A 57671-nucleotide genomic window follows, 5' to 3' on the forward strand; every position below is an offset into this window, starting at 1 on the left:
ACCTCTCTCCCCGAGAGCTGATGCGCACCAAGGAGTCGGAATACAAAGCCCAGGGCCTGGCCGACGCCGATGACGCACAGTTGCTGCAGGCGATGCTGGCCACTCCCAAGTTGATTGAGCGCCCCATTGTGGTGCACCAGCAGCGCGCCGCCATCGGCCGCCCTCCGGAGCAGGTACTGGAGATTTTTGACTAAATGCCACTATCAACTTCAACACTCGAACGCACCGCCCTGAGCAGCTACCTGGCCAGCGTGGTTTTCATTCCGGTCTGGCAACTGGGTCTGAGTCCGAATCCGGGTTACTCTCCGGGCTTCAGCCTGTTGATGTTGCTGCCGCTGTTACTGCCGCTGCCCGGCATGCTGAAAGGCAGACCCTACACCCATGCCTGGTCAGGCTTTATCGCCTGCCTGTACCTGCTCTCCAGCCTCACTCAGCTTTGGGTGGCTGACAGCCACCGCCTGTGGCCCCTGATCGCGACGCTGTTGCTACTTACCTGGTTAATCGCGAGCAGTTTTTTTGCCAGATCAAGGGGTAGAGAGTTAGGCTTAGGACTTAAGAAAAAAAACACCGGTCAATAAAGACTGGCAAGGAGGCAAGATGATACGGAGTTCTATCCCGGCATTACTGCTGGTACTGATCACTGGCTGCGGCGGCAGCGGCGGCGGCAGTACCCTCGAGCCCTCGCCCTTGCCTCCGGAAGCGGAGATTGAGTTTACCCGATCCGAACCGGACGATGGCTCGGTGGCCATTGTCGCCACCGTTGACGGTGTCCTGAGTCGGGATCTGAGTTACCAATGGCAGCAACAGGCCGGCCCCACCATCCACATCAGCAACCCCCGCTCGGCGATGGCGGCATTCGAGGCGCCAGCCAGCGATGACTATCAGCTTAAGTTAACGGTGACCGACACCTTCGGCAACCAGATCAGCAACGCCCTGACCCACAGTGCAGAAGCCGTTACGCCGGCGCGGATTCGCGGCGACCAGGTGGTCTCCCGTGGCGGCCGGGTCTCACTGCGCCTGGGGCGAAGCGGCGACAAAAGCCAGCCCCTGACCCAGATTCAGTGGTCTCAGGTCGGTGGACCGCCCATTACGGAGATGAACAGCGATAACCCGGAGCTACTCACCTTTACCGCCCCCTCCACCGTCGGCAAAGACTCGTTACTGACCCTGAAGGTAATTGCCAATGACCGCGGCAGCGTCATTACCGATCATGCCTACGTATGGGTAACCGACCAACGCAACCCGGTTCATGACGCCCTGTTCGACACGCCCCTGGCCCAGGTTCGGGCCTGGAATCCCGCCTCACCATGGCGGTCGGCTCTGGAGCGCTGCGTCTACAGTACCCAGCTTGCCGGCAGCAACACCTGCCGAGTGTCAGAGTTGCCGCCGATTGGTCAGCAGACGCACCAGCCCTCGGTGTCTGAGGTCATGAACCGGGTGGTGGTGTCCCACCCCTGGATGGGCGATGCTTTCAAGGCCTTTCTGGAGCAGCGCGACTCCCAGAGTGACTTTCGGCGACTGCTGGCATCGGTATCGGCGGTGGTCATCAGCTATGACATCCGGCCTTCGTTCTATTGGGTCGCCACCGGCGCCATCTACCTGGATCCCAGCGACTTATGGCGAGAGCCCTGGCAACAGGCCAGCATCAACGAAGACCCGGACTACCGCAGCGGCTTTGGTAATGGGCTCAATTACTTGCTGCCGTGGCGATACGTAAAAGACAACCAATACGCCAGCACCTTCTACCCCTCCTACCTGGAAGCCAGCCGCGGCTTCGATCAGCTTGAGGGGGACCTGGCCAGTCTGCTGTACCACGAACTGGCGCACGCCAATGACTTCTTCCCCGTCGACACCCTGGATGCCATCAGTGCCGATACCCTGCTGCAGGAGTACTACGACCGCAGCGCCAGTGGCCAGTTGGTGTCTGATCAGCTCACCAATAGCCTGCCACTGTCCAGCAGCCAGATGTTTGAGCTGGCCAAGGTGCAGTTTCAGGGGGAGACGGCCAGTGCCATCCAAAAGGCCTACCGTCCCAGCGACATCAGCGGCTTTTTCAGCCAGGATCGTGCCAACGACGACTACAACTATTTCACCCCCAGAGAAGATCTGGCCATGCTGTTTGAGGAGGCGATGATGAGCCACCGTTACGGCATTCTCAGAGATGTGGCGGTAACCGACAAGCCGGATGCCGTCAGCGGCGACACCATCATCGTCGACTGGGGCCAGCGCGGCCGTATCGGTGAACCGACGCTGCTGCCAAGGCTGGACCTGGTGGTGCGACAGATTCTGCCATCGCTGGATCCTGACACCCTCATCGATTCGCTGCCCGCCACCCTGCCGATGACTCCCGGACAAACCTGGAACGCCAACCTGGTACTGGGGCCGGCGGCCAAGATACAGCGCATCGGCCCAGCGCCCACCGGAGCAAGGCCGCCATTGGCCGAGCGACGCCACTTCGGCCGGGGGCCGGACTGGAAACTGTCCGGGCACTGAGTTAAGAGATCAAAAAAGGCCGCGAATGCGGCCTTTTTCTTGCGGGACTGTCACGACTGGGAACGGCTACAGATGCAGCGTCTCTTTCACAAAGGGGATGGTCAGCCGCCGCTGAGCCCGCATCGACGCCTTATCCAGGCGATCCAGAACATCAAACAGGGTGCGCAGATCCCGGGCCAGGCGGGTCAGCAAGAAGCGGCCGACATCCTCCGGCAACTCCAGCCCCCGGGCTTTGGCCCGTCGCTGCAGGGCAGTCAGCTTCTCCTCATCACTGAGAGACTGCACCTGATAATGCACCCCCCAATTGAGGCGCGACACCAGGTCCGGTAACAGGAAGCCCGCTTGTGACGCCGGCGCGCTGCCAGAGACAATCAGACGGCAATCTCCCTGTTCGTTGATGCGATTGTACAGGTCGAATATTGCCTCTTCCCAGAAGGGGTTTCTCGCCAACTGGTCGATGTCATCCAGACACACCAGTGACAGGTTTTCCAACCCTTCCAGTACCGCCGGAGACATGCTGGCGTGAATGCCTAATGGCAGGTAGAACGCCTGACGATTTAATTCTCGAGCGTGGGCACAGGCCGCATGCAACAGATGAGTGCGACCGGACTTAGCCTGCCCCCAAAGATAGGTGACCGTTTCCCCCTCACCTTCAGCGACCTGGCGGATCGCCTCGAGCAGCTGTTGATTGGCGGCAGGATAATAACTGCCGAATGTCTCATCATCGGGCAGATAAACGGGTAACGAAAGTTGAATGGGTGAACTCGCTTTCACGTACGGCTTGGCTTCCTATCGATTAACTGCGACCAGTGTAACACGGCCGGCTAACGCACCCAATTTCACTGGTCACCTAACCAGCGATATCGAATCTGATTGGCCAAATCATCAGCAACCGGCAGCCGTTCCACTCTGGGCTCCAGGTTCAGCATCTCCTCCAGCGCCTGCTCAGAACCGACCACCTCCATCGAAAAGCTGACCTGGCGTCCCTGAAGACCACTGACTTTGACATTGGATACCGCACTCAGCCCCTTCAGGTAGCGCTCGATGGCCACCAATTCGGACATCTCGCCACGAATCTGAAACACCAGCGTCTGCTGCTCCTGCTCACCGCTGGCAACCGTGGCATAGCGACGGGCAAAGTAGCGGGCCAACTCCTGCTGCAGGGCATCGAGGCCGTCATCCAGGCTGGCGGCGCGACCGCTTTTCTGCATCACACTGCGACGCACACTGGCGTAGCCATAGCGATCCTGGGACTGGGAGGCCTGATAGGGGTACAGGGCCAGGTTGTATTGCCAGCCCTCATCGTCCGGCCACACCTGGGCCAGCATAAAGAAATCGGCGGGGTAACGTTCACTGGCCTGGGCCACCGGATCGACAAAAAAGCCCCAGACGTCGTTAAGCCCCACCTTAATGGCGTCTTCCAAATCCATCAGCGGCAGCGACAGGGGCAGCCCCCGCAGGCCGGCGAATCGCTGCCAGTTCTGCAGTCGCTGCGGATCCCCTTGCTCAGACAGCAGCTGGCGCTCGCCCTCCTCATCTTCGATGGCGATCCAGGACAGGGTCAAAGGCCGCTGCTTACCCCAGATAGGCAGTTGCCTGGCCTGCATCTCCTTGAGCAGCAGAGACGCATCAAAGCTGTATTGCAGCATCAGGGGCTCACCCTGATAGCCAAACTGAGTCACATAGCGGGTCGGATTGGTCAGCATCCCCTTAAATCGGGGATCGGACTCAATCTTCGCTTCTCCGGTCAGTTTCACCAGAGTCTGAACCAACGCCTCATTGATCTTGCTTTGCCGCTCCGCCCGGGTACGCCCCTCGACCTGCACTTCGGCCTGATAGAGATTAGTGACCTCCACCGCCTGAACCAGGATCGGCATCATCAGCAGGGGCAGCAAAAAAAGCAGTCGTTTCACGTAGGTTCCAAAATAAATGCACAAGTGCGCAAAGTGTACCACAGCCTTTGGGGATGCAAATACGTCTGTGGCGTCTCCACCGGCACAAAATGGCGGCGAGAAGTGAGAAGAAAGGCGAACCCGGCAATGTCGGGTTCACCGCCGGTCTACTGCAACAGCGACAGCATACTGCTGGGCAGATTGATGGCCTGGGTCAGCATCGCCGTGGCCGACTGCTGCAACACCTGGCGCTTAGCCAGAGACGCCGACTCTTTGGCCATATCCGCATCCTGAATGCGGGAGCGGCTGGCAGAGACATTCTCATTGATGTTGGTCAGGTTGGAGATGGTATGACCCAGACGATTCATGGTCGCACCAAGGGAGGCGCGGGAACTGTCGACGGCCTGAAGGGCATCATCGATAGCCGCGATGGCCCCCTGTGGGTCTTTGGTCAGGTCGATGCTGCTCACGCCCAGGTTCACCGAACCAAAGGTGCCCAGGTTAAAGGCCACCTGCTCATGGGCATGGGCCCCGACCTGAGCCAGGATCTCATAACCACCTTCGCCAATCTCCGCCGAGTAGTTGCCGATGGCCACCTCGGTAATGGCGGGGTCGCCACTGGTGTCCCAGTTGGCGGAGTTAAAATCCGCCTGGGAGGTATCATCGTCACCGGAGACGTAATACTCCTCAAACGAGCTGGCACCGTCACCGCCGCCGGATCGTCCCTGCATGACGTTGTCCAATTCCGGACCCACACCGGTGGCATCGAACCCGGCCAGAGAACCGTTATCGGCATTGGTCAGATCCATATTGGCGTTGATGAACTCCTCGAACTTGGTGGCCGCGCCACCGCCACCGGCCGAGCCCAACTCGGTAAATAACGCATCCACATCGGTCCAACGACCGGCCGAGGCGGTATTCAAGGCCGCATTGAGTGTCGCCCCTCCCGCCAGCTCGCTGTTGATGGACTTGTAGCCGGCCTCACCCAGCTCACTGTGCATATAGCGCTGAATCACAAAGCCACCGGAGTAGGCGCCGGCATTTTCCAGTGCCGTGCCGGGGCTGGCGTTGCTGTTGCGCTTGCCATTGACCTCACCCCAGATGCCGTTAATGCCGAAGCTGGCGATGTCGTTCTTGAGTCGATCATCGGCCCCACGCATCGCTTCGGCGCTGCCTTCGGAAAACCAGGTCGGCAAGTTGCCCCACTCGGCAAAGTTCACCCCCTGAATGGCGTGGGTCATCTCATGCAAAATCACCTCGTCCAACTCCAGGGAACCGCCACCGCCTGAGGCGCCAAAATCGTCCAGGTCGATCACCATGGTGAGGTTGTACGCCGCCCCACCGCCGCCGGGCACCTGGGACTGAACGTACGCCGCCGTGCCGCTGGGGCCATCCACGTTTTCCAGGTCAATTTTCAGGGTCGCCCCTTTACCATCCAGGCCCAGCTGATCTTTGATCAGCTGCTCCGACTCATACAGCCAGGTGGTGGCCAGGCTGTTGACGATGTCCCGCTCCTTAGTGTCGATGCGACTCACCGCGGAGGCCCTGAACAGTCGCTTGCCGGCAAAAGTGGTGGTCTCGTTAGTACGATCGATCTCCGACAGCAGCGCCTTGGCTTCCTTCTGTATGGCACCGCGATCCAGATCGCTGTTGGAGCCATTGGCAGCCTGCAGACTCAGATCCCGCAACCGGAACAGCATGTTGGTGACCTCTTCTACCGCCCCTTCGGCCGTTTGCGCCATGGAGATGGCATCAGTGGCATTTCTGATCGCCACCGTATTGCCATTAATCTGTGAACTCAGGCGGTTACTGATCTGCAATCCGGCGGCATCGTCTTTGGCACTGTTAATTCGCATCCCTGAAGACAACCGCTCCATGGAGCCCGACACGCCGTCACTGTTCCGCCGCAGCAACTCTGCGGTAAACATCGCAGTGGTATTCGTAGCAATCCGCACACTTCCCTCACTTGCCATCAACGACTCATTGCTGATTTCGCTATCGGCAGCGAGTCCATCCCCCTTGAGGAGGTTCAGGCGGCAGGGATAAAAAATCACGCCCGAATCAAAATTCAAGCCGGGTAACAGAAAACAACTTCACCAACTCACCGTTACAATTCACCCTGGCCCCAAGGTTGAAGCATATAAATCAGTTGGTTAAAAAAGAAGTAATCACTACCGACAACCAGGGAATCAGCCAGGAGTCCATATGAACATTACCCAGGTAAGTTCACACACCCCGTTTATCAGTGCCACCCCAGGCGACCAGCGGGTTAGCATCAGACCGGAGACGGGCGTTGCCGTCACCACGTCCATCGGCTCAAACCGGAATCGGGTCACCCTCTGTGATGAAACCCGGCAAAAGCTGCGCAATGAAAAGAGCGAACAGAGCGACAACCGCGGCGACCTCGCCTGCCATCATCAAGCTCAAAGAAACCCTCAAGAGGCTGAAAGAGAAGATCAAGGCGGCGCAGGCGCAGTTGGAAGCGCTGAAGCAAAACCATATGGATTAAGAGCAGCAACAGGAGCTGCTGGATGGTAGGCGTCAGGAGATCATGATGCTCAACAGTGCCCGGTCTGAAGCCTGTGCGGCATTAATCGAGGCCCGGGAGAAGGAAGCCAGGTAGGGGGTAAAAAAACAACAGGCCGGTCATCGACCGGCCTGTTGGAACACTCACGCCATCAATGCTGCAGGTGACCCAGATCTTTGGGCAACAACAGGTTGAGCAGAATCGATACCACCGCACAGAGGGCGATGCCCTGCAGGGTGAATTCGCCCATGTTGATGGTCATGCCACCGATACCAAACACCAGGGTTACTGCCACAATCACCAGGTTGCGGGGTTCAGCTACGTCCACCTTGTTGGTGATCAGGCTGCTCATGCCTACCGCCGCAATGGAACCAAACAGCAAAATCATGATGCCACCCATGACCACGGTGGGAATGGTCGCCAGAATGGCACCGAACTTGCCCACCAGAGACAGTACCACCGCCGACACCGCAGCCCAGGTCATCACCTTAGGGTCGTAGTTACGGGTCAGCATCACCGCACCGGTCACCTCTGAATAGGTGGTGTTTGGTGGCCCACCAAAGCTGGCCGCCGCCATGGTTGCCACGCCGTCCCCCAACAGGGTGCGATGCAGGCCGGGCTTCTTGACGTAATTCTTGCCGGTCACGTTGCTGATGGCCAGCATGTCACCGATGTGCTCCACCGCCGGAGCCACCGCCACCGGAATCAGAAACAGGATCGCTTCCCAATGGAAACTGGGGGCGGTAAAGCTGGGCAGGGCAAACCAAGGGGCCGCCGCCACGGCACTGAAATCCAGAATGCCGGCAAAATAGGACAGGGTGTAGCCCACCACTACTGCCGACATGATCGGCAACAGTCGCAACATTCCCTTGCCCATGACCGCCACAATCAAGGCGGTAAACAGGGTCGGCAGGGCAATCATCAACGCCAGGCTGGTGTCGTAGGCTTGCACATCCCCCTGCTTACCCAGGGCCATGTTGACCGCCACCGGAGCCAGGGTCAGACCGATCACCATGATCACCGGTCCCACCACCACCGGCGGCAGCAACCGTTGAATCGCCTTCATGCCGCCGACTCGCGCCACCTGGGACAACAGCACGTACACCAGACCGGCCGCCATCAGGCCGCCCATGGTGGCCGAGACGCCCCACTGGCTGACGCCATAAGAGATGGGGGCAATAAAGGCAAACGACGACGCCAGGAATACCGGCACCTGGCGCTTGGTCACCAGCTGAAACAGCAGGGTACCAATGCCCGCGGTAAACAGGGCAACGTTGACGTCCAGCCCGGTTAGCAATGGCACCAATACCAGGGCGCCGAACGCCACAAATAGCATCTGGGTACCCGCCACCACCTGTCGCCAGGTCGCCGGTACCGGGGTCACTCCCGTAGAAACAGCCTGCTGCTGCATACAAACCTCATTATTATCATGTTATTACCCGCACTTCATCGCCCCATCTATGGCAAAGATGGGCCAATGTAACGTCGGGTTGTTAGGGTACGTTTTGGTACTGCCGCCGAGCGGTGGTCCAAAATCGATGTTGTTTTAGGTCTAAAAAAACGGCGCCTGCGGCGCCGTCATTGGAATTACTTGGTTCCGAAGATCTTGTCTCCGGCGTCTCCCAGTCCCGGGAGAATGTAGCCCTTTTCATTGAGGCAGTCGTCCACAGACGCGGTGTACAGCTCAATCTCAGGGTGTGCCTCTTCTACTGCCTTCAGACCTTCAGGGGCCGCCACCAGCACCAGCACTTTAATCTGCTTACAGCCACGCTTTTTCAGCAGATCCAGGGTGGCATTCATGGAGCCACCGGTCGCCAGCATAGGATCAACCACCAGAGCGATACGCTCCTCGATGTTGGACACCAGCTTCTCGAAGTAAGGAACCGGCTCCAGCGTCTCTTCATCACGGTAGATGCCTACCACAGACACCTTGGCCGCCGGGATGTGCTCCAGCACACCATCCATCATCCCCAGACCGGCACGCAGGATTGGCACCACGGTCACTTTCTTGCCCTTAATCTGGTTAATGCTGATTGGGCCATTCCAACCGTCAATTTCGACGGTTTCCATCTCAAACCCGGAAGTCGCTTCGTAGGTCAGCAGAGCGGCAACCTCTTTCGCCAGCTCGCGGAAACGCTTGGTGCTTACATCAGCAGCGCGCATCAAACCCAATTTATGTTGAATCAGCGGGTGCTTGACCTCAGTGACTTTCATTCTTTTCTCCGGACAGTGATCGACAGGTAAACAGCGGAATCATAGCGGCAAAAAACCAGGCTGGAAAGCCCCATCCTGGCGCGTGCCGCGAATCCGTGACCTCGGCCACATAAACACTGCAAAGCGCTGCGTTTTTTTTTGTCCGCGGCCACCGGCGTGACAGGCGTCATAAAAACTTGGGCACAAAGGCGGCAGCTGGTAAAATGCGCGCCAGAACATCAAACGTCGACAACGGCGATAGCTATAAAAAACCTACAAAAAAACAATGAGGCCTCTGTGAATAACCCCGATTCCCTGAGTTATAAAGATGCTGGTGTTGATATTGACGCCGGTAACGCCCTGGTTGATAACATCAAATCCGCAGTAAAACGCACCCATCGCCCGGAAGTCCGTGGTGGCCTGGGCGGCTTCGGCGCCCTGTGCAGCCTGCCGGAAAAATACAAGAAACCCCTGCTGGTCTCCGGCACCGACGGCGTTGGCACCAAGCTGCGCCTGGCCATGGACTATCAGGGACACGGCACCGTGGGTATCGATCTGGTGGCCATGTGCGTCAATGACCTGATCGTTCAGGGCGCCGAGCCGCTGTTCTTCCTCGACTATTACGCCACCGGTAAGCTGTCGGTGGATACCGCCACTCAGGTTGTCAGTGGCATTGCCGACGGCTGTGAACTGGCCGGTTGCGCCCTGATTGGTGGTGAAACCGCAGAGATGCCGGGCATGTACGACGGCGAAGACTACGATCTGGCCGGGTTCTGTGTCGGCGTGGTCGAGGAAGCCGATGTCATCGACGGCAGCAAGGTCGCACCAGGCGACGCGCTGATCGCCCTGGGCTCCAGCGGCCCTCACTCCAATGGCTACTCGCTGATTCGAAAAGTGTTGGAACGCATTGACGATCCCCGCGGTGAAACCCTGGACGGCGCCCCGCTGATCGATGCCCTGCTGGCTCCCACCCGCATCTACGTTAAATCCACCCTGAAACTGCTGGAATCCCACCCGGTTCATGCCATCTCTCACATCACCGGCGGTGGCTTCTGGGAAAACATCCCCCGCGTGCTGCCCGACGACGCCAAGGCGGTGATCGACGGCAACAGCTGGCAGTGGCCTTCGGTGTTCAACTGGCTGCAGCAGGTGGGTAACATCGAACAGCACGAAATGTACCGCACCTTCAACTGTGGTGTGGGGCTGGTGATTGCCCTGCCGGCAGACCAGGCCGACGCCGCCGTGGCCCTGCTGAAGCAGCAAGGCGAAACCGCCTGGGTCATCGGTTCCATCGCCGCCCGTCACGGCGACGAGCCTCAAGTGATCATCGAGTAAGGCCCGGTCATGACGCAACGAATTGTAGTGGTGATCTCCGGCAGCGGCAGTAACCTGCAGGCGATCATCGATGCTTGTGCCGCCGGCCCTTTTCCCGGCCAGGTGGTGGGTGTACTCAGCAATAAAGCCGACGCCTTTGGCCTGACCCGCGCCCGCAACGCCGGCATCGAAGCGGTGGCCGTCGTCCCCGAGTCCGGTGAAGCCCGCGCCGATTACGACCGGCGCCTGGCCGCGGAAGTGGAGCAGATGCAGGCAGACCTGGTGGTTCTGGCGGGATACATGCGCATTCTCAGCCCGGGTTTCGTGCAGCAGTTTCAGGGCAAGATGGTCAACATCCACCCGTCACTGCTGCCGCGCTACCCAGGTCTGAACACCCACCAACGGGCACTGGACAATGGTGACCGCGAACACGGCTGCAGTGTCCATTTCGTCACCGAGGAACTCGATGGCGGACCGGTGATTCTGCAGGCCAAGGTGCCGGTGTTCGAGGATGACTCCGAGTCCACCCTGGCCGAACGGGTCCACACACAGGAACACCGTATCTATCCGTTGGTGGTAAAATGGTATTGTGAAGGCCGGCTGTCCATGAGCGACAACCAAGCCTGTCTGGATGGAACCGCGTTACCCCTGCAAGGGTACGCCAGCGAGGAGTAAGCCCACACCATGGCGACACACCCGAAAAGCGTTATCTGTGACATCGATGGCGTGCTGATGCACAACAACCAGTTGATCCCCGGCTCCGATCGCTTCATCAAGCGGCTGGAAGAACAGGGCAATCCGCTGGTGCTGTTGACCAACAACCCGGCTCAGACCGCCAAGGATCTGGCCAATCGCCTAGACTCCGCCGGCATCACACTGCCAGAGAGCGCGTTTTTCACCTCCGCCATGGCCACGGCTCACTTTTTGCGTCACCAACAGGGCAACAAAGCCTACGTTATCGGAGAGGGCGCGCTGACCCATGAGCTGTACCAGGCCGGCTTCACCATCACCGACATCAATCCGGACTTCGTGGTGGTCGGGGAGACCCGCTCCTTTAACTGGGACATGATTCATCGCGCCGCCAGCTTCATTGCCAACGGCGCCCGTTTCATTGCCACCAATCCGGATACCCATGGCCCCGCCTACAGTCCAGCCTGTTCGGCCCTGTGCGCCCCTATAGAGCGGATTACCGGTAAACGGCCGTTCTACGTGGGTAAGCCCTCCTCCTGGATGGTCCGCAGTGCCCTGGATCATCTCGGCTGTCACTCCGGTGACACGGTGATCATCGGCGACAACCTCAACACCGATATTCTGGCGGGCGTACAGGCAGGGCTGGAGACCATTCTGGTGCTGTCCGGCGTGACTCACATCGAAGAGCTCGACAAGCACCCGTTCCGCCCCAACCACATCTTCCCCTGCGTGGCGGAAATCGACGTGTTGTAACCGGTAAAACCTCGCAACAGGGTGGCTATGCCACCCTTTTTTGTATCTCAAATACCCGCTTACAATTACCGCTTGCCTGGGCCGAACCAACAAGCAATGATGAGGCACGTAGACGCATTCAGCGCCCGACAAAAACTGAACAGAAGATTCAGCCTCAATACACAAGGACTCTTAATGAAACTGCTTCCCTGGCTTGCGGCCGCCCTGCTTTGTGCCGGCTGCTCCCCGACTTCTCAAACACCACACGGCATCGATGAAACCCGCTTCCGTGCCGACGTTAAGGAGTTGTCTTCCGACCGCTACCAGGGCCGATTGCCCACCACCGAGGGGGAAACCCTGACCCTGGCGTATCTGGAAAGCCAATTTAAGGCCATGGGCCTGAAGCCGGGCAATGGCAACTCCTACCTGCAGCCCGTACCCATGGTGACCTACACCGCTGGCACCAATACCGAGCTGAGCCTGGGCGGCCAGACGCTGTCGATTCCCCAGGACGCGGTGCTCAACAGTTTTCATGATGCGCCATCCCAGAGCCTAGACGCCAGTCAGCTGGTGTTTGTCGGCTATGGCATCAATGCGCCGGAATACGGCTGGAACGATTATCAGGATATCGATGTCACCGGCAAGACCGTGCTGATTCTGGTCAACGACCCGGGCTTCGCCACCCGGGACCCGGGCCGGTTCAAGGGCAGCACCATGACCTACTACGGCCGCTGGGATTACAAATTTGCCGAAGCCGGCCGTCAGGGGGCAAAGGCCGCGCTGATCATTCACGACACCGAGCCGGCCTCCTACCCCTGGAGCGTGGTGGCCAACAGCTGGACCGGCCCACAGCTGGATCTGGCTGGCAGCCGCGATCCCCACCCCAGGCTGGAGGGGTGGATTCAAAAGTCGGTAGCACAACAACTGCTGGCCGCCGAAGGGGTTGATCTGGCCACCCTCACCGCCCGTGCCAATCACCACCCCGGACACCTGAGCCTGGCTGCCGTGGCCAACGCCCGCTACCAACAGAGTGTGGACTATGCCACCAGCCACAATGTGGTCGCCCTGCTGCCCGGCAGCGAACGGCCCCAGGAGACCGTCAGCTACACCGCCCACTGGGATCACATCGGCACCCAGAACGGCGAGATCTACAACGGCGCCCTGGATAATGCCACCGGCGTTGCCGGTATCCTTGAGATTGCGCGCCAGTTTGCCACCGCGCCGACGCCGCCCAAACGCAGCGTTCAGTTCATCGCCGTTACCGGTGAGGAGCAAGGCCTGCTGGGATCTCGTTACTACGTCGATAACCCCACCTCCGCCCTGGATAAAACGGCCGGCGTGTTCAACCTGGACGCCACCAACGTCTACGGTGCGGTTAAGGAGTTCACCGTCATCGGCCTGGGGCAGTCGCAGCTGGAGGACTACCTGGGAGAGGCTGCCCGGCTTCAGCAGCGTACCCTGGCCCCCGAGTCCCACCCTGGCGCCGGCGGCTTTTTCCGCTCGGATCACTTCTCGTTCGTGAAACACGGCGTACCGGCGGTGTTCGCTGGCGGCGGCAGCACCCCCAAGACCGAGGCGCTGGCAACCTACCGCCAACAGATGAAACAGGAGATGAAGGGCTGCTACCACAACAGCTGCGACATCTACCGGGCCAACTGGAACCTGTCCGGCGCCCTGGAGGACATCGAGGTGTTCTACCGGGCGGGGGCGGCCCTGGCCAACAGCGAGCAATGGCCTGGCTTCAAACCGGAAAGTGAATTTTACTCATTGCGGCCAGCCAGTTAGTCTAAGGTATCTGCACAACCCGCCCAGGGCTGCACCACTGCACTTTGGGCACCTGCGGTCGATAAACGGCTCAAGATAAGGACACATTATGTTTAAAAAACTTCTGGCCTCCGTTGGAATCGGCGCGGCCAAAGTCGATACTCAACTGGACGATGCCGTACTGATGCCTGGCCAGCCCTTCTCCGCCACCATCGTCATCCAGGGCGGCGACGTGGACCAGCAGATCTCCGGGCTGACTCTGACGCTGATGACCGAGGTCAAGACCGAAGTGGACGATCACACCACTTACCAGCACATGCCACTGGAGAGCTGGTCTTTAAGCGACACCATGACCATCGAGGCCGGCGCCACCTATGAGCTGCCGTTTCATGCCACCCTGCATCCGGAAACCCCGCTGACCGGCATCGGTGGCCGTCGCAACCGCAGCCGGGTATGGCTGCAGACCGGGCTGGAAGTGGACATGGCCATCGACCCCAGCGACAAAGACATGCTGTTGGTGGAACCCGTTCCGGCGATGCAAACCCTGCTGGACGCCATGGAGCAGAGTGGCTACCGGCTGCAGAAAGTGGACGTGGAGCGCGGCCACCTCAACGGCCAGGGGTTCAGCAGCGTCAGTGGCGCCTACCAGGAGCTGGAGTTTGTGCCTTCCGGCCTCAGCCTGTTCGGAGTGAAAGAGGTGGAGATCTCCTTTGTGCCCCAGGGTCAACAGATGCACGCCCTGATCGAGGTGGATCGCAGTTTCCGCGGCGACAGCTACCGCAGCCTGTCCTGGGACGCGTCCACCCCGGTCGCCACCCTGATGGAACAGCTCAAACGCGCCATCGGCTAAGCCAGCGTCACCCTCGACTGCGCCCGCTTAAGCGGGCGTTTTTTTTGGTTATCTATTCATCTTTGAATGCTATGGCCGTTGACGGTTGGCAAACTCCACAATTGCTGGCAATGTGAACAGACTGTGTCCAATCCCGCCGCAAAAGGAGTGACCCCCACCATGTGCAGTATTTTCGGCATTCTGGATTTGAAGTCCCCCGCCAACGAACTTCGTAGCCTGGCTCTGACCCAATCCAAGAAGATGCGCCATCGCGGCCCGGACTGGTCCGGCATCTTTTGCGACGATCAGGCGATCCTGGTTCACGAGCGGCTGGCCATTGTCGACATCGATAACGGCGCCCAGCCGTTGTACAGCAAAGACGGTAACCTGGTACTGGCGGTCAATGGGGAGATTTACAACCACCGCGAGCTGCGCCAGGAGCTGGCCGATGAGTATGAGTTTCAAACCGGCTCCGACTGCGAAGTGATCCTGGCCCTGTACCAGAAATTCGGCGAGCAGTTTCTGGATCGGCTCAATGGCATCTTCGCCTTTGTGTTGTGGGATAAGGTCCGGCAACGCTACCTGATTGGCCGCGATCACATCGGCATCATTCCGCTGTACACCGGCTTCGACACCTCTGGCAACTTCTATGTGGCCTCGGAGATGAAAGCCCTGGTGCCCCAGTGCCGGAAGATTGATGAGTTTCTTCCCGGTCGCTACCTGGCCAGCTGGCTGGCGGGCCCCCGCGAATACTACCAGCGTGACTGGACCGCCTTTGCCGAAGTCGCCGACAACCCCGCCGACGTCACCGCCCTGCGCCAGGGGCTGGAGGACTCGGTCAAGCGCCAGCTGATGTCGGATGTGCCCTACGGGGTGCTGCTGTCCGGTGGACTCGACTCCTCCATCACCTCGGCGCTGGCGAAAAAGTACGCCGCCCGTCGCATCGAGGAGGATGAATCCAGCCCCGCCTGGTGGCCGCAGCTGCACTCCTTCGCCGTTGGCCTGGAGGGCTCTCCGGATCTCAAAGCCGCCGCCGAAGTGGCGGCTCACATTGGCACCGTCCATCACCAAGTCACCTTTACCATTCAGGACGGCATCGATGCCCTGACCGACGTCATCTACCACCTGGAAACCTACGACGTCACCACCATCCGCGCTTCCACCCCCATGTACCTGATGGCCAGGAAAATCAAAGCCATGGGCATCAAGATGGTGCTGTCCGGCGAGGGGGCAGACGAGCTGTTTGGCGGCTATCTCTATTTCCACAAGGCCCCGAACGCCCAAGCCTTCCACGAAGAGCTGGTGCGCAAGGTAGGTAAGCTGCACCAGTTTGACTGTCTGCGGGCCAACAAGGCCATGGCCGCCTGGGGCATCGAGGCCCGGGTACCTTTCCTCGACAAGGAGTTTGTCGACGTGGCCATGCGAATGAACCCGGCGATCAAAACCATTACCGATGGCCGCATCGAAAAGCAGGTACTCAGGGAGGCGTTTGCCCACTACCTGCCGGAATCGGTGGCCTGGCGTCAGAAGGAGCAATTCAGTGACGGCGTCGGTTACTCCTGGATCGACACCCTCAAAGCGTACGCCGCCGAGCAGGTCAGCGATCAGGAGCTGGACAACGCCCACTACCGCTTTCCCATCAATACCCCGGACACCAAAGAGGGCTATTTCTACCGCACCCTGTTCGAGCAGCACTTTCCCGGGGACGCCTGTGCCAACTGCGTGCCCGGAGGTAAGTCGGTTGCCTGCTCGACTCCAGAGGCCCTGGCCTGGGACGAGAGCCTGCAGGGACTGGCAGACCCTTCCGGTCGTGCCGTGGCCAATGTCCATAACGACGCCTATTGATGCAGACACCCCGAAAGCCGCCATGGCTTTCGGGTTTTTCAATAAAACCAATCCGATAAGTCAGCAGTTACCGCCCACCCTCGTTTCCAGCCAGCCGACGCGGCAATAAATCCAGTTCGAACAATTCTCTTTCGGTCTCAACTTTGTTACCTTTTCGACACATTTCGGGTTCTTTCCAGCAGTGCGCGCCAGTAACAACAATGATTCAACGACTATGGCAGCTGGGACGCTACATTCGCCACGGATGGCAATGGTTTATTTTGATACAGATCTTAAGCCTGCTCGGCATCAGCCTGGCATGTTGGCAATCGATCTCCAACGGGCTGGACAGCCGGCTGGAGAACATCGTGCTGTCCACTCAGGATTACTACCGCCGCGCCGCTGGCGAGCTCCACAGCCTGGGCCGCGAGATTGCTCCTCACCGCTGCGATAAAGACGCCCAATACCGCCTGACCCAGGCCGCTGTCCGCTCCAATGCGTTCGACTACCTGGCGTATCTGAGCAACGAAGTCGGCTATTGCCGCGCCGCCAACAACCCGTTGTCACCGCTGTTCATCGGCGAGCTCATCGACAGCCAGACCGGTCCGATATGGATTGGCAGTGACGACCGCGCCCTGGTGCCTCACCAGGTGTTTATCGCCCAGGTGGCGCCGGGTACCTACCTGATAGGGGTGGCCAAAACCGTCCATCTGCTTGAGCGGCTGTTCTCCTACCACTACCAACGGCTTCAGGCGCAGCTGTCGCTGTACGTGGACAACCGGTTGCTGTACCGGGAAAACAGCATCAATGGTCGGCCGCTGCTGAGCCTGCGCCGCCAGTTGAGCATCGGCAATGTGCGGGCCGACATCAACTATGTGCCCCAGCCCCTGCACTCCCTCTGGATGGAGTGGTTCATCTACGGGGTTCCCCTGATGCTGCTGCTGGGCATGAGCATGCCGGCGATGCTGGTGTACCGCCGCAGCCACAAAGGGGTATTTCTGGACGACCTGGACATCGCCTATCGCCGTAATGAGATCTTTCCGGTGCTGCAGCCCATTGTCGACGCCAGCAGCAACCAGCCCCTGGGCTATGAACTGATGGCCCGATGGCAACACCCCACCATGGGGCCCATTACCCCGGATACCTTCATTCCGATGATGGAACGCTTCGGACGCCTGGATCAGTTACTGCAGGAGTTGGCCAGCCAGGTGCAGCGACAGATTCCCGACGATCGCTACCTGAGCATCAACCTGTCGGCCAACCAGCTGACCCACAGTCTCAGGGACCCGGTCAGTTTCATTCTCGGACTGGCCACCAGGCTGGGGATCACTCCGCAGCAATTGATGATCGAGATCACCGAGCGGGAAGCGCTGGATTACGACAACCCCGGCCTGCTGACCACCCTGACGGAGCTCAAACAGGCGGGAGTCAAACTGGCCTTCGACGATTTTGGCACCGGCCACAACGGCATCGCCTGCCTGAAGCTGTTTGCCCCGGACTACATCAAGATCGACAAAAGCTACGTTCACACCATCCACAGCGACGCCATCCAGGGGCCGGTACTGGACTCCATCATTCAGCTTGCCAACACCATGGGCATCGGCATCATCGCCGAAGGAGTGGAAACCGAGCAGCAAAGAGCGTTTTTACTGTCTCGGAACGTCACCTGCCAGCAAGGTTATCTGTTTGGTAAACCTCGCCGTTGCTAGCCTCAACGGTACGGCGACAGCCTGAATAGCCATTAGAAGACCGCCCCCGCCGGCTAAATCTTAAAAAACTCCAGTTCCGCCTTCTGGTTGCTGGACAGTCTGGATAATCTTTCCGCTGATGCCACAACCTGATTAACCGCTGCGACGTTTTGATTTACCAAATCAAAAGTCTGCGTGGTATTTTTCGAGACATCCTCGGTAACGCAGTATTGTTCCTGGGCAGACGTCGCCAACATAGAGTTAATTTCAAGAATGGATTTCACGGAGGAGGAGATCTCTTCAAAAGAGTTCTTCACCTGCTCGGTTGTCAGCACACTCTCCTGAATCAGAGCCACATTCTCACTCATATTCTCAGTGGCGACCTTCGAATGAGTTTGAAGCTTTTCAATCAAATCCTTGATACTCACCGTAGACTGTTGAGTTTTAGAGGCCAGGCTTCTTACCTCATCGGCAACCACGGCAAACCCGCGGCCATGCTCTCCGGCCCTTGCGGCTTCAATTGCCGCATTCAATGCCAACAGGTTGGTCTGATCTGATATGTTATCAATGACATCCGTCACAGTGCCAATTTCGTTTGCGTAGATGGTCAATTCATTAACCACCTTTTCCGCCTCGATAATTGAGCTATTAATCTTGCCCGTCAGAACAATATTCTGTTCGAGTGTTAACCGGCCGGTCTCTGAGTTTTCCTCGGCCTTGTTGGTGGCATCCTGGGCCAAGGTCGCATTGCTGCTCATATCCTGAGAGGTCGCCGCCAACTCATTAATTGCCGTGGACACTTGTTCAACCTGCTTCAACTCCTCTTTGGCGTTATCACCAGAGGCAGCCATGGCTTCCCTTAATTCATTACAGGCATTCGATACATCCTCTGATAATGTGTAGGAGTTTTTTATCAACCTACCCAGTTGCTCAGAAAGATTAACCAGTGACAGATAAATCCCGGTTTCACTTCCGTTAGTCACGAACCTCTGGGTCAGATCCCCTTCAGAAAGCCTTCTTACTGCCAATTCGATATCTTGTGGTGCTCCACCCACCGGCTTTAATACCAGTTTATCAATGAATGTATGCACCAAAGCCAAGGATAGCGCCAAACTGACTAAGCCAATCAATAAAGAGTTTTTAAGCTGATTTTGGGCCCCTTCCTCCACCTCTTCATCACGGATAAACATGACGTAAGCCCAATTGACAACATCCAGGCTACCCCAAAATGCCGTCGCCGGCACCGCTTCACCGTCTACCATAGCCACATAGCCAAGCTCCCGGTTCGCTTCATTGAAGCTCTTGTACTTCGGCCGCTCCTCAAAAATATTTTTTCCAATCTGGCCGGCATAGGGGGTAACGAGTAATGTTCCGTCGGAAGTATAGATATACATATCCTTTCTATCTGAATACCCCTCCAGCACAGAATCCAGGTAGACATTTGAGAGAACCGCCGTTGAATTACTTATCTTAAACGCCATTCCCAGAACACTTTTACCTGTCACTGCCGATTTAAAAGGCGTTGAAACAAAAAAGTTAACGTTATCCCTAAAAATGGCATTGTAGTATTCCCTATTCAGCTGCCTAACATTAAAGTTCATTTTGTCACCTTTGGAGTCATATATTTCCCCAGCATCCGTAAACAAATAAACCCCATCACTAATGTTATGTTGAGCCCTCTCCAACATGCTAAGCTGAATCACAGAACCCTTACTCAGAGCATCGCCTTCAATATCTTGCCGCTCAATATCTATTGAAGACAGATCTCGCTGAAAAGCTTGGAACTTTTCAGATAAGCTTTCACTAATTGTAGCATTTCTTTCTTTGAGAATTCGCTTGTTTAACGTCACACTCTCGTCTGTGAAAGAGGTATAAGCCGTAAAAGTCAGCACTAAAATAATCAAGGCAACTATCGTAGTCAACGGTCCTAGTATCTGCAATCTAAACTTGTTCAAACCTAAAGCACCCTATAATAACTCAGCATACAAACCGATAATCAACGCCCATACTGACGGACTGGAAACAATAACCAGCCCGCCCACAAAAAATTTACAAATTGAGGTATTCCGAAAAAACTACCGCGTCAATGACTGCTGTGAATCAATATACCGAATCAATGTATTGACCTTTTTTCGCACTGCTCCGCTAACAGCGGGGTGCAGCGCCGCCGCACAATAACAACGCATTGCAAGCAAAACAATGATGAAAAACAACCAACTAAGGCATCTGTGATGCCACATGTGTTATGGAAAAGCTTCCAAAACAGGCTGGCCATCAACAAACATCGTTCAAAAATGCACCGATCACAAAGTTGCAATGCCAGCACAACGAAAAGCGCCGCGAGTGTTAATATCAACCCGTGACAGGGCAGAATCGGCTTCTTTTTTCCTACAACCTAAAGTGGCCGCCATGCTCCCCAAGGCAACACCGGCAGCCAGACTGCACAGAAAGATATAGATAATAAGTAGAGTGATATTCAGATGTGGCAAATAAAGCGTAACATTCAGCTAGGATGGAAATACTTCCTCCTACTACTATTATCTATAATATTATTCGGAGTCACGATCCGAACAATAAATTACAACCATCATTTCAATGATAAACTGACTCAGGTATTGCAGCTATTCTCATCCTATTCAAACTTCAGCATAGAAGAGCTGACTGCGCTTTCAACTTCGCTGCCTTGGGACAAATGTGACAGCGCCTCAAGGTTCGAACTAAAACAGATTTCAGAACAATCCCACTATATCGATCACTTGCTCACCCTCAATCAAAACGGTGAGGTATGCCACAGTGGGGATATGGATATGTCTCACTCCGAATTGACCACTGTAATTGTTCCCAATGAAGGCCCTACCAGGATCGCCACGATCGAGTATGATCAACAGCCCTACCTGTTAATTGCGACACAACTCGATGACTCGCGCTACCTCTTTGGTCTCAGCAAGTGCCGTAAACTCTTAGCGTTAATGTTTCCTGAAGCTAACTTTCCTGAAGGCTCGTCCGTCACCCTTACGCACCAAGGCGATATCATAGGGGCCATGGGGGAGACGCTCTCTGATTCACCAACCCACTATTTTGACCTTGCTAAAAATGATCTCAGAATCGAGCTTGAGATTCCTGAATCTCACCTGCTCGACACTCTTCTACAGACGGTGAACTATTTGTTGCCTGCCTCACTGTTCACCGCCTTGGCCGTCACTCCGATTATCGTGCGTTTCCGCAGCTTTCGTGGCCAACACCTAAAAGAGTTATTGCGTACCCTGAGAAACAAAGAGTTTTACCCGGTATTCCAGCCCATCGTCGATGGACACAGCAAACAGGTTCTGGGCCATGAACTCTTGGCCCGTTGGCAACACCCGAAATGGGGGGCGATTCCACCGGATCATTTCATCCCGATACTGGCACACCACGGACAGCTGGACCGGCTGCTACTGGAGCTGGTGTCACAGTGCCAGAACCGACCACAGCAGCACCAGTACTTGAGCATCAACCTCTCAGGCGAACAACTCACCGATAACAACCGCAACTTAGGTGAATTCCTGCGAGAGCTTTGTCTCCAGTTAGGTCTAGACACACACAGGGTGATCATTGAAATCACCGAGCGGGATGAACTGGATTTTCAGTCACCAGGGTTTCAAAGCAACCTCAATGATATCCGCCAATGTGGTTTTAAAGTGGCGATTGATGACTTTGGCACTGGCCACAATGGCCTCACCGGCTTACGCCAATTTCAGCCCGACTTTCTCAAGGTGGATAAAGGTTTCATACAGATGATACGCCACCGCGACGAGACCCAGCCGGTATTGGACTCCATCTTCCGCCTGGCGCAACAGTTGGGTATTACGGTCATCGCCGAAGGGGTGGAGACGGAAGAACAGCGCCAGTACTTGTTAAGCCGTGATGTAGTCCACATGCAGGGCTACCTCTTCGGTAAGCCCCACCGCCGACCCGCGCAACGACTCGATCGCCTTCCAGGATAAGAGGGTGAAGGCGAGCTCAGCCCGAGTTTAACCGTCTCATTGTCACGTCGGAAAAGCCGTTATCCCCCGGCTTGATTCCCTCCCCCCAATACCGGGGTACAGCACAGGGGAGCACCGAAAAGAAGAGCGGTAATAGGACGCGCACAGAGAGGCAAACGCAAGGTTTGGCCAGCCCCCCCGGACAAAACAGCCACAAAAAAGCACCGCCGAAGCGGTGCTTTGTCTTTACAGGGTGTTGCAGGATGTTGAATCCGAATCTGGCAACCGTTGTGGCCGCCAGCCAGGAGTTAGAAGCTGGCGCTGGCCCACAGCCACAGCTTGTCGGTATCGACTTTGATGTCACCGGCATCGTACATAGCGTACTTCACACCCAGGGTGTAGTGTTTAGCCACTTTGGTAGTGTAACTCACATCGATTTCACTACCGAAGTCATCGGCAGAGGTGCCTTCGTCGGCGGTAAAGTCGTGGTAGATAACCGCGAACTTGCCACCCAGCGCCTTACCGGACACGCCGCCGTACAGATCCACCAGACCCTCTTTCGGAGTGGTCAGGAACTGATCCGACCAACCGTTAAACTTGTGCAGCGTCGCCAGTGGCGTGCTGAAACCATACTCACCGCTGTCGGAACCCAGAACTTCGTAACCCAGCTTGGCGGTAAGGCCGGCAAAGGTCGCGGCGCCTTCGATCAGGTAGTAGTCGGCTTCGTAACCGGATGCGTCATCTTCCTGGGTGGCGTACTCCAGTTGATACTTGACCGGCAGATCACCCAGCTTGGTGCCACCGGCAAAACGCACGCCGTAGGTGTCCAGGCCGTTGTCGGTGTTGTTGTCCTCTTCCAGCAGGTAGGCGTAGGCACTCAGCTTACCGAAGGCGGTGTTGTAGCCGATGTTGACCAGGTGGTCCTCGGAATCCACGTCTTTCTCTTCGGCGAAGATGCGGTTGCGCTGATTGATGTAGACGTAGTTCATGGTCAGGTCTTTGGCCGGAGTCAACAGCAGGTTGACGCCATCAAAGGTCTGGCGGTCCTGACGCCAGCCAACGTGACCAACGAAACGGTGGTTATCCAGGGTGACCACCTGACGGCCCAGGGTGCCCTTGAACATGCCACGCTGATAGCGCAGGAACGCCTGGTCCAGCTCGGTGGTGTTTGGATCGGCGATGACGGAGTAGTCGGGCTTGTTGCCAATCTTGTCGTTGTAGTCATTGATGCCGAAAGCATCACGAGAGTCCTCAAACTCGACCAGGGCGGAGAAGCCTTGGTAAGCGGCGGTTTCCATGGTCAGTCGGGTACGCAGGGTCAGGGCATCGGCGTCTTTGAGCGCGTTGTCCTGGCTGACGTTTTCGTAACGCAGGCGGGCATCCAGCTTGACCGTGCTCTGGGCAACCGCGTCGGCGATGGACGCCGGCTCAGCGGCAATGGCGGCGGTGGACAGAGCCAGCATAGGCAGAGTTGCCAGGTAGCGTAGTTTCATTTTCATCTCCTGTTGTGACATTCCCAGGGGGCAGTCTTCGCTGCCCCTCTTGTGGGGTGTAATTAGCGTGCGGCGACGTTATCGGCTTGTGGCAGGTGGCAGACGCGGCATTGATACAACTTGCCTTTCACCTGGCCATCGATGGTGTGGCTCACCGGCAGCGTGTTCCTCTTCGGCTTGTGGCAGCTCATGCAGCCATTACGCTTGAGGTTGATGGGGTAAGTCGCCTTGTGAGGGATCAGCGGCGGCTGGCCGGCAAACACATCAGCCACCACGGCCTTTTTCGGGTAGTTGGCGATCTCGGCCGCCGCAACCTGAGTGTTAACCTCGGCGTCACCGCGACGGGATTTAGCCTCATTCTGAGGGGCATCGACGGCGTTCATCTGACAGCCAGCCACGATGAAGGCCGCTGCTACCATTATGATTTTTGCTTTCATTGGTCTCTCCATAGGGGCCGCCGAGCGGCCCCTTCCCTATTCGATTAAGCCTTGACGATCTGAACCGGACACTTCTTGAAGTCGGTCTCTTTCGACATCGGATCCGTGGCATCCAGCAGCAGTTTGTTGACCAGCTGCTTGGCGTCGCAGAACGGCATGAACACCACCCCTTCAGGCATGTCGTAGCGGCCCTTGGTTTCGATGCGGGTGCGCAGGGAACCACGAGGGCTGGACACCACCACTTCATCACCACGCTTGAGGCCTCGCTTGGCGGCGTCTTCGTTGCTCATGTACACCTTGGCGTTGGGGTAAGCGGCATTGAGCTCATCCACACGGCCGGTCATGGTGCCGGTATGCCAATGCTCCAGTACCCGACCGGTACACAACCACAGATCGTAATCGGCACTCAGATCTTCCGCCGGTCCCTCATAGGGGTTGGCAATGATCATCGCCTTACCGTCTGGCTTACCGTAGAACTCGAAGCCACTGCCTGGCTTAACGTAAGGGTCCAGACCCTCTTTGAAGCGCCACAGGGTCTCTTTGCCATCGATCACCGGCCAGCGCAGGCCTTCGCCGAAGTAGTCATCGAAGGCGCCCAGGTCATGTTGGTGACCGCGGGTGAAGTCGGCGTACTCTTCAAACAGGCCTTTCTGCAGGTAGAAGCCCAGCGACTTGGACTCGTCGTTGTACTTGCCTTTGCAATCGGAGACCGGGAACTTGTCCACCACGCCGTTACCGAACAGCACGTCGAACATGGTCTTGCCGCGATACTCCGGCTTGGCAGCCAGCAGCTCTTCCGGCCATACCTCTTCCATCTTGAAGTACTTGGAGAACTCCACCACCTGCAGTACGTCGGAGCGGGCTCCGGCTACCGGCTTAACCAGCTGGTGCCAGTACTGGCCGCGACGCTCGGCGTTACCGTAGGCGCCCTCTTTCTCGACCCACATGGCAGTAGGCAGCACCAGATCGGCCATGGAGGCGGTCACGGTCATGTAGGAGTCGGACACCACAATGAAGTTTTCCGGATTCAGGAACCCTGGCAACGTCTCTTCATTGATGTTGGGGCCGGCCTGCAGGTTGTTGGTCACCTGGGTCCAGTAGCAGTTCAGCTTGCCGTCTTTGAGCATTCGGCTCTGCAACACGGCGTGGTAACCGGGCTTAGGCGGAATGGTGCCTTCCGGCAGCTGCCAGCGTTTCTCGGTAATGTCACGGTGGGGCTTCTTCATCACCACCATGTCGGCTGGCAGACGGTGGGCGAAGGTGCCCACTTCACGGGCGGTACCACAGGCAGAGGGCTGACCGGTGAGCGAGAACGGGCTGTTGCCAGGCTCGGAGATCTTGCCGGTCAGCAGGTGGATGTTGTAGATGGAGTTGTTGACCCACACGCCGCGCACGTGCTGGTTGGCACCCATGCACCACATGCTCATTACCTTACGCTTTGGATCGGCGTAGGCTTTGGCAATCTTCACCAGCGCATCGGCGTCGACACCGGTCTTTTCAACGGTGTACTCCAGGGTGTAGGTGCTGAGGAACTTGGCGTACTCCTCAAAGCTCATCGGCGTCATCTTCTTGGCCGACTTCTGGTTCTTGGCCGCCTTTTCACGAGGATGATCCGGGCGCAGACCGTAACCGATGTCGGTGGTCGCCATGGCAAACTTGGTGTGCTTGTTCACAAACTCTTTGTTTACCGCATCGTTTTCGATGATGTAGTTGGCGATGTAGTTCAGCAGAATCAAGTCGGTCTGCGGCTTGAAAATCAGACCGGTATCGGCGATGTCGAAACAGCGGTTCTTGTAGGTGGAGATGGCATGAATCTGCGCGCCGGGGTGGCCCAGGCGACGCTCGGTGACGCGGTTCCACAGTACCGGGTGCGCTTCGGCGGCATTGGAGCCCCACAGCACGAAATCATCGGCATGCTCAATGTCATCGTAACACCCCATGGGCTCATCGATGCCGAAGGCCCGCAGGAAACCGACCACCGCCGACGCCATACAGTGACGGGCGTTGGGATCGATGTTGTTGGAGCGGAAACCCGCCTTCATCATCTTAACGGCGGCATAGCCCTCCCACACGGTCCATTGACCGGAGCCGAACATGCCAACGGAGCTGGGGCCCTTCTTCTTCAGGGCCGCTTTCCATTTGTCGGCCATGGTTTCATAGGCGCGATCCCAGCTTACCGGAGTCAGTTCACCGTCTTTGGCGTACTGGCCATTTTTCATCCGCAGCAGCGGCGTAGTCAGGCGATCCTTGCCGTACATGATCTTGGACAGGTAGTAGCCTTTGGCACAGGCCATGCCCTTGTTCACCGGGCTGTCCGGGTTACCCCGGGTCGCCATGACCTTGTTGTCGCGGGTACCTACCATAATGGAGCAGCCCACACCGCAGAAGCGGCACGGTGCCTTGCCCCACTCCAGGTCATCCTTACCTTCGGCCGCATTCACCGTGGTGACCGGCAAGATGGCGCCGGCAGCGGTCGCGGCTGCCACCGCCGCATTGGCTTTAATAAACTCGCGTCTGTTCAAGCTCATATCATCCTCTTGATAATTATTAGAGTTGTTCTACACGGTGATAGGCCAGACCGGTGTTAATCACTCCGGCTATGGCGCCTATCGCTTCAATTGCTGCATTGGTGCTTTGCTGGCTGTCACTTTCCAGAGTGACGACGAGCTTGCCGTCCTCTGTCTGAGAGTGCAGTTCACAGCCAGAGATCTGCGCCAGGGCCGGTACGACCTCGGGCTGTGCCTCTTTATGGCAGTGGACCACCAGGCCGCTTATGTGAATAGATTCTGTCAAGGTGTTCACCAACTCGGTTCCAACAAGTTAATAGTGATGGTGTTTTTTTGACCCCGCAGTAACCATACCCCTTAGGGGGTATTCCTTAAGAGATAGGGGACAGGTCGAATTTCTGGCCAAAAACAGAAAGGTTATTTTTTTAACATTTGATTAATATGAGATCTGAGGCCGAATCAAATTCGTGAGCCTGATTGCAGAAATGAGGTTCTGTGGCCAGGATCACAGCCATCCGGGCGGCCAGTTGCTGCAACCGCTGGCCGTCGGAAGCCGGCACCGGCCGGCCCCCTCCCGGGATGCAACGCCGCCGCGGCGGGCATAGGCAGGCCGGGTTACCGGCGCAGAAAGAAGAGGAGGAAAGACTGTCAATTCAATCATATGGACATTCGAATTGGCGATTACATTTTTTTCACAACCTGTGCGTGAGTGCATTTTTTTCATTATTAAATATGTTAAGTTGAGCCTCACAGTTGGGGTTCCCAAAGGACGCTGAACCTGAGATGAACAAACTGAGGTGGCAACTTGGACGCTTGATTCGATTGGGATGGCGCTACTTCTCGATCACTCTGGCCATGGGCCTGATTTTCAGCATTGCCCTGAGCCTGCTGAACCACTCCAACACCATTAACTCCCGCCTGACTTTGGGCCTGTCCCTGTTTGAAGCCTATTACAATCACAGCCACAGCGAACTCAGCCAATTGGCCCAATCGGTGCCCTGGGGAATCTGCAACGCCACCTCTGAGCGGGAATTAAAACGGGCCGCCAAACACTCCCACTACTTTGACTACCTGGCCACCATGAGCGACGAACAGGGATTTTGTCGTGATCAGGATCTGATCATCGCCCCCTCCACCGCCTTTGATGTGGTCGCAACGGGAGCCGGGCCCATCTGGATGAAGAACAACAGTCATCACCTGCAATCCTATCAGTTGATGGCCATCAGACTCGAAGGTAACCGCTACCTGTTCGGCATCAGCAAGAGCCGGCGGCTGATGAAGCTGTTGTTTCCAGAGGAACAGTTTCTAAGCTACTCACTGATCACCCTGAACTACAAACAGGAAACCATCATCACCCTGGGCAGCAGCATCCGCACCGGGTGGTCGCAGCAGTACCACAAGGGCCGAGGGGATCTGGAGATCAACCTCTACGTCCACCCCAAACACCTGCTGATGGCGATGAAGCAGAATCTGGCCATCGGCGTACCGGTGTCGTTGTTTGTCGCCCTGGCCATCACCCTGCTGCTGCTGTACTGGCGCAGCTACCGTGGCCTGCACCCGGAAGATCTGCTGGATACCTTCAGCAACCGGGAAATCTACCCGGTATTTCAGCCCATCGTTGATGGCCGCGACAAGCGGGTGCTGGGCCACGAACTGCTGGCCCGCTGGCAACACCCGCAACTGGGCGCCATCCCCCCCGATGAGTTCATTCCGCTGCTGGAGTTCCACCACCAGCTGGACAGGCTGCTGTACGAATTGGCGCCGCAATGCCAGTACCTGCCCGATCAGCACGGCTACCTGAGCATCAACCTTGCCGGTCAGCAACTGCTGACTGAAAACCGCGACCTTGGGGATTTTCTGGAGCACCTGAGCCGGCAGATTGGTATCGAGCCCTGGCAGATGGTGGTGGAGATCACCGAGCGCGAAGTGCTGGACTTTCAGTCCGCCCATTTTCAGAAAACCCTGTACGACATTCGTCAGCGGGGCTTTAAAGTGGCCATTGACGACTTTGGTACCGGCCATAACGGTCTGGCCAGTCTGAAGGTATTCCAGCCGGATTTCCTTAAGGTGGACAAGAGCTTTGTGCAGATGGTCCACCATCAGAGCGACACGCAGCCGGTGCTGGACTCGATTCTGCAACTGGCGCACCGGCTCAATATCACCCTCATTGCCGAAGGGGTGGAAACCGAGGCGCAGCGCCAGTACCTGCTGGCCCGGGGCGTCATCCGTATGCAGGGCTACCTATTTGCCAGACCCGGCCCGTTGGACAATTCTCAGGCAAAAGAGCAGCAAAACCGCCTTCGTCCCTCCCGCCCGCAGCCGGATTCCACTATACTAGCCGGCGATCTGGCCACCAGGCAGACCTGAATTAGGTGAAAAAATGAAAATTTGTGCGGTTGAATTGAAAAGTAACGAAGCCATTGTCTGCATCCTTGGCTTGGATCGGGGTCTGTTTAATGTGGCCGAGTGCCGCGCCCGGAAGCTGACTCTGAATGACGGCACCGCGGTCAAGCCGCTTAAGGCGTTTCAGGCGGAGTTCGCCAAGCTGGTCAGCGACTACAAGGTCGATAAAGTGGTGATTCGCGAGCGACCGATGAAAGGCAAGTTTGCCGGCAGTGCCATCGGATTCAAGATGGAAGCGGCCATGCAGCTGGCGGAAGGCATTGATGTGGAAGTGGTGTCCGGCACCGCCATCAAAGAGAGCCTCAAGCGTCAGCCGGTGGACATCGGCATGAAAGAGGTGGGCCTGAAGCAGTTCCAGGAGCACGCCTTCGCCACCGGCTATGCCTACCTGAACATGAAGCGCTAACCACCGGTTAGCTGCTGACTCACCGCCCGGCCCGTGCCGGGCGGTGTCGTTTTACCCCGGCTAACGGCGCTCGCCCCGACCAAAGCGGTAGATCAACTGGGTCGCCAGCAGATCATCGGTGGTGGAAAAACGGGTGCTGTGAAAATGACGCCAGTCCGCCTGCACCGCCCAGTTGGGGTGCAACTGCCAATGCAGCCCCAGCCCGCCATTGACCTGAAACGTCTTCTTGTCCCGATCCTGATCCCGCAGCGTTTCTCCAATTCCCAGCGTCACAAACGGCCGCAGATCACGGTCACCATTAAAGTAGTACTGCACATCGGCGCTGTAATTCTCATAGGTCAGCTGCTTGCCGGTGCCCTTTTCGCTGAGATCGGTGCTGGCGTAGCTCAAGCGGGTCGACCAGCGCGGAGAGAAGTAGAGGCCCAGAGTCACCACAGGTACGCTACCGCCCCCGACCGCCCAGTAATCATCCGGGTTCAGCTCCGCCACCCCTATCCCCAGTCCGACAATACCAAAATCCACAGGATCCTCCGCATGATGGCGACCAGAACCTCGAACTGACGCAAGCTCCCCGGCCTCACCACTGCTGCCGCCGAAACGGTATCTGAGCCCCAGCTGCACCTGAGTATCACTGCGACTATTGCCCATCGGCACCTCGCTGACGGTCAGGTAACCGGTCCCAGCCTTAATCACCTGCCGTTCAAACAGGCTATTGATGCCCCGTCCCAACGCATCCACAGGGTCGAGAAAGAACAACGCCGTATCACCCAGGGTCTGTGACCCCCACACCTTGCCCCCCTGGGCCCAGATCGTCTGCTCGGCGTGAAACGCCCATTCGCCATACACCCAGCCCAGCACCGGCGTGACGACGATATCCTGGATCGACGGCACCTCGGCAAAGGCCTCCAGGCCGTACTCCCAGTAGAAGGTCGACATCAGGAAGGAGTACATAAAGGCGTCCCACTGCCGATAGCCCGATTTGCGCGCCACCTGGTAATAGACGCCACCAAAATAGGTGTGGCCGACGTAGTTGATCTGCCAGTTATCCCGGTCCCACACCGGCCCCTGGGACACGTTATCCCACCATTTGCTGAAGGGTTTGGCGTTATCCTTGTCCCAGTTGGAGATGTCTTCGGGCAGCAAGGCAATGAAGCCGGCCACCCCCACCCCGTACCAGGCCAGGGACTTGGTCTGTGACCACAACCGGGCCTTGTCCTCGCCATGGGGCGCATCAAACAGCGATACCCGGTAGGGGTCGTCGTACGCCGATGCCGACACGCTCTTCTGCTCCCAGCTGCTGTTGGTCACCTGGTGCCGGTACACCTCCTCGGACTCGGCCCAGCCCGACCCGCTCCACGCCATCACAACCACTGCCGCCATCAGCCATTGACGCGCTATCCCTGTCATCATGTTAACTCCCTGAAATTTGGCGCTGATTCAATTATAACCAGCCATAACAAAGTGGTAACGTTTTTCTGATATTCAATCGTCGGGGGAACTGGCAAGGCCTGGCAACAATGGGAAAAGGGTCAATGGTCACCACCTGAGTGTGCCAACCCGTTGAAGATTCGAACCACCAACGACGAACCCACCACCGCTGGCCGGTGTTGCGGCATGCCACGCTGTCTGCTCTGCTGCTGGCCGGGATCGGCGCAGGGTTGACGGGCCGTTCACGGTGTGTTGCGGGAGTGAGGCTGGTGAGGATCTTACCCGCCACTTCTACCGGCAGCCTCGATGGCGGCTGGGTGCAAAGACTGAACTCTGGATGGAGATCACCGGGGCTGCCGCCCCGGTGGCTTACGGTTACAGAATCGGGGTCATCTCCAGGCCGACCCCGATGCGATTGGTCTTAACGTTATAGTCAATCAGGCTTTCGCCATAGCCATAGAAATACTGCACATAGCCACGGACCTTATTCCCCAGTGGAAAGGTCCAGCCCAACTCGGCCGAACCGCGGTTGTCCTTCACATCCAGGTTATTGCGGAACTGGCCCATGAAGGTGTGCTCCTGGTATTTGTAGATCACCCCCAACTCGCCATAGCCCAGATAGTCGGTGATGTCCGGATTGTCATCGCCCCGGGTGTCCTGTGGGGATTGCTTCTCATCCTCTGGCAGGCGATACCATCCGGTGGCCGCAACAGTCCAGTCTCCCTGCTCAAATACCGCCGTTCCCACCAGCCGGTTCCAGCTTCGACTCTTGTCACCATTCTGGCCATTGGACTGATGGTTGATGCCAAAGCCGACCACCGGCAGTTTCCAGTCCCCCAGCGTCCAGTCCACCTTTTGCGCCCAGAACAGCTCCGGCTCATGGTTGGTTTCCCGAAACGGCGCCGAGTGGTCGGTGTTGTAAGCCTGCCACCAACTCTGGTTGGTGTAGGCAAAAAACAGCCGGCCGGAGTCGGAAAACAGCGGCACCGTCAGCGGCAGCTTAAAGCTGAACTGGAATTTGATCTCCGAGCGCTGCAACGGCAGTTCGTCGGGGTCAAACGGCGCCTGGTTCGGCGTGTCATTGTAGGTAAAGGGCAGTATGTAGTTGTTTCGGTGCGCAGTGAGGCTGAAATCGGATCCCATCAGCCTCTGCTCATCTTCGATGCGCTGCTCCAGTGCCGACTCGTGCGGTTCCCTGACATTCGGGTCGTGGCGAGCCGCCACCACGGTGCTGCTATCGACCGTCTCAGCACACTGCTGACGAAGCTGGGCAACGGTGGTGTCTGCCGTCGCCGTTTCAAGCGCCTGCAACAAGCACTGCTGCTGCTCGGTCGCCAGTGGCGCCGCCGCCATCATCACCAGAGTGAATCCCATTTTCCATCCTGTGTATTACCAACAAATTGATATCAGAATATCAAAAAATCAATTCAAAAATAACAAACACTTACACTAACCCAAGGGGCAGAGATACGAAAAAACCGGCCAATGGCCGGTTTCGCAATCTGCGGGCACATTACGCCCTCAGATCTTTCACCAATTGTTCGATGACCTGCGCCTGCTGGCTGATCCGCTCTACGTTGCCCGCAGAGTCACGAATCATCCCCACCACGTCGTGGGACTGGCTGCGCACCCGCTCCAGGCTGGAGGCGATATCCGCCGCCACACTGCCCTGCTGGGTCGCCGCCGCCGCGATCTCGGCACTGCGATTGGAGATAGACAGGTTCAGGGCACTGACCCGCTCAATCTCATCGTGGACGCCGCTCATCAGAGTCTGGCTCTGGTGGGCATTTTCCACCGTGCTGTCGGTCATCCGTTTCAGCCCCAGGCTGTGTCCCTGCAGCCCCTCAACCATGCCCTGAATCTCCACCGTGGCCTGCTGGGTCCGGCTGGCCAGGGTGCGTACTTCATCGGCCACCACCGCAAATCCGCGCCCCTGCTCACCGGCCCGGGCCGCTTCGATGGCGGCATTGAGTGCCAACAGGTTGGTCTGCTCGGAGATGGCGTTGATGGTCGTCAGCACCTTGCCGATCTCGATACTGCTGGCATCCAGCTCCGCCACCGCCTGACGCGCCTGCTCAATCTCCTTCGCCAGGGTACCAATGGCACCGCGGGTATCACCCACTTTGCGCTGCCCCTCGTTGGACGCCTCGGCGGCATTCTGGGTTTGTGCCGAGGAGTCTTCGGCGTGTGCGGCCACCTCCCGAATGGAGGCCTCCATCTGCACACTGGCCCCGGCCAGGCCATCAATCTGGGATTGTTGATCCGCCGCCAGCACCTCCGACTGCTGACTCATTCCAGTCAACTCCTCACCGATACCGGACAGCAGCGACGAGGCGTTTCGCATCTCCAGCACCAACTGCTGTTCCCGCTCCGTGACCCGATCGATGGTCACCGCCAGCAGGCTGAATTCATCCCGGACCGGAATGTAGTTCAGCCGCTGTTGCAGGTCGCCATCGGCCAGGTTTTGCAGTGCCCGGTAGGTACTGAACATCGCCCCGCCGATGAAGCTCATGACGTAATACGCCACCATCGCCGCCACCGTAACCAGCAGGGCCAGTACCGCCACCTGCCAGGCTGCCAGCTGTGACAGCAAGCCGGGTTGTGGACTTGCCACCACCCGGTAGCCTGCGGCAGAGGTGTCCGGTTCCAGGAGCAGGCCACTGCCCTGCAAAAGATCAACCGCCTCGGCCCGGTTCACCTCGCCACGGGCCAACAGCCGCTGCACCAGTTGCTGTTGCTGGGCCTGGGCCTGATCAGCCCGATGATCCGCCTGCTGAACCAGCACCGAAGAAAAGAACAGGAAAGCCACTAAAGGCAACAGGAAAATGAGGTAGAATTTTTCTCTCAAGCTGAGGTGGATCAGCCATTTATCCACCCAGCGAAATGCGACTTCTTTCATTCTGAGACCCACAGAATCTGCATTGATAACCGGGCCAACCACACCCGCAGATGCACATATGCCGACCCACGCATAACACGGCCAGTATAATCATCCATCAGGATATTAAAAGGATGTTATCACCCTGACTTGTGGGTTGGCGATTTAACGCTCAATTGTTAAAAGAGTGCCCCAATCGCTCCACCCACCAGTCGATGGCGTCTTTGACATCATCGGTGGAGTCGATGATCGCCCCCAGCCCCTTCCCGCCCTGGCGGCGGTCGATGGCCGCGATCAGCGGTTGACCGGTTTCTCCGTCTCTGACCAGCAGTTCAATGGTGCCACCGCCCACATTGGTGTACTCACCGGTGACCACCTTGGACAGGGTGGAGATCCCCAGCCCCACCGGCAGCAGCGTGCTGGTCACCGCCAAAATGGGGTTGGGCGTCTCGATATTGGTCAGGGCGATGCTCATTCTCAGGGTCGATTCATCCACCTCGTCCACCAGGGTAAAGCGGCCGTCCAGTTTATCAATGATCGCCTCGGTAATGTAACGGGTCAGCTCATCCACCTGTTCATTGGTGATGCCGGTATCCTCATCCACCACCACCCATACCTGCTCCAGAGCCAGCTTATCGTAGCCTTTCAGCCGCTGCTGCAGCTCGGCAATGGAGCCGATCGACGGTGTCGCCCACACCAGATCCACGCCCCCCTCAGGCCCTGGACGAAAATCCTCAAAAGAGCTGAACAGGGCATCGTGCTGTAACATCCTGTGGGCACAACCGGTCACCAGCAGCAGAGGCAATAACACAAACAGGAAACGCTTCATCGGAATCTCAGTGAATCGAAAGTCAATGACGGCAGTTTAACAGGAGCAAACCCAAAATGTAGCAGGGGTTAACCCGACATCATAAAGCGCCGCTTTCCCGCCACTGCTGCAGAAAAAACAACACGATCACTCCAAGGGTCAACAGGGTGACCAGGGTCGTACACAGAATCTCCCTTGGCGCTGTCACCGGGCTTCGACGGCCGGCGCCACCAGCTTGACCACTCATGACCGCCTCCCGATACCCAGTCGGCCGGGCAGATAACGGCGGCCCCTGGCCCGAAGCTCCAGCGTCAGGGTCAAAAACCGCCCCAGCGGGCAAAACAACCGGCACCAGAAATCGCTGACCACAAACGCCCCCAGCAAGCTCAGAGGCAGCAGGTACCACTGTACGCCCAGGCCATCGAGGGAGAACAGCATCGAAAAGGGTTCGTAGGCTCCCATGGCTGGCGTGCGCGACAGAAAAATCAGCATCGTCGACAGCCACAGCAAGCCGTTGGCCAGCCATTTGCCACGGCGCTTCAGCGCCGGGTGCAGAGCTAGGTTGAGGCCGCTGATGCGATGCAGCCATTTCTGAATCTGGTGAAAAGGACACAGCTGGCTGCAGTACAGGTTTCGCCCCAGTAACAGGATGGATCCCAGGGTGCCCGCCAGCATGATGTACCACAGCGGATGCTGAGCCGGTGACGGGAAATAGCCCAGCAGCATCGAACCCACCAGGGCGATGGACAGCGCCGAGTTCAACCAGTAGCCAATCAGCAACACCGAGGCCACCGACAGCACCCGGTTGTAGCGGCTCTGGTAAGCCCGGGGAACCCGCCGGCTCAGGGCCGCCGCCACGAACAGCAGCACGGCCAGCAGCTCCTTGAGGCCAACGTGCAGCTCAGGCTCGGCCCAGCTTCGCGCCAGTCCCAGCCGCATCGCCGCCTGATGGGCTCCCTGACGAATACTCGACGTCAGCCCTCGGGAGGTCAGGGTTGCACCACTGAGCGCATCCACCCCCTGCCCCAACAAAAAATCACTGTTGGCCATGTGGCCGCGAAACTGGCGCAAAAACTTACCGTCGGCAAAGCGAAACAGGTACCCCGGTGTCTCTTTGTGCGACACCAACCGGGTATCCTGCAGCCGCCCCCGCTCATCCACAATTACCGCAGTGACCAGAGGCCCGCCGTAGCCCTGTCCCTGCCCCAGGCTCACCGTCAATGCCCTGTTTTCGTCCAGCACTCGGTACTGCTCGCCAGAGGCCTCCGTCAGCCGCTGAATCTCGGCGCCGGGAAACACCTCCTGCAGCTGCAGCAGGTGATCCGGTTGACGCCACACCAGCCCCACCACGAAGGCGGCCAGCAATGACAGCCAGCACAGGCGCCCAAGCCAGGGTGCCCAGTTGATGGCCGGCCGCGACACTGTCCGGCCGCGGTTGTTCGATTGCTTCATCGTTGTCTCTTATGCAAACGGCCCCCACGCCCGGCGCGGGGACCGCATTAACTCACTTTCTACCGGGCAGGACCCAATGGCGTACCGTCAATACCGTCAGCATCAGCGAGGAAAGGCCGAAGCACAGCAGACCCATGGCGCCAGACTGAGGCTCTCCTTCGGCAAAGGAGCCCCAGGACCAGCCCACACACAACCACAGCAGCACAAAGGCCAGCCCCAAACCCAGATTGGCTTTCCACTCCAGAACAAAGGTGCGTCGCAGCCTCAGATAGCCCCACAGCGCCGCCGTGGTGCCCATGCCCATCAAGTACCACATCAATCCCATCATCGCTCGTTCCCCTTAACTAAAGTCGCCACTGAATCCGCTGACCCAGAACTTCTCAATCGCCTTCTCATCATTGACGTTGCCGTAACCGAACAGGATGTCCGCCTGGGTCATCATGCTGTGCACCATGCCACCGGTGAAGGTATTGGAAGCATCGATCAGACGATGGTGCCAAAAGTCCGGTTTGTTCCACGGACAGGCGGCGATACAGATACCGCAGTCACCGCCATTCTCAGACCAGAACTTGAAGCACTTCTTGGAGTCGCTGTAGAACTTCAACACCCCCTTGTGATTCTCCCAGCAATACTGCGGATCGTCGGCACCCGCATAGGTCGGCGCCATCGACGGCTTATCATCCATGCAGATGGCATCGGAAGGGCAGGCATCGCCACAGCGTTTGCAATGTTCGCAGAACGAGATGATGCCGAAGTCCCGGGGCTTGTCGTACGCCACCTCATCCAGTTCCAGGTCGGTGTACACCTTGCAGATACGTACCCTGGGACCGAGGTTGGGCGCGACCAGGGCGCCGTTGCGGGCCCCCTCACCCAGGCCGGCGGAGATGGCGTAAGCCACCGAGTTACCCAGGTCGTTGCCGGAACCCACGGCCTGATAGCCCAACTTGCGCAGGAAGTGGGCCATGGAGCCGGCTATCAGACAGCTGTTGCTGTAGCCCATACCGGCCGTGGACGAGGCCGGGATGGCGGGCGCGGTAGCCATCGCCTCGTAGTCCATCTCTACCAGCATCACGATCACGCTCTTGGGCTCGAACGGGAAGTCCTCCTCCCAGGTGAGCGCCTGCTCCGAGCGCACGTCGTAGATGGGGCTGTAGTCCCAGCGCGGGTCGCGCTTGCAGATGCCCACCCTCACGGCACCGAAAGTCTTGGCGGCGGTTTTGATGGCGCTGATCTTCTCGACTGAGCCCTTGAAGGGGTACCGGTGCGGCTCCACTCCAGACTGATCCCAACCCAACACACCACTGTTGGGAATGCCGGCGGACTGCAGCGGCGCCATTACATCCTGGCCGTGCCAACATGCTTGCTCCAGGGCAAAATCCAGCTGGGTGTAGCCCGGCTTGGTGTTATCCGGCCGCTGGTGGGCGGTAGCAAAACGAAACATCCCCTGCTGGAAGTTGAACGGGGTCTCACCACTGCGGATGGGACCGCCACTGTCCTGGCTGAAATTGACGTTGCGCTCCGGATGGGCCGCCACCAGCGCCTTGCTGGTGGCAAACGTCAGCAGCACATTACGCTGATCAAACGGGGCAAAATCTGTGGCCAGGGGCCGGGGGTAGCCATCGAGCTCCACCCCCTCCATCCGCTGTTTCAGCCAGGCGCCGGCACCGGCCACCGCGCCAACGCCGGCAACGGCACCGGCGCCCAGTTTCAAAACCTGGCGGCGACTTTCATCGACACCGATTTGCTGTTTGTCACTCATGGTTACCCCTGTATTGAATAAACAACATCTAAATACGTTGCCAAATACTCTACACCTAATATTTAACGTCTTTTAAAAGTTCGGCTGAAAAACACCTTTGCAAAATAAGCAAAAAAGAATAACCACAGACAAAGATCAAACTCACAAAAAGTATTTATTGCGACCAATAGAATACTCACCGAATAGAAACCGGCTCGGAACGAGTCGATTTCTAATATTCGACACCCGGCTTCATTTAATCACTAAATATGCTAACCGGTGTCTGCAGCAAAACAAATTTAAAAACAAATAATAACTCGACCTAATTCCTTTATATCAGTATCGAGGTTCAATTGATGAAAACACTTCGCCTTTCTTTCGCTCTGACCGCCATCATGGCCAGCTCCGCTTTTGCCGCCACCTCCGGCTCCCACTACCCCATCGGTGGTGAAGGCGTCATGGCCGGAACGCCCCCGCCTCCCGGTGTGCATTACCGGATGTACAACACCTGGTACAGTGCCGACAAGCTGACCGACAACAACGGCGACAACACCGGGCTGGACGTGGATATCGACGCTTACGTGCAGCTGCACCGGCTGGTTCATGTCACCGACAAAACGTTGTTCGGTGCCAACTGGGCCTACAACGTGATCGTCCCCTTGGTGCATGAGGAGTTCTCCTCCTCCGCCCTTGGCATCGACCACGAGACCAGCTTTGCCCTCGGCGACGTAGTTCTCGAGCCCCTGGCCCTGTTCTGGTATGGCGAGGAGTTCGACGCTGCCCTGGGGCTGGCGGTGATCGCCCCTACCGGCGACTACAACCCTCACGACGCCGCCTCTCCGGGCATGGGCTTCTGGAGCGGTATGCTGACCCTGGGCGGCACCTATTACCTGGGTGACGACCGCTCCTGGAGCGCCAGCATCCTGACCCGCACCATCTACAATGGCAAACAGGACGATACCGAGATCCGCCCCGGCGCCGAGTTCGCGCTAGAGGGGGGCATTGGTAAACAGTTCGCCCTCAATGAACGCTGGCTGGCTCGTCCAGGCATCAGCTATGGCGCCAGCTGGCAGATCAGTGATGACAGCCGCGACGGGGCCGGCGTGGTGGCCGACCAGAGAAAGGAGAGTTATTGCATCGGCGCCGAACTGAACCTGTTCTACCTGCCCTGGCACCTGCAGGGCAACCTGCGTTACGCCACCGAATTCGGCAGCAAAAACACCGCCGAAGGCAACTCGCTGGTATTTACCCTGACCAAATCATTCTGATTCACGACTCGGGGGGAGTACGCTTCCCCTGACCCTCCGCCACGATGCCCTGGTCCACCATCTGCTCGATTTGCCGCTGCAACCGCTCATACTCCCGGTGAACAAAATCCAGTGCCAGGGTCACCTTATGGGACAGGAAGCGTCGATAGGAATACAGCCCCCAGGTATTGACCTCGCAGCAGTACTGACCATCGAACAGGGGCAGCAAGCGGCCACTGCGCATCTCCTCCATACACATCACCAAAGGCGCCCAGACCACCCCCATCCCCTCCACCGCCGCCGAGATGCACAAGCCGTTGTTCTCTGATTCAATCGGGCCATCAACCTCGATGCAGTGATTGCTGCTGCCATCGTTCCACATCCACAAATTGCCCGGCTTCACTCCCTTGGGCGACATCAGGCAGGGGTAATCGACCAGTTGCCGCGGGTGGGTCAGTTGCGGGTGGGCGGCAATGAACTCGGGACTGGCGAGAAAACCACGTTGAAACGAGGCCAGTTTACGCCCCACCAGTGACGAGTCCGGCGGGCTGAACTGACTAATAAAGACGGTAATGTCGGCCTGAATGTCCATAGGATTTTGCCGGCTCTGATAGGAGATAAACTTCAACTTTAATTTCGGGTACTGATCATGAAACTGTCGCAGTGACGGCACCATTAACTTATTCACAAAGTCGATTGGGGCGGCAATCACTACGTCTCCCTCGGGTTCATCCTGCAGTCGGCCCACGGTCAACTCCAGAGTATCAACCTCGGCAAGAATAACATTGGCCCTTTCGACCAACGCCTCACCGGCTTCCGTTAACGCCAGACTTCGAGTGGTTCTCTCTAATAATCGGCTACCGAGCTTTTCTTCCAGCAGAGCAATTCTACGACATACCTTTGACACCGGAATCCCCAATACTCTGGCCGCTTCACTCTGACTGCCATATTCAATAACAGCAATAAACAGGGCCAGGTCATCAGTATTCATCACATTCTCAATTGGTCGCAGTATGAAAAACGGATTATCAATAAATCCATCGCCTCTTTTCGTGATCCTTGCCCTGCTTTTTCGTTCCCTCGCCCAAACAGGATGAACCCCGCCGCACTCCTGCAATTTACTAGGACAAACTGCACACCGCCGTTGTAACCAGTTACCGTCAAATAAAGAAATAGCCTTAAATTACAGAAAGTTAAATAACTCAAAGCCTCGAATCAAGAATGGGGAAGATCACAGTTTTTTCCGAAGGGCAGTTTTTTATCATCCATGGTCTGCTTTTCACCTTTTGACCACAGGAAAAAACAACAAAGATCCTCACCAATAACCATTCCATTACGGCGAGGCCCAAGTGTTGGAAACTAAGTGGTTCACCCTGCTTCAGCAAATTCATCGAATTTGTAATGCTGACGAACGTTATCCGCAAACCAAGACTCGATTGATTGATACCTTCCAGTCGACCCGGCAGCGGCTCACCGACATCAACAGCCGCGACCACAGCGACGACTGGATTGCCCAGGAGGCATTCACCCTGGTGGTCAGCGAGTTGCTGACCTCTGGCTCACTCGATGGGACCACCCTCAATGAGCTGTTCGACCTGTTGATGACGGTTAAACTGCATCGTCTGGCACTGATCCTGGTCAACAGTTCGGCATCGCAGTGGTCGGTGGGCGAATTGCCGCTGAAGCGCGCCCTGGCGCTGTTTCAGCTGGGCGAGCGCGAGTCGGCCCGACAAAGCCTGCAACAGGCTCTGGCCCTGACGCCGGACAACCACCTGTGCCACTTCCACCTCGGCTACCTGGAGGTATGGAGCGGCGAGATGGAGCAGGCAGTGGCCGCCTTCAACCGCTGCCTCGAGTTGGCACCGGACTATGCCGGGGCCCATCAAAATCTGGCCGGCTGCCACTACCAGTCCTCGGAGTTCCAGCTGGCCATCGACAGCTGCCAACGGGCCCATCGGCTGCAACCGGGCATCGCCGCCACCTACATTACCGCCACCAGTGCCTGCATCGCCCTTAAGCGGTTCGATGATGCCGATCAGTGGCTGCAACGCGCCCGGGAATTCGACTTTTCCACACCGGAGTTCATGCGCCTGCACGGGCTGGTGGCGCACTTTCAGTCTCGTCATCAACAGGCTTGCGACTCCCTGAGCCAGTATCTGCAACTGCACCCCAGAAGCTATGACCTGATGGCCATTCGCGCCCGCTCCCTGCTGGAGCTCGAGCAGTGGCATGCCGTTATCGACGACACCCAGGCGTTGCTGAAACTGGATCCCTTCGATGAGTGGTGCCTGGAGAAGCTGTTCCTGGCCTACTTCAACACCGGCCAATACGCCAACGCCGAAGGCGCCATGGCCGAGCTGGGCAAGCTGTTCCCGGCCTACAAGTTGCACCACCAACACCTTCTCGATCAGATTCGCCAGCATCAGGCGATCCCGGTTCAACTCAAATAACAACCACCACAATAGGGGATACTCAATGACCAAAAAACGGCTGAGCGAGGATGTGAGCGATGCATCCCGCCGGACTTTCCTGAAGATGGGCGGCCTGGCGGCCACCGGCGCCACCCTGGGCGGGGCCGCCGCCGCCGGCTTTGTTCTCGGCCGCGATCCCGATGCCAATGTCGGCTGGGGCCGCACCGAAGCCGGCGCCGACATGTTCATTAACCGCGAACCCTTCCAGGTAGAGATCGCCCCCTCCCTGAAGCCGGTCGGTGACGTCATTCGTGCCGACTGGGGAGATTTCCTGTTTAACCGGGCCGGAGCCATCGCCCACGCCATTAAGGGCGGCTGGGATCCCGCCCTGGGATGGCAAAACTTTCCCGACAGCCGGGTTCGCGCCTACTACGCCCAGTACCCGGATCGCTGGCAGGAGATGCTGCAGTCCTTTACTGCCCACAAGATTCACGACGACAACAAAGAGCAGCAACGGGACCGCTTTGCCCTGGCCTGGGCCTATGATGCCTCCTGGCATAAAGGGCTGATGACCAGCAACTTCCCGCCCAAGCCAGACACCCCCCCGGAGCAGGATGACTTCAAATGGGTGAAGCGTGAACCGGTGGAGTTCAAGTCCCCGGCCCATGCCTCCAAACTGATCAAGCAGATGGCCAACAAGTACGGCATGACCCATGTGGGCATCGCCAAGCTGGATCCCGCCTTTGTGTTTAAAGGGATGATGCGCGGCACCAAGGAGTGGGGCGATGAGATTCCGGCCCACTGGAAAAACGTCATCGTCTTTGGCGTCCCCATGAACTGGGATCCCATGTACGCCGCCGTCGGCTACTCCTCGTCCAAGGAAGCGTACTTCCGCGCCTCCAATGCCGCCGGCCTGATGTCGGCATTTCTGGGCGAGCTGGGCTACGCCGCCCGCCCCCAGCACCCACCTGTCGACTATGAGCTGATCCTCCCTCCCATCGCCATTCAGGCCGGGCTGGGTGAAAACGCCCGCAACGGCATTTTGATGACGCCGGAAGTGGGCCCCAACATTCGCCTGGCGGCGTTGATCACCGACCTGGATCTGGAAGCGGACAAGCCGGTGGATTTGAAGATGAGCCACTTCTGCGAAGACTGCAAAATCTGCGCCGACGCCTGCCCCAGCGGCTCCATCACCAAGGCGGACAAGATGGATACCGTGGAGCGGGGCTTCCGCAAATGGGACTTCAACCAGGACAGTTGCTGGCGCTTCTGGAACCAGGGCCCCAGCGAAGGCGCCAAAGGCTGCCGGGTCTGCATTGCAGTTTGCCCCTACACCCGAAAAAACAACTGGATACATGCGCTGGTGAAAAACCTGGAGCCTAGGGATCCCACCAGCATCACCCGCACCACGCTACTGGCGATGCAGCACAACTTCTTCTACTACCCGGACGCGGAGAACTACCACGCCGACTGGTCCGGCGGCAACTTTGCCGGCTACCACGAGCCACCGGAATGGCTGCGCTCCGAAAACTACCTCAAGGTTGATAAAACCTGGGATTACGACGGCAACTGGGAGGCTTTCTGATGTTTCCACAATCCACCCTGCTCGACCCTCTGTTCTGGATGCTGATGGGCGCCACCCAGGTGCTGGTGTTTGCCGGCGCCAACCAGTGGTTCAAAGAGTTGAAGTTAGGCATGACCGCCTGGAAATGGGCCCTGGTGGCCGGCTATTGGTTGTCACTGGTACTGACTATCGCCGGGGCCTTCACCCTGATGGGCGAAAACGAAGGCAACGCCGGCTGGTACCTGCTCGGCACCGTCGGCCTGGCGCTGGTCATTGCCGGCGTCGGCCTCGGCAAGTGGTTACTGCATCTCCGCCCCGGTCAACGCTGATTCCATTCACTCCGCGGGGCTGCATCGCAGCCCCTATGAGGTCCATTATGAAACCCGGCTCCCTCACCACCCACACCATCGAACGAATCGCCAGCGTCTCGTCACTGCTGATTCTGCTGGCCGCCTGGGTGTTAGGCGGACTGCGCATCGCCGATCAGCAACAGCAGCAACTGGCCAGCCTGTTGCCCCCCTCCACCACCCTTGAAGAAACCGCAACGGATCGCTTCGCCCTTTTCAACCAAGACGGTCACCAGAGTGGCTGGCTAACCCTGGGCCGGGGCAATGGCTATGGCGGCTCCACCACCCTGGCCAGCCAGATCTCCATGGACGGGCGGATCCAGCAACTGGCGGTGCTCAGCATCAAAGACACCCGATCCTATGTAGACAAGGTGGTGGATGCCAAGCTATTACAGCCTCTGCTGGGGCAGCCACTGTCCAATCCCCCGAGCATCGATGCCATCAGTGGCGCCACCATCACCTCCAACGCCCTGCTGCATGCCATTGCCACCGCCCATGCCAATGCCGAAGCGGCGCTGAACGGCCAGCCGGTGCCAAGCCTCCCATCCGCTCACTTCGCCTTAGGTTGGGTCAACCTGCTGGCCATCACCCTGTTTGCTGCCGCCATCGCCATCAACCGCTCCCGCCACCGACACAAGAACCGTTGGCAATGGGCACTGATGCTCACCGCCCTATTCGGCTTGGGGTTTAGCTCTGCGGCACTGTTCTCCTCGTCCACCTTAGGGATGTTGCTCGCCGCCGACTGGATCAAAGGCCTTGGCAGCTACACGCCCATGCTGTTGTTGATCCTGACTCTGGGGTATCTGCTGTGCTTTAACCGCAACCTCTATTGCCAGAGCCTGTGCCCCTTCGGCACCGCCCAACAATGCCTGGGCAAAGTCGGCAATGCCAAAGCCGCAACCCCCAAACACAGCCTGTTTCGCTGGATTCCGCGACTGCTGCTGCTGACAGCTCTGAGCTTAGGTCTTTACTATCGCAACCCGGCTGGCTTCAGCTACGAGCCGTTCGCCATCCTGTTTGGCTTCACCGGTTCACTGGCCCTATTCGCCCTGACAGTACTGGTGCTACTGACCTCATTGATGGTTCATCGCCCCTGGTGCAAGACGCTGTGTCCGATAGGTCCGCTGACCGAGTATCTGATGTTCAACAAAAACTGGCTCAGGAAGACCCTCAACCATCGTCGTCGCCCACGCCGGCGTATCGCCAGCCGAACCCTGGAGTAATTCCCGTGAGACAACAAATCATTACCGTGTTTTATCTGGTATCGGCACTGCTGATTGTGGCTATCCTCGCCGCACAGTGGCAGCGGCAGCAGGCCGCCAGTGCCGCCACCACCCCCCAGCTGCGCTTCGTCCATACCGCGTCACCGACACCGAAGGAGAGGCCGCAAAATGACACCATGAAACGAACGGTCAGCGAGTTCATAGACAGCGAGTCTGAACTGCTGGAGTACTACCAGCAGGGACGCCAATAACGTGTGCCAACCCGATACCACCATGGTCCTGCCGGGAGTGAATTCTCCCTGCGGGGGTCAACACCAAGATGCCGATGAAGGGAGCCAAGCCATGAGCCTGCACTCACCCCATTCCGCCGTGTTCGCCACAGAAGCAACCTCTTTACCCGCCACATCGGCCATCGATCAACGGCTCGCCGAACTGCGCGACCGGTTTGGCTGCGCCGATCTGTGTTACTACTACGACCTGACGTCCCTGGATCAGTGGAGTGTCGGCAGCCTGGAGAAAGCCAAGCTCATCAAAAAGATGACCAAAAGACGCAACCTGTTTACCAGCTCAGGCGCCGCGCGCAAGCTGTGGCAGGATCAAAGCCGCTGCTACCACAGCGCCGAAGAGGATCTTCAGGCGATGTTTGACCAGCCCAGCCACCACTGGAATCTGGGCCCGAGCCAGAGCCCGTTGAGAAAATCCCTCTACCGCCACGGCTATCAGCACAAACTCACGCTGTCCTTCCCCTGTCCACTGACCACAGCCATGACCGGGCGTTTTACCCTGCTGTTTGCCAACAGTGGTGAGTATCAACGCGCTCAGGATTGCCAGGAAGCCCTGAAAACCGAACTGCAGATGACTAACCTGCGTCTCTCTCTGGACTACTCCCGCGACATCAATCCACTGGTGGATTACAACATCATCAGCCCGGTTTCCAGCTACGTACTGAGGTTACTGGCAAACGGTCACAGCCGCGAAACCATGGCTCAGACAATGAACCTGACTCTGCGGGGCATCGATTATCACATCGGCGTATTAAAACAATCGCTGCAGGCCAGCAACATCGCCAACCTGATCGACAGGGGCAACAAGGTCCGGCTGTTGTAGACTATTTAGGGATCGCCACCGCGTGGCGACTGAGGCTGCGGAACTCAGAAGGCGTCATATCGGTGTGATGACGGAAAAACTTGGTCATATTGGTGGCTTCAATGAAACCGGTATTCGTGGCAATGGCACAGATAGACAAATCGCTGTACGCCAGCAACCGCTTCAACTCCAGCAGGGTGCGTGAATCCAGCATCTGCTTGGCTGACAGGCCAGCATTGTCCCTGGCCACTTTATTCAGCTGTTTGACGCTTTTCCCCATTCTCTGGGCGTAATCGCCGACACTGCGGCTGATCTTAAACCGAGTTTCGATCAACTCAATGAACTGCCTGAAAGCGGCATCGGCGACCAATGAATCCGAGCGGTTGGCCGCCTGACGCTGATAGCGAACCACGGTTTTCAGCAACACAATGCGCAACAGGCCGCGCACAATCTCGGCCTCAAACTGGGGCTCTGGCAGCGAGTACTCCCGAAACAACTCCTCAAACAAGGCATCGACACTGGGATCGCAATTCTCAATACAGGAGACCTGAGAGTAAGCGTTCACCAACTCCTGCTCGTAGCCGTCATTGACGCCATTGCTAAACAGATCGTCGTCAAAGGTAATCAGATAACCATCGATGTGTTCATTCAGTTCAAAATAATGAACCTGATACTTGGACAGACACAGCAGGGTGCCAGGCTGCAGTTTATACAGCTTGTAATCAATGAAGTGCTCCCCCTCGCCCTTGTTGATGTAGACCAGAGCATTGAACTGAATCCGGTGCGGCAACCGAAACGCATCCCGTTCCCAGGTCTCCAGAAAGTTTCGGATTTTGTAGATAGAGAAGTTGATCGGCTTGGGGCCAAACTCTGAACTTACCGACTTAATCTCTGCATCAACCATTGGAAGGATCTTTAGCAATAATCACGATCTGGATTATAACAAAAAATCACCAGCGACAGGACTCAGGCCCCGGTTCTGAGAACCCGGTCGCGGCTAAAAAAACACGCAATGGCGGTCAGGGGTTGCCGGCCTTTGAGCACGGCGGCATCCACCGGGGTGCCGACACCAACGGCGTCAGGGTGGTCCGATCCTCCCGGGTCAACTGATGGCCATAATGGCGGTACAGCGCGTTGAGATAATAACCGGGAATACGGCGAGCCTGGCGCAGGCCATACAGGTGACTTAAACGGGTCTGCGTGGTTAGCGCCAATGAAGAGCAGGGAATCCCCCGCCTGGCCAATAGCCTGAAAAATGCCCGTCCGTCCATAGAATTGCCCGATGCCGTTGAAACACGCCGGGCATTATCGCCAGTGAGTATGACAGCCAGGCAGCAAAAATATGATCCAGCTTGTCATAACCCAATGACCATAAAAAAAACGCCCCAAGCATGGCTTGGGGCGTCATTATGTCAATCTCAACCTGTGGGGGCAGGGCTGCGCGATTACCGCTCCCAGTACGCCTCTTCCAGGCTGTCTTCCCGCTCGGGCAGTGCCCGGGACAAACGCGGAGAGTGCTGGGCCAGCACTTCGTAGCTGACCCGGTTAGCGTACTTACAGATCTGGGCAAACGAGGAGTAGCACAGGCCATCAAAGCGGTGTTTGCTGGAGGTCGGCAGGTTGGTTCTGTGGTAGAAGTTGGCCGCCATGTCATGCAGCAGGGCCGACAGGGCGCCGTCACCGGCGCCGTTGGTGTTGCGAATCTTCTCCGGTCCGCCCATAAACGGCGCAATGTGGGAGAACACCTTCAGCGGCTCGGCGCAGTCGCTCTTACGCATCGGGCGTGAGAACTCATAGTGGTTGAACTCCGGGATCGAACCCGGCAGCAGGGTGTGCGAGGTTTCGCGCTTGGTCTCTTCGCTGGTGTAACCAGCCATATAGAGTCCCGCCGGCCCGGCGGTGCACAGCACCAGATCACACCAGTCCAACGCCTTTTCACACGCCAGCAGAATGTCATTTTCGCCGGTCAGCGCTTCCGCCTCTTCCTCATTCATCGCCAGCACCGTGACGTGCTCATTGATGAAGGATTGCCACCACTGCGGATCTTCCTCAATCAGGAAGCGGGTTCCCAGGGTCAGTACCACAGGTACCCCGGCCGACTTGGCATAATCGATGGCGGCCATGGCCGCATCGGTGATGGGGTCGCCACCGGCTCGCATCAGGTAGGCGGTCAGCACCAGAGCCGCACCGGACTGGACCAGAGTCTCATCGATGTACTCCGGAGTCAGCTTATCCATGGCCCCTTTGGAGATGGCAAAGGTGCGCTCACCACAGTCCGAGATCAGCGTAAAGCAGCGACCAATCGGCCCTTCCACCGGCTCCAGGTGATCCAGGTCGACCCGTGAAGAGGTGTTGCACAGATAACGGTAGGCGTAACTGCCAATAAGAATGTTGCGACTCATCACCCCGAACAGCACCGAACGGTCGTCGGCCAGGGTGGAGTAGTTGTGCAGGGTGTTGCCGATGGTGCCACCGGCAAATTCATTGGAGATCAGCGCACGCTGCTTAAGCTCGTCATACAGGGCGTGGGCGGTGGCGTCGTCGATCAGCATCGAGTTGCCCTTTCGCAAACCATGACGAGCGATAAAGTCGTCGTCTACCTTGGCCTCAATGTCCACCAGAGTCTGGTCGATACCGGTGATGTGGGTATGTTTGGGACGAATAACCGGGTTCAGTTCATTGGTAAGGGGGTCCCGAGCATCTACCGGAAAGTAGTGCTTAGACTTGCGTTGGCCAGGGAATTTCATTGCGCGTCAACCGTGCTGATAGCGAAACATCCATGCAGTGTAGACCCCGCCTCGCGCCTACGCGCGCCCTGGCAGGACTGCCCGAATCCGAAGCGCAAAGTGCGCCCCGGAATGGCGGGCGATTCTAGCAGTTGACCGTGGCAATTACCAGTTCTGCATCTCCTTCTGAACCAGCTCGCTCATCATCGCGATGTGATCAGGCTCCGCATTCAGGCAGGGAATAAAGTGATAGGCCTCGCCGCCGGCGGCCAGAAACTCGCTCTTGCCTTCGATGGCGATCTCCTCCAGGGTTTCCAGGCAGTCCACCGAGAAGGCGGGGGTAATGATGTCGATGGACTTCACTCCCTGCTGCGGCAAGGCTTCCAACGTTTCGTCGGTATAGGGCGTCAGCCACTCCTCTTTACCGAAACGGCTCTGGAAACACACCATCCACTGCCCTTCGGACAAGCCCAGTCTGGCCGCCACCAGTTCGCCGGTGCGCAGACACTGGGACTGATAGATGTCCCCCTCCTGAACGAAGCGTTTCGGCACCCCGTGGAAGGACATCAACAGCTTCTGGCCGCGACCGTGCTGATTCCAGTGGCTCTGAATGCTGTTGGCGAGGGCATCGATGTAGGCGGGATTGTCATGATAGTCGCGCACCATCCGCAGGTGGGGGAAGGTCCGCATGCCGGCAAACTCGCTGGCAATGGCGTCAAATGCGGCGCCGGAGGTGGAACAGGAGTACTGCGGAAACAGCGGCAGCAGCACCACCTTGTCGCAGCCCTGCTCGAGCAACTCATCCAGCCCCTGGCGCATCGAAGGCGCGCCATAGGTCATCCCCAGTGCTACCGGCACCGATTGCCCAACATCCTGCTGCAGTCGCGCCTGCAGCGCCTGCTGCTGCTCACGGGAGATCACCATCAACGGCGAGCCCCCCTCCTGCCACACTGACTGATAGGCCTTGGCGACCTTCTTCGGCCGAAACCGCAGCACAATGCCATTGAGAATGGGCAGCCATTGCCAGCGTGGCAGATCGACTACGCGGGGATCACTGAGAAATTGCTTCAAGAAAGCACGCACGGCGGGGGCGGTCGGGGCCTCGGGTGTTCCAAGGTTAACCAGCAGCACGCCGGTCTTGGTGTTTTGCATATCCCTGATGTCCATCAAACTGAGAGTGGGTTCGCTGTTATACGAAAGGCATTCGATTCCGTTCAGATTATCACTCTCATATATAACAAAAAAAGCCCGCTAGAGCGGGCTTTTTATCTTAATCACACTTCGCAGTCGACCCCAGTCGACAGCGACTGCAGCTCATCAGGCCAACAGGTCGGCAATCTTGGCGGACACGTCGGCAACCGCTTCGGTACCGTCCAGGCGATGGTACTTGTTCAGACCCGCTTTAGCGGCATCCTGGTAGTAATCCACCAGAGGCTTGGTCTGCTCATGGTACACCGCCAGGCGCTTGCGCACGGTGGTCTCTTCATCGTCGGCACGGATAACCAGGTCTTCGCCGGTCACATCGTCCTTGCCTTCGGCTTTCGGCGGGTTGTACACCACGTGATACACACGGCCAGAACCCGGGTGAACACGGCGGCCACTCATGCGCTTGACGATCTCTTCGTCAGCCACATCGATCTCAACCACGTGATCCACGGACACGCCATTTTCTTTCATTGCATCCGCTTGAGGCAGAGTGCGTGGGAAACCATCCAAAAGGAAGCCTTTTGCACAATCGTCCTGAGCGATACGCTCCTTCACCAGACCGATGATGATCTCATCAGAAACCAGCTGACCGGCGTCCATCACCTTCTTGGCTTCCAGACCCAGTGGCGTACCCGCCTTGATGGCGGCTCGCAGCATGTCACCGGTGGAGATCTGCGGAATTCCGTATTTCTCCATCATAAACTGGGCTTGAGTTCCCTTACCGGCGCCCGGCGCTCCCAACAGGATAATGCGCATTGACTGTCCTCTCTTAATTTCGTTTACCTCTGATCCGGCGATCTTGGCACAGCCTTGACGAGATGTGAAGGGCCGTTAAGGTAGACTTTCGGTTAATTCAGGACTGATTCTGGCACTAACAGGAGAAAATGATTGAGTTTTATACCTTTACGGTCGCTTATCTCAGTGGCAGGTAAGTGGGCAATGGCGCTAAAAACAGACAAGCCGGTGAACCACCGGCTTGTCACAGCATGGCGTTTTCATGCCATTAATACAATAAGCTATACAGCTTTCTGCGATATTGGTTGGCAATGGGATCGCCCTGCCCCAGGGCATTGACGATGTCCATAAACACTTTGCGCGCCTCGCCATCGGCAACGCTCATATCCCGCTTCAAAATCACAAACAGAGAAGACAGCGCCTCCTCCTGCCGACCCGCCTGATTGAAGGCGACCGCCAGGGCCACAACGGTATCCACATCATCCGGGTTGGCATCCAGCTTGGCCTGCAAAGCCCGAATTTCCGGGGTATCCGCCGCTTCCAGCGCCAACTCCAGCTGCGCCATCAACGAGGTGTAGTGGCCATCCTGATCCGCCAGGGCCACCGTTGCCAGCAGCGGCTCGGCGTCCGATGCCCGTCCCAGTTGCAGATAGGTCTCGGCCAGGGCCAGCTTCACCGGTCCGTTGTCCTCTTCCAGCTGGGCCTCACGCAGCAGCGGCAGTGCCTCGGCAAACTGCTGCTGCGCCATCAACTGCCGCGCCTGCTCCAACTTGAGTTGCCACAGCTTCGGCAGGTATTTCTCCAGCAGTTGATCCACCATGGCATCGGGTTGAGGCCCGGCAAATCCGTCCACCGTCTGGCCCTGATTCAGCACCAGCACCGTTGGCAAGGCCTGAATGCGGAAATACTGGGCCAGCTCCATCTGCGCATCGCAATCGACGTTGGCCAGCACAAACTGCCCCTGTCGCTCATTGGCCAACTGAGTCAGCCTGGCGTTAGTGGGGTCACACTCAGGAGCCTGACGGGAGAAGAAATTCAGCACCACCGGCCGGCTCTGAGACGCCTCAACCAGTTGCTGAATATTTTGGGCATTCGCTTCGATGATGGATGCTTCCATGTACGGGTCCTAAATGGCCGGAGCGAGGCTCCGGCTGTGACTGACAATATCGGTTATTTGGAAAGTTCCAACCACAGGCTGTTCAGCTGAGTGACGAACTCGGACGGGTCTTCCAGACTGCCGCGCTCGGCCAACATCGCCTGGGACAACAGCAGCTCAGCCCACTTACCAAAGCGAGCCTCATCCTGCTCCTGCTCTAACTTAGCGACCAGAGGGTGCTCCATATTAAGCTCAAATACCGGTTTTACCTCCGGCACCGGCTGGCCCATCGCCTTCATCATCTTCACCATCTGGCTCGACATGTCGTGCTCAGAGGTCACGATGCAGGAGGGGGAGTCGGTCAGGCGTTGAGACAGTTTCACCTCTTTCACCTTATCACCCAGAGCGTCTTTGAAACGGCTCAGCAGGCCTTCGTGCTCCTGAGTGGCTTTCTCCAGCTCGGCTTTCTCCTCCTCGGAGTCGCCCAGTTGCAGATCCCCCTGGGTCACGGAGATAAACTGCTTACCATCAAACTCGGTCAGGTGGTTCATCAGCCACTCGTCGATGCGCTCGGACATCAACAGCACTTCGATGCCTTTCTTGCGCAACAGCTCCAGATGCGGGCTGTTCTTGGCCGCCTGATAGCTGTCGGCCACGATGTAGTAGATCTTGTCCTGCCCCTCTTTGGCCCGCTCCAGGTAGTCGGTCAGAGACACGGTCTGGGCATCGCTGTCGGTATGGGTGGAGGCAAAACGCAGCAGCTTGGCGACCGCTTCGCGGTTGCTGTAGTCCTCTGCCGGTCCCTCTTTCAGGACGTTGCCAAACTCGTTCCAGAACTTCTGGTACTTGTCGGCGTCGTTCTTGGCCATCCGCTCCAGCATGGTCAGTACCCGCTTGGTCATGGCGCTGCGCAGACTCTGGGTCACCTTGTTGTCCTGCAGGATCTCGCGGGACACGTTCAGTGGCAGATCGTTGGAGTCGAGCAAGCCGCGGACAAAACGCAGGTACTGCGGCATAAACTGCTCGGCGTCGTCCATGATGAACACCCGCTGCACATACAGCTTCAGGCCGTGCTGACGATCGCGGTTGAACATATCAAACGGCGCCCGTGACGGGATGTACAACAGTGAGGTGTACTCCTGCTTCCCCTCCACCTTGTTGTGCACCCAGGCCAGCGGGTCTTCAAAATCATGGGCGATGTGCTTGTAGAACTCCTGGTACTCCTGCTCGGAGATATCAGACTTACCGCGGGTCCACAGCGCGGTGGCCTTATTGACCGCCTGCCACTGGCCCTCGGTGGCGGCAATGGTTTCGCCGTCCTGCTCACGCTCTGGCTCCCCGTCCTGCCACATCTCTACCGGAATGGAGATGTGATCGGAGTATTTGCCGATGATCGACTGCAGGCGCTGGCCGTCCAGAAACTCTTTTTCATCATCGCGAAGATGCAGGATGATGTCGGTGCCCCGTTGAGGCTTGTCGATGGTGGCTACGGTAAAGTCACCTTCACCCCGGGATTGCCACTCCACCCCGTCACTGACGGCTTGTGACGCGCCGCGGGAGCGTACGGTCACCTTGTCGGCGACGATAAAGGCGGAGTAGAAGCCCACCCCGAACTGTCCGATTAGCTGGGAATCTTTGGCAGAATCGCCGGACAATTGGGAGAAGAAGTCTGCGGTGCCGGACTTGGCGATGGTGCCGAGGTGCTCAATCACCTCATCCCGGCTCATGCCGATGCCATTGTCACTGATGGTCAGGGTGCCGGCGGTGGTATCAACGCTCAGGCGCACCTTGAGTTCACCGTCGCCGTCATAGAGGCCGGCATCGGACAGGGCCTTGTAGCGCAGTTTATCGGCGGCGTCGGCGGCGTTGGACACCAGCTCGCGCAAGAAGATTTCCTTGTTGGAATACAGAGAGTGGGTCATCAGCTTCAGCAGCTGAGAGACTTCCGTCTGAAAGCCATGGGTTTCCTGTTGCACGGACATTCGTTGTTCTCCTAGAGTTCGCTCGTTCAATGTCGTCTAACAATCAGATGGGGACGACCAGAGCGAATTCAAGCAATTCCAGTAAGAAATTAGGAGATCAACCACAGACTGGCGTTTTCATAGACAGCCCGCGACAGCGGCACCACCTGCAGTCTCTGGCTACCGACGGCAATCGAGGTGCCCAGACGCGAACACACGGCGCCATTAATGGCCTGCTCATGCGCCTTCAGCAAACGGCAGTCATGCCACCCATCCTGCAGCTGCAGACGCCCCCGGCTCCAGCAAAACGGGCCACAGGACTCCACCATCCGCTCCATCGCCGCACTCATGTACACCGGGCTGCGGTCACGGCGGACAATGGCCAGCGCGCTGTCGTTATCGATGTGATTCGATTGCCATTGGCTCAGGCGTTCATGAACCAGGTCGGCGATGCTCAGCGCCGACTTCATCGCCATTTTCATGTGATCCGACAGCACCCCGAAGGCCTGCTGCTCCTGAACCGTGTATTGCCGGTACCGGGCTGGCCGGTTCATGGTAAACACCGCCCGGCTAAAGCTGGCGTGAAACACCTGGCTGATAGCAAAATCCGCTTCCATCTCGGTGTACCACTTCTTCACCGGACTCAGCTCCAGCTTTTGCCGCAGGCTCATGTCCATGCAGATGCTGGTGTCCGGCAGGGCCCTCGCCTTCTGGTAACAGGGATCACATTCGATCTGTTCCAGATACTGGAACGCCAGGTCATCAATGCCGTGGGTGCCGCACAACATATGCAGCCCCTGTCCGTTTTGACGGGCGCTGGACAGCAAGACTTTTGAGTTGCCAAAGGTGGGAGAGATCTGCTCCAGCAACGTACTCCACTGGCCATCCACGGCACAATCGTACGTACGCTCGACCAGCTCGAAGAGTCTATCGTCATCCATAACGTCGTCCCCAAACACGCCTTAATCTCAGGGCGCAAACTTCACGATAATTTTTTACATTTATCCACAGAGTGTCACAAACAGTGTAGGCAGACAAAAAAAATCCCGCCAGTGACGGCGGGATTTTTACACAACAGGTACAGCCTAAGCTTACAGCTCCCGGCGTCCGCTCAATGACAGCGCCAAGGTGGTGCCATCGACATACTCCAACTCCCCGCCCACCGGAACCCCGTGGGCAATGCGGCTGACGCGGATCGAAGACTCCCGACACATGTCGGCGATGTACTGAGCCGTCGCATCCCCCTCGACCGTCGGGTTGGTGGCCAGAATCAGCTCCTGAGGCGCTTCGTCCTGCAGCAGCTGCTCCAGTCGATCCAGGCCGATCTCATCCGGCCCCAGGCCGTCTAATGGTGACAGGTGCCCCATCAACACAAAGTAACGACCGTCATACTGACCGCTGGTCTCAATCGCCAGCACATCCGCCGGCGATTCCACCACACAGATCTGCCCGGACCGGGCCCGCTTGGGGTTGTCGCACACCGGGCATAAGGTCTGCTCGGTAAAGGTACGGCAACGTTGGCAATGGCCAACGTCTGCCATCGCCTCGGACAGCGCCTGACCCAGCTTGTGTCCGGCGGCGCGATCCCGCTCCAGCAGCTGAAACGTCATCCTCTGCGCCGAACGCGGTCCCACCCCCGGCAAGCACTGAAGGCTTTTTATCAGCTCATCAACGAGTGGACTGAACTTCATTAGAACGGCATTTTAAAGCCAGGAGGCAGGCTCATGCCGCCGGTCAGGGCGCCCATTTTCTCTTTGGAGGTCTCTTCAACACGGCGGGCTGCATCGTTGCAGGCCGCAGCGATCAGGTCTTCCAGCATCTCTTTATCGTCTTCCATCAGAGAGGGATCGATCTCAACACGACGCACGCTGTGGCTGCCGGTCATGGTGATCTTTACCATGCCCGCGCCGGACTCACCGGTGACTTCCATGTTGGCGATTTCAGCCTGTGCCTGCTGCATCTTTTCCTGCATCTGCTGGGCCTGCTTCATCAGGTTGCCCATTCCACCTTTACCAAACATATTCGGTTCTCTCTATTACTTACTGAGCCACAAAGGGGCTATGTTAACGGATTCAGCTCCGTTGGCGAATACTATTTCTTGCCCTGTCCCATCAGAAACTCAGACTGGATCACTTATTCTCAGCCTGAGTGTAGCTGATGGACTCTTCGATTAACTCGGCGTCCAGCTCGGCCATCATCCAACTGACGTTAGGATCGTCCAGCAGGTTGACCTTGGCCTCGGCCAGGCGCTCTTTATGCAGACGGCGGCGAATCTCCAGCGGCGTTTCCCGCTGCCGATCTTCCCCAACCTCAATCTTAAGCTCAATGGGCGCCTGCCATACCGCCACCATTTTATCGCGGATCTGGCTGACCACAGACTCATGCATCAAGTGACGCTGCTCAGGCTTGAGCAACAGGCGGATGGTGTCTCCTTGCCTGTCCATCAACGAGTTAATCGCCAACTGCCTGGCTCGGGCCATGACACCCAGATCGAAGATCGCCTGGTACCACTGCTCATCGTCTTCCCGGGCACGGAAGCCGGCCTCCACCGGGGCCGGCGCCGCGACGGCCGGTTCAGCCTCGGGCTGAGTTGGTGTCGGTTCCGGTGCCGAAGGCGTAGCCGCAACCGGAGACGCCGTGGGGACCTCCTGGGCCTGGGACGCCGCTACCGGCGTTTCATCACTATCCCAGGGCGGCGTCGAGTCCGCGACAGGCTCAGAGGCCGCCGGCATCGGCTCTGCAACCGGCTCAGGAGCAGCAACCTGGGGTTGTGGCTGGCTTACGGCCGGTTTGGGCGGAATGGGACGCTGGCTTCGGGGTTCAGCCCCCGCCTGGGGGCTTGGCTTTTTTGCCTGGCTGTCCTCAGCCGGCTGATGCCGGGTCGCCAGCCGCTCACGGTTGGCCATGGCCCGCTCCATCAGGCTCATTGGCGAAGCGGATTCCGGGGCGATTTGGGGTGACGGCGACTGCGGCGCCTCGACGGGAACCGGCTCCTGCGGCGCCGTGCTCAGTGCCTGCTGGGCCTGCATCTCTTCCATCTGTTGAGCCGCAGGCATCGGTGCGTCAGCCTCATCGTAGTCCAAATTTCCATGCAGCTGTTGCGCCTGCATCATCAGCATCTGCTGTTCGGCCGCCAGCACCTGCGGGTCATCACTGCCCGGAGTCTGCGGCGATGGCGCGGTGACTTCAACACCCCGATCCGGCGCGGGCGCCGCCACCGCAGGCTGAGGGGCCGATGCTGGTGCCGGCTGGGGCGCTCGAGACTCTGGCTGGGGCTCGCTCTGTGGTACCCGGGGCTCTGGCCGGGCGGCGGGTGTAACCGGAAGCTCGGCCACCAGAGGTTCAATCTCGGTCACCGGCGAAAACGCCAGGGTACGCAGCAGTGTCATCTCCAGACCACTGCGTGGCTCCGGGGCCAGCGGCAGATCCCGACGCCCTTCCGCCAGCATCTGGTACCACAGCTGGACCTGCTCCCGGCTCAAGCGGGTCGCCAGCTGCAACAGCGCCTGCGAATGGGGCTGGAGCTTACTGGCCGTCACCGAGAACTGGGTCATGGCAACGTTGTGCAGCAACTCCAGCAACTGTTTGAGCAACTCATCGTAATCCGGCGCAAACTGATCGATCTCGGCCAGCGTCGACATCACGCCCTGCAGATCCCCGGCCACCAGGGCATGCAACAGATTAAGACTGTAACTGCTGTCCAGCGTCCCCAGCATCGCCTGCACTTCGGGCAGAGTGATGCCGCCATTGCCATGGGCAATGGCCTGATCGGTCAGGCTCATGGCATCACGCACACTGCCATCGGCAGCCTGGGCCAACAGGTTCAGTGCCTGAGGCTCAAACTCCACCCCTTCGGCCTTAAGGACAGTGTCCAGGTGAGCGGCAATTTTGTCGCTGGACAGGCTTTTCAGGTTGAACTGCAGACAACGGGACAACACCGTTACCGGCAGTTTTTGTGGATCCGTGGTGGCCAGCAAAAATTTTACGTGCGGAGGCGGCTCTTCCAACGTCTTGAGCAGGGCATTAAAACTGTGACGGGACAACATGTGCACCTCGTCAATCAGGTACACCTTGAAGCGGCCGCGGGTCGGTTGGTACTGGACGTTATCCAGAATTTCGCGGGTATCATCGACTTTGGTGCGCGATGCTGCGTCGATCTCCATCAGATCAACAAATCGCCCCTGACTGATCTCCTGACAGGCGCTGCAGGTACCACAGGGCGTAGCAGTGATCCCCTGTTCGCAGTTCAACCCCTTGGCAAACAGCCGGGCGATACTGGTTTTCCCCACCCCGCGGGTGCCGGTAAACAGATAGGCATGATGCAGACGATCATGCTCAAGGGCGTTGGTCAGGGCACGCAACACATGTTGCTGCCCCACCACCTGCTCGAAATTGGCCGGACGCCACTTACGCGCCAGAACCTGATATGCCATGGTGATTCCCGTAATCCAGTGGAGGCGGATCGCCTCGTCAAGACAGAGAGGTTACCACGGGAGAGCAGGCACAAAAAAGCCGGGTATCAAACCCGGCTTAGCTGACAGACTGTTAATCGCCATCAAACTCACAGAGTTTGGTGATTGTCAGTCCCAGCGATTCCAACTTCTTCTCACC

At 57.8% G+C, this 57671-nt stretch carries 52 protein-coding genes (2 of these 52 running past the window's edge); 21 read left to right on the forward strand and 31 right to left on the reverse strand.

The annotated features are described in order from the left end of the window. The 3 genes in view from arsC to BLT77_RS05745 are tightly spaced (at most 19 nt apart) and all read left to right on the forward strand, a layout consistent with a single transcriptional unit that may run on beyond the window. On the forward strand, window positions 1-194 hold the 3' portion of the coding sequence (gene arsC / locus BLT77_RS05735) for an arsenate reductase (glutaredoxin) (RefSeq protein WP_090363336.1). 157 nt of this gene lie to the left of the window's left edge; the window shows 194 of its 351 coding nt (coding positions 158-351); the start codon falls outside the window, past its left edge; its stop codon occupies window positions 192-194. Next, window positions 195-578, forward strand: coding sequence for a DUF2069 domain-containing protein (locus BLT77_RS05740; protein WP_090363339.1), 384 nt, complete (start codon window positions 195-197; stop codon window positions 576-578). It abuts the gene before it with no gap. Window positions 579-597: 19 nt separating this feature from the next. Continuing rightward, window positions 598-2493 carry a PKD domain-containing protein gene (locus BLT77_RS05745; RefSeq protein WP_090363342.1) on the forward strand — a complete coding sequence of 632 codons (1896 nt, stop codon included), beginning with the start codon at window positions 598-600 and terminating at the stop codon, window positions 2491-2493. Window positions 2494-2559: 66 nt separating this feature from the next. Here BLT77_RS05745 and hda read toward each other — a convergent pair whose 3' ends face one another. The 3 genes from hda to BLT77_RS20210 form a co-directional block, all read right to left on the reverse strand. Beyond that, window positions 2560-3267, reverse strand: coding sequence for a DnaA inactivator Hda (gene hda / locus BLT77_RS05750; RefSeq protein ID WP_090363346.1), 708 nt, complete (start codon window positions 3265-3267; stop codon window positions 2560-2562). Between the two features lie 65 nt (window positions 3268-3332). Then, window positions 3333-4406, reverse strand: a complete 1074-nt coding sequence (locus BLT77_RS05755) for a DUF2066 domain-containing protein (protein WP_090363348.1) — start codon at window positions 4404-4406, stop codon at window positions 3333-3335. 146 nt (window positions 4407-4552) lie between these two features. Further along, window positions 4553-6358, reverse strand: a complete 1806-nt coding sequence (locus BLT77_RS20210) for a flagellinolysin (RefSeq protein ID WP_176819198.1) — start codon at window positions 6356-6358, stop codon at window positions 4553-4555. A 395-nt stretch (window positions 6359-6753) separates the two neighbouring features. On the opposite strand from BLT77_RS20210, the gene BLT77_RS20215 reads away from it, so the two are divergent. After that, window positions 6754-6894, forward strand: a complete 141-nt coding sequence (locus BLT77_RS20215) for a hypothetical protein (RefSeq protein WP_176819199.1) — start codon at window positions 6754-6756, stop codon at window positions 6892-6894. A 169-nt stretch (window positions 6895-7063) separates the two neighbouring features. Here BLT77_RS20215 and BLT77_RS05770 read toward each other — a convergent pair whose 3' ends face one another. Beyond that, on the reverse strand, window positions 7064-8323 hold the full coding sequence (locus BLT77_RS05770) for a uracil-xanthine permease family protein (protein WP_090363350.1): 1260 nt from the start codon (window positions 8321-8323) through the stop codon (window positions 7064-7066). A gap of 176 nt (window positions 8324-8499) precedes the next feature. Then, entirely contained in the window at window positions 8500-9126 is a 627-nt protein-coding gene (gene upp / locus BLT77_RS05775; protein WP_090363354.1) for a uracil phosphoribosyltransferase, read from the reverse strand. Between the two features lie 276 nt (window positions 9127-9402). On the opposite strand from upp, the gene purM reads away from it, so the two are divergent. The 7 genes from purM (at window position 9403) to BLT77_RS05810 (ending at window position 17967) form a co-directional block, all read left to right on the forward strand. Next, window positions 9403-10440 (forward strand): phosphoribosylformylglycinamidine cyclo-ligase, encoded by a 1038-nt coding sequence (purM, locus tag BLT77_RS05780; RefSeq protein ID WP_090363357.1) that lies wholly within the window; start codon window positions 9403-9405, stop codon window positions 10438-10440. 9 nt (window positions 10441-10449) lie between these two features. Next, window positions 10450-11094 carry a phosphoribosylglycinamide formyltransferase gene (gene purN, locus BLT77_RS05785; protein ID WP_090363359.1) on the forward strand — a complete coding sequence of 215 codons (645 nt, stop codon included), beginning with the start codon at window positions 10450-10452 and terminating at the stop codon, window positions 11092-11094. Between the two features lie 9 nt (window positions 11095-11103). Next, window positions 11104-11862, forward strand: a complete 759-nt coding sequence (locus BLT77_RS05790) for an HAD-IIA family hydrolase (RefSeq protein WP_090363361.1) — start codon at window positions 11104-11106, stop codon at window positions 11860-11862. Between the two features lie 174 nt (window positions 11863-12036). Further along, window positions 12037-13626: a M28 family metallopeptidase gene (locus tag BLT77_RS05795; RefSeq protein WP_090363363.1), complete on the forward strand. Its 1590-nt coding sequence runs from the start codon at window positions 12037-12039 to the stop codon at window positions 13624-13626. 88 nt (window positions 13627-13714) lie between these two features. Beyond that, complete coding sequence (locus tag BLT77_RS05800) at window positions 13715-14455, forward strand: sporulation protein (protein ID WP_090363365.1); 741 nt, start codon at window positions 13715-13717, stop codon at window positions 14453-14455. Between the two features lie 159 nt (window positions 14456-14614). Beyond that, complete coding sequence (gene asnB, locus BLT77_RS05805) at window positions 14615-16279, forward strand: asparagine synthase B (protein ID WP_090363367.1); 1665 nt, start codon at window positions 14615-14617, stop codon at window positions 16277-16279. Window positions 16280-16479: 200 nt separating this feature from the next. Beyond that, complete coding sequence (locus BLT77_RS05810) at window positions 16480-17967, forward strand: EAL domain-containing protein (RefSeq protein WP_090363369.1); 1488 nt, start codon at window positions 16480-16482, stop codon at window positions 17965-17967. 53 nt (window positions 17968-18020) lie between these two features. On the opposite strand, the gene BLT77_RS05815 is transcribed toward BLT77_RS05810, so the two are convergent. After that, window positions 18021-19901, reverse strand: coding sequence for a methyl-accepting chemotaxis protein (locus BLT77_RS05815; protein ID WP_090363371.1), 1881 nt, complete (start codon window positions 19899-19901; stop codon window positions 18021-18023). A 660-nt stretch (window positions 19902-20561) separates the two neighbouring features. Between BLT77_RS05815 and BLT77_RS05820 the strand changes: the two genes are divergently transcribed. Beyond that, entirely contained in the window at window positions 20562-21929 is a 1368-nt protein-coding gene (locus BLT77_RS05820; RefSeq protein WP_176819200.1) for an EAL domain-containing protein, read from the forward strand. A gap of 287 nt (window positions 21930-22216) precedes the next feature. Here BLT77_RS05820 and BLT77_RS05825 read toward each other — a convergent pair whose 3' ends face one another. The 4 genes from BLT77_RS05825 to BLT77_RS05840 form a co-directional block, all read right to left on the reverse strand. Then, the gene (locus BLT77_RS05825) at window positions 22217-23401 is read right to left on the reverse strand and encodes an alginate export family protein (RefSeq protein WP_245709878.1); all 1185 of its coding nucleotides are present in this window, start codon (window positions 23399-23401) and stop codon (window positions 22217-22219) included. 62 nt (window positions 23402-23463) lie between these two features. Continuing rightward, entirely contained in the window at window positions 23464-23838 is a 375-nt protein-coding gene (locus BLT77_RS05830) for a nitrate reductase cytochrome c-type subunit (protein WP_090363378.1), read from the reverse strand. 44 nt (window positions 23839-23882) lie between these two features. Beyond that, on the reverse strand, window positions 23883-26366 hold the full coding sequence (gene napA, locus BLT77_RS05835; RefSeq protein ID WP_090363379.1) for a nitrate reductase catalytic subunit NapA: 2484 nt from the start codon (window positions 26364-26366) through the stop codon (window positions 23883-23885). A gap of 19 nt (window positions 26367-26385) precedes the next feature. Further along, complete coding sequence (locus BLT77_RS05840) at window positions 26386-26631, reverse strand: chaperone NapD (RefSeq protein ID WP_176819201.1); 246 nt, start codon at window positions 26629-26631, stop codon at window positions 26386-26388. Between the two features lie 497 nt (window positions 26632-27128). Between BLT77_RS05840 and BLT77_RS05845 the strand changes: the two genes are divergently transcribed. Both BLT77_RS05845 and BLT77_RS05850 read left to right on the forward strand, forming a co-directional pair. Next, on the forward strand, window positions 27129-28712 hold the full coding sequence (locus BLT77_RS05845) for an EAL domain-containing protein (RefSeq protein ID WP_090363382.1): 1584 nt from the start codon (window positions 27129-27131) through the stop codon (window positions 28710-28712). 13 nt (window positions 28713-28725) lie between these two features. After that, window positions 28726-29154, forward strand: a complete 429-nt coding sequence (locus BLT77_RS05850) for a DUF3010 family protein (RefSeq protein WP_090363385.1) — start codon at window positions 28726-28728, stop codon at window positions 29152-29154. A 60-nt stretch (window positions 29155-29214) separates the two neighbouring features. On the opposite strand, the gene BLT77_RS05855 is transcribed toward BLT77_RS05850, so the two are convergent. The 8 genes from BLT77_RS05855 to BLT77_RS05885 all read right to left on the reverse strand — a co-directional run bounded on the left by BLT77_RS05855 (window position 29215) and on the right by BLT77_RS05885 (window position 37479). Then, window positions 29215-30564, reverse strand: a complete 1350-nt coding sequence (locus BLT77_RS05855) for a DUF3943 domain-containing protein (protein WP_090363387.1) — start codon at window positions 30562-30564, stop codon at window positions 29215-29217. Window positions 30565-30957: 393 nt separating this feature from the next. Beyond that, the gene (locus BLT77_RS05860; protein WP_090363389.1) at window positions 30958-31956 is read right to left on the reverse strand and encodes a phospholipase A; all 999 of its coding nucleotides are present in this window, start codon (window positions 31954-31956) and stop codon (window positions 30958-30960) included. A gap of 139 nt (window positions 31957-32095) precedes the next feature. Continuing rightward, window positions 32096-33481, reverse strand: a complete 1386-nt coding sequence (locus BLT77_RS05865; RefSeq protein ID WP_090363391.1) for a methyl-accepting chemotaxis protein — start codon at window positions 33479-33481, stop codon at window positions 32096-32098. Between the two features lie 151 nt (window positions 33482-33632). Beyond that, window positions 33633-34289 (reverse strand): DUF3313 domain-containing protein, encoded by a 657-nt coding sequence (locus BLT77_RS05870; protein WP_090363393.1) that lies wholly within the window; start codon window positions 34287-34289, stop codon window positions 33633-33635. A 79-nt stretch (window positions 34290-34368) separates the two neighbouring features. Then, window positions 34369-34515 (reverse strand): hypothetical protein, encoded by a 147-nt coding sequence (locus BLT77_RS20220; protein WP_176819202.1) that lies wholly within the window; start codon window positions 34513-34515, stop codon window positions 34369-34371. Next, complete coding sequence (locus BLT77_RS05875; RefSeq protein ID WP_090363395.1) at window positions 34512-35720, reverse strand: FMN-binding protein; 1209 nt, start codon at window positions 35718-35720, stop codon at window positions 34512-34514. Before BLT77_RS05875 ends, BLT77_RS20220 begins: the two co-directional genes overlap by 4 nt. Before the next feature lie 52 nt (window positions 35721-35772). Continuing rightward, window positions 35773-36048, reverse strand: a complete 276-nt coding sequence (locus tag BLT77_RS05880; RefSeq protein WP_090363397.1) for a tetrachloroethene dehalogenase — start codon at window positions 36046-36048, stop codon at window positions 35773-35775. A 12-nt stretch (window positions 36049-36060) separates the two neighbouring features. Beyond that, a complete protein-coding gene (locus BLT77_RS05885; protein WP_090363400.1) occupies window positions 36061-37479 on the reverse strand; it encodes a reductive dehalogenase in 1419 nt (472 codons plus the stop codon). A gap of 335 nt (window positions 37480-37814) precedes the next feature. On the opposite strand from BLT77_RS05885, the gene BLT77_RS05890 reads away from it, so the two are divergent. Continuing rightward, complete coding sequence (locus BLT77_RS05890; RefSeq protein WP_245709879.1) at window positions 37815-38726, forward strand: SphA family protein; 912 nt, start codon at window positions 37815-37817, stop codon at window positions 38724-38726. A gap of 1 nt (window position 38727) precedes the next feature. On the opposite strand, the gene BLT77_RS05895 is transcribed toward BLT77_RS05890, so the two are convergent. After that, the gene (locus BLT77_RS05895; protein ID WP_090363402.1) at window positions 38728-39696 is read right to left on the reverse strand and encodes a LysR family transcriptional regulator; all 969 of its coding nucleotides are present in this window, start codon (window positions 39694-39696) and stop codon (window positions 38728-38730) included. A 358-nt stretch (window positions 39697-40054) separates the two neighbouring features. Between BLT77_RS05895 and BLT77_RS05900 the strand changes: the two genes are divergently transcribed. The 6 genes from BLT77_RS05900 to BLT77_RS05925 all read left to right on the forward strand — a co-directional run bounded on the left by BLT77_RS05900 (window position 40055) and on the right by BLT77_RS05925 (window position 45357). Further along, window positions 40055-41155 carry a tetratricopeptide repeat protein gene (locus BLT77_RS05900; RefSeq protein WP_090363404.1) on the forward strand — a complete coding sequence of 367 codons (1101 nt, stop codon included), beginning with the start codon at window positions 40055-40057 and terminating at the stop codon, window positions 41153-41155. Between the two features lie 25 nt (window positions 41156-41180). Continuing rightward, window positions 41181-42701, forward strand: a complete 1521-nt coding sequence (locus BLT77_RS05905; RefSeq protein WP_090363406.1) for a 4Fe-4S dicluster domain-containing protein — start codon at window positions 41181-41183, stop codon at window positions 42699-42701. After that, window positions 42701-43009: a hypothetical protein gene (locus BLT77_RS05910; protein ID WP_090363409.1), complete on the forward strand. Its 309-nt coding sequence runs from the start codon at window positions 42701-42703 to the stop codon at window positions 43007-43009. Before BLT77_RS05905 ends, BLT77_RS05910 begins: the two co-directional genes overlap by 1 nt. A 47-nt stretch (window positions 43010-43056) precedes the next feature. Further along, window positions 43057-44250 carry an FMN-binding protein gene (locus BLT77_RS05915; RefSeq protein ID WP_176819203.1) on the forward strand — a complete coding sequence of 398 codons (1194 nt, stop codon included), beginning with the start codon at window positions 43057-43059 and terminating at the stop codon, window positions 44248-44250. Between the two features lie 5 nt (window positions 44251-44255). After that, window positions 44256-44501 (forward strand): hypothetical protein, encoded by a 246-nt coding sequence (locus BLT77_RS05920; protein WP_090363413.1) that lies wholly within the window; start codon window positions 44256-44258, stop codon window positions 44499-44501. A 91-nt stretch (window positions 44502-44592) separates the two neighbouring features. Continuing rightward, window positions 44593-45357: a helix-turn-helix transcriptional regulator gene (locus tag BLT77_RS05925; RefSeq protein ID WP_143026572.1), complete on the forward strand. Its 765-nt coding sequence runs from the start codon at window positions 44593-44595 to the stop codon at window positions 45355-45357. 1 nt (window position 45358) lies between these two features. Here the strand turns inward: BLT77_RS05925 and BLT77_RS05930 are convergent, their stop codons facing one another. The 12 genes from BLT77_RS05930 to apt form a co-directional block, all read right to left on the reverse strand. Next, window positions 45359-46240, reverse strand: a complete 882-nt coding sequence (locus BLT77_RS05930; protein ID WP_090363418.1) for a helix-turn-helix domain-containing protein — start codon at window positions 46238-46240, stop codon at window positions 45359-45361. A 115-nt stretch (window positions 46241-46355) separates the two neighbouring features. Next, window positions 46356-46550 (reverse strand): hypothetical protein, encoded by a 195-nt coding sequence (locus BLT77_RS19995; protein WP_143026573.1) that lies wholly within the window; start codon window positions 46548-46550, stop codon window positions 46356-46358. A 231-nt stretch (window positions 46551-46781) separates the two neighbouring features. Next, window positions 46782-48083, reverse strand: a complete 1302-nt coding sequence (locus BLT77_RS05935) for an inosine/guanosine kinase (RefSeq protein ID WP_090363420.1) — start codon at window positions 48081-48083, stop codon at window positions 46782-46784. Window positions 48084-48227: 144 nt separating this feature from the next. Further along, window positions 48228-49214, reverse strand: coding sequence for a ferrochelatase (gene hemH, locus BLT77_RS05940; protein ID WP_090363422.1), 987 nt, complete (start codon window positions 49212-49214; stop codon window positions 48228-48230). Between the two features lie 165 nt (window positions 49215-49379). Then, window positions 49380-50024 (reverse strand): adenylate kinase, encoded by a 645-nt coding sequence (adk, locus tag BLT77_RS05945; protein ID WP_090363424.1) that lies wholly within the window; start codon window positions 50022-50024, stop codon window positions 49380-49382. Window positions 50025-50271: 247 nt separating this feature from the next. Continuing rightward, window positions 50272-51120, reverse strand: a complete 849-nt coding sequence (locus BLT77_RS05950) for a tetratricopeptide repeat protein (RefSeq protein WP_090363426.1) — start codon at window positions 51118-51120, stop codon at window positions 50272-50274. A gap of 53 nt (window positions 51121-51173) precedes the next feature. Next, the gene (gene htpG / locus BLT77_RS05955; RefSeq protein ID WP_090363428.1) at window positions 51174-53081 is read right to left on the reverse strand and encodes a molecular chaperone HtpG; all 1908 of its coding nucleotides are present in this window, start codon (window positions 53079-53081) and stop codon (window positions 51174-51176) included. 89 nt (window positions 53082-53170) lie between these two features. Continuing rightward, the gene (locus BLT77_RS05960; RefSeq protein ID WP_090363430.1) at window positions 53171-54001 is read right to left on the reverse strand and encodes a hypothetical protein; all 831 of its coding nucleotides are present in this window, start codon (window positions 53999-54001) and stop codon (window positions 53171-53173) included. Between the two features lie 150 nt (window positions 54002-54151). Continuing rightward, window positions 54152-54751, reverse strand: a complete 600-nt coding sequence (gene recR, locus BLT77_RS05965) for a recombination mediator RecR (RefSeq protein WP_090363431.1) — start codon at window positions 54749-54751, stop codon at window positions 54152-54154. Further along, the gene (locus BLT77_RS05970) at window positions 54751-55080 is read right to left on the reverse strand and encodes a YbaB/EbfC family nucleoid-associated protein (protein ID WP_028113789.1); all 330 of its coding nucleotides are present in this window, start codon (window positions 55078-55080) and stop codon (window positions 54751-54753) included. The genes recR and BLT77_RS05970 overlap by 1 nt, the downstream gene beginning before the upstream one ends. A 109-nt stretch (window positions 55081-55189) precedes the next feature. Further along, a complete protein-coding gene (dnaX, locus tag BLT77_RS05975) occupies window positions 55190-57493 on the reverse strand; it encodes a DNA polymerase III subunit gamma/tau (protein WP_090363435.1) in 2304 nt (767 codons plus the stop codon). Window positions 57494-57605: 112 nt separating this feature from the next. Then, window positions 57606-57671, reverse strand: partial view of an adenine phosphoribosyltransferase gene (gene apt / locus BLT77_RS05980; RefSeq protein WP_090363498.1) — the 3' portion only. It continues 480 nt past the right edge of the window; only the last 66 of its 546 coding nucleotides appear in the window; the start codon falls outside the window, past its right edge; the stop codon is at window positions 57606-57608.

The organism is Ferrimonas sediminum, assembly GCF_900100175.1.
GTDB lineage: Bacteria > Pseudomonadota > Gammaproteobacteria > Enterobacterales > Shewanellaceae > Ferrimonas > Ferrimonas sediminum.

What these genes read in the sequence shown, in the direction of transcription:
- BLT77_RS05740 (WP_090363339.1), top strand. Translation starts at nt 195, where the DNA reads ATGCCACTATCAACTTCAACACTCGAACGCACCGCCCTGAGCAGCTAC.
- BLT77_RS05745 (WP_090363342.1), top strand. Translation starts at nt 598, where the DNA reads ATGATACGGAGTTCTATCCCGGCATTACTGCTGGTACTGATCACTGGC.
- BLT77_RS20210 (WP_176819198.1), bottom strand. Translation starts at nt 6,358, where the DNA reads ATGGCAAGTGAGGGAAGTGTGCGGATTGCTACGAATACCACTGCGATG.
- BLT77_RS20215 (WP_176819199.1), top strand. Translation starts at nt 6,754, where the DNA reads ATGAAAAGAGCGAACAGAGCGACAACCGCGGCGACCTCGCCTGCCATC.
- BLT77_RS05770 (WP_090363350.1), bottom strand. Translation starts at nt 8,323, where the DNA reads ATGCAGCAGCAGGCTGTTTCTACGGGAGTGACCCCGGTACCGGCGACC.
- upp (WP_090363354.1), bottom strand. Translation starts at nt 9,126, where the DNA reads ATGAAAGTCACTGAGGTCAAGCACCCGCTGATTCAACATAAATTGGGT.
- purN (WP_090363359.1), top strand. Translation starts at nt 10,450, where the DNA reads ATGACGCAACGAATTGTAGTGGTGATCTCCGGCAGCGGCAGTAACCTG.
- BLT77_RS05790 (WP_090363361.1), top strand. Translation starts at nt 11,104, where the DNA reads ATGGCGACACACCCGAAAAGCGTTATCTGTGACATCGATGGCGTGCTG.
- BLT77_RS05795 (WP_090363363.1), top strand. Translation starts at nt 12,037, where the DNA reads ATGAAACTGCTTCCCTGGCTTGCGGCCGCCCTGCTTTGTGCCGGCTGC.
- BLT77_RS05800 (WP_090363365.1), top strand. Translation starts at nt 13,715, where the DNA reads ATGTTTAAAAAACTTCTGGCCTCCGTTGGAATCGGCGCGGCCAAAGTC.
- asnB (WP_090363367.1), top strand. Translation starts at nt 14,615, where the DNA reads ATGTGCAGTATTTTCGGCATTCTGGATTTGAAGTCCCCCGCCAACGAA.
- BLT77_RS05810 (WP_090363369.1), top strand. Translation starts at nt 16,480, where the DNA reads ATGATTCAACGACTATGGCAGCTGGGACGCTACATTCGCCACGGATGG.
- BLT77_RS05825 (WP_245709878.1), bottom strand. Translation starts at nt 23,401, where the DNA reads ATGAAACTACGCTACCTGGCAACTCTGCCTATGCTGGCTCTGTCCACC.
- BLT77_RS05830 (WP_090363378.1), bottom strand. Translation starts at nt 23,838, where the DNA reads ATGAAAGCAAAAATCATAATGGTAGCAGCGGCCTTCATCGTGGCTGGC.
- napA (WP_090363379.1), bottom strand. Translation starts at nt 26,366, where the DNA reads ATGAGCTTGAACAGACGCGAGTTTATTAAAGCCAATGCGGCGGTGGCA.
- BLT77_RS05845 (WP_090363382.1), top strand. Translation starts at nt 27,129, where the DNA reads ATGAACAAACTGAGGTGGCAACTTGGACGCTTGATTCGATTGGGATGG.
- BLT77_RS05850 (WP_090363385.1), top strand. Translation starts at nt 28,726, where the DNA reads ATGAAAATTTGTGCGGTTGAATTGAAAAGTAACGAAGCCATTGTCTGC.
- BLT77_RS05855 (WP_090363387.1), bottom strand. Translation starts at nt 30,564, where the DNA reads ATGATGACAGGGATAGCGCGTCAATGGCTGATGGCGGCAGTGGTTGTG.
- BLT77_RS05860 (WP_090363389.1), bottom strand. Translation starts at nt 31,956, where the DNA reads ATGGGATTCACTCTGGTGATGATGGCGGCGGCGCCACTGGCGACCGAG.
- BLT77_RS05865 (WP_090363391.1), bottom strand. Translation starts at nt 33,481, where the DNA reads ATGAAAGAAGTCGCATTTCGCTGGGTGGATAAATGGCTGATCCACCTC.
- BLT77_RS05870 (WP_090363393.1), bottom strand. Translation starts at nt 34,289, where the DNA reads ATGAAGCGTTTCCTGTTTGTGTTATTGCCTCTGCTGCTGGTGACCGGT.
- BLT77_RS20220 (WP_176819202.1), bottom strand. Translation starts at nt 34,515, where the DNA reads ATGAGTGGTCAAGCTGGTGGCGCCGGCCGTCGAAGCCCGGTGACAGCG.
- BLT77_RS05875 (WP_090363395.1), bottom strand. Translation starts at nt 35,720, where the DNA reads ATGAAGCAATCGAACAACCGCGGCCGGACAGTGTCGCGGCCGGCCATC.
- BLT77_RS05880 (WP_090363397.1), bottom strand. Translation starts at nt 36,048, where the DNA reads ATGATGGGATTGATGTGGTACTTGATGGGCATGGGCACCACGGCGGCG.
- BLT77_RS05885 (WP_090363400.1), bottom strand. Translation starts at nt 37,479, where the DNA reads ATGAGTGACAAACAGCAAATCGGTGTCGATGAAAGTCGCCGCCAGGTT.
- BLT77_RS05890 (WP_245709879.1), top strand. Translation starts at nt 37,815, where the DNA reads ATGAAAACACTTCGCCTTTCTTTCGCTCTGACCGCCATCATGGCCAGC.
- BLT77_RS05895 (WP_090363402.1), bottom strand. Translation starts at nt 39,696, where the DNA reads ATGAATACTGATGACCTGGCCCTGTTTATTGCTGTTATTGAATATGGC.
- BLT77_RS05905 (WP_090363406.1), top strand. Translation starts at nt 41,181, where the DNA reads ATGACCAAAAAACGGCTGAGCGAGGATGTGAGCGATGCATCCCGCCGG.
- BLT77_RS05910 (WP_090363409.1), top strand. Translation starts at nt 42,701, where the DNA reads ATGTTTCCACAATCCACCCTGCTCGACCCTCTGTTCTGGATGCTGATG.
- BLT77_RS05915 (WP_176819203.1), top strand. Translation starts at nt 43,057, where the DNA reads ATGAAACCCGGCTCCCTCACCACCCACACCATCGAACGAATCGCCAGC.
- BLT77_RS05925 (WP_143026572.1), top strand. Translation starts at nt 44,593, where the DNA reads ATGAGCCTGCACTCACCCCATTCCGCCGTGTTCGCCACAGAAGCAACC.
- BLT77_RS05930 (WP_090363418.1), bottom strand. Translation starts at nt 46,240, where the DNA reads ATGGTTGATGCAGAGATTAAGTCGGTAAGTTCAGAGTTTGGCCCCAAG.
- BLT77_RS05935 (WP_090363420.1), bottom strand. Translation starts at nt 48,083, where the DNA reads ATGAAATTCCCTGGCCAACGCAAGTCTAAGCACTACTTTCCGGTAGAT.
- hemH (WP_090363422.1), bottom strand. Translation starts at nt 49,214, where the DNA reads ATGCAAAACACCAAGACCGGCGTGCTGCTGGTTAACCTTGGAACACCC.
- adk (WP_090363424.1), bottom strand. Translation starts at nt 50,024, where the DNA reads ATGCGCATTATCCTGTTGGGAGCGCCGGGCGCCGGTAAGGGAACTCAA.
- BLT77_RS05950 (WP_090363426.1), bottom strand. Translation starts at nt 51,120, where the DNA reads ATGGAAGCATCCATCATCGAAGCGAATGCCCAAAATATTCAGCAACTG.
- htpG (WP_090363428.1), bottom strand. Translation starts at nt 53,081, where the DNA reads ATGTCCGTGCAACAGGAAACCCATGGCTTTCAGACGGAAGTCTCTCAG.
- BLT77_RS05960 (WP_090363430.1), bottom strand. Translation starts at nt 54,001, where the DNA reads ATGGATGACGATAGACTCTTCGAGCTGGTCGAGCGTACGTACGATTGT.
- recR (WP_090363431.1), bottom strand. Translation starts at nt 54,751, where the DNA reads ATGAAGTTCAGTCCACTCGTTGATGAGCTGATAAAAAGCCTTCAGTGC.
- BLT77_RS05970 (WP_028113789.1), bottom strand. Translation starts at nt 55,080, where the DNA reads ATGTTTGGTAAAGGTGGAATGGGCAACCTGATGAAGCAGGCCCAGCAG.
- dnaX (WP_090363435.1), bottom strand. Translation starts at nt 57,493, where the DNA reads ATGGCATATCAGGTTCTGGCGCGTAAGTGGCGTCCGGCCAATTTCGAG.